We start from the raw sequence: 57671 nt of genomic DNA, 5'->3' as shown, positions 1-57671 counted from the left end.
ACCACTAGCATAAGTAGCGCTGCTAGTGGTTTATTGTCACCGATGCTAGTTGAAAGAGCTTCAACCAGAGATTCAACGCCACCCGTTTGCTTCATAACTGCCGCGAAACCTGCCGCTGCAATCATGATGAAACCGATCATTGCCATCATATGAACGCCCTTGGTGAAAACATCTTGTGTCTCTTTCCAAGCAATGACGCCACCGAAGGTAAATACCATGAAGCCCGCTAGAGCACCGATGATCATAGAACCCGTCGACAGTTGAACTGTTAGCGCTGCTACGATACCAGCCGCTGCAACTAGGATGTGCTTCTTGTTGATCTCTTTCACTTCTGTTGAAACAACAGTGTGAGAGGTTTCTTTGTATTGGCGAGGCTTACGGTAAGTAAAGAATACTGCGGTAAGAAGGCCGAAGATCATGCCTGCTGCTGGTAACAACATTGCCATAGGTACTTGGCTCGCTACAACGTTTTCAAGACCATTGTCGTGAAGATTTTTAAGCAGGATGTTGTTTAGGAAGATGCCGCCAAAACCAATCGGTAACACCATGTAAGGCGTAATCAGACCAAAAGTAAGCACACACGCAACTAGACGACGGTCTAGGTTCATTTTTGCGAATACGCCTAGTAGAGGTGGGATTAAGATTGGGATGAAGGCGATATGTACAGGAATCACGTTTTGTGAAGACATGGTCACTAAGATCAACGACGCAAGGATGCCGTATTTAAGACCAGTCGATGCTGCACTGTTCTCTTTGCCGTGAATGCGTTTGATAACACTTTGAGCAAGGAGATCTGTGATACCAGAACGTGAGATAGCAACAGCGAATGTACCAAGCATAGCGTAGCTAAGTGCGATAGTTGCACCGCCACCTAATCCACTTTCGAAAGCCGCGACTGCGTCGTTCAAGCCCATACCAGAGGCTACGCCACCGATAATTGCGCTGAACGTGAGAGCAACGACTACGTTTACGCGCATCAAAGCTAAAACAAGCATGATGCAAACTGAAATTACAACAGGATTCATATTATTCTCGGGATGTTGTGTTTTTTATGAAGGCAATACGAGTGAACGTTTACCGACTCTATTTTTTATTCTTCGTCAACAAGAGGCCAACCACCAAGGGCTTTCCATTTGTTTACAATGCCGCAAAATAACTCTGTGGTTTTTTGCGTATCATACAAAGCAGAGTGTGCTTCTTTGTTGTCAAATTCCATCCCTGCAGTGCGGCAAGCTTTAGCCAAAACGGTTTGACCGTAGGCAAGACCACTAAGAGCAGCAGTGTCAAAAGTAGCAAATGGATGGAAAGGGACGCGTTTAAGCTTACAGCGCTCACTTGCCGCATTAACGAAGTTCAAATCGAATGTAGCGTTGTGAGCAACCATGATTGCGCGACTGCAATCTGAAGCTTTTTGTTCTTTTCTCACTAGCTTGTAGATTTCTTTAAGGGCTTCTTGTTCCGACACAGCACCACGTAATGGGCTAAATGGGTCTTTAATTCCGTTAAAGTCTAATGCTGCCTGCTCTATATTTGCGCCTTCAAAAGGCTCAATGTGAAAATGAAGCGTTGATGCAGGGTGCAGATCTCCGTTCTCATCCATTTTTAACGTAATGGCACAGATTTCTAATAATGCATCGGTTTCAGCGTTAAACCCTGCGGTTTCCACGTCGATGACCACTGGAAAATAGCCACGAAAGCGTTTTTTTAGGGTCAGAGCTTCGTTTTCTACAGTCATGTTAGCCCAAATAAGTGTGATTAAGGCTGCATTATTGCAGATAATAGCAGTGATAAAAACTAGGGAAGGGCAATAAATCATAAATTACCTAATCCATTGCGGCTTGATAATTGCATATTTAAACGTGAGAGAAAAATGCGGCAATTGGCTGCATTGTTAAACGAATTGCTTAAGAGATACTCCACTTTATGAAGAAACAACTCATAACAGGTTCAATGCTATTTTCGCTACTTATGTCGTCACCAGTAATGGCACAAGAAAAGCGTTACGGAGCATCTCCTCAACAGTCAACGTGGGAGATGGTGGCCAACACGCCACTCGAATGCCGCTTGGTTCACCCTATCCCAAATTTTGGTGATGCTGAGTTCTCATCTCGCGCGAGTAAAAAAATCATTTTGGACTTTGAGCTTAAAATGCGTCGCCCGATGGGTGCTACGCGTAATGTCAGCTTGATTTCGATGCCGCCACCTTGGCGTCCGGGTGAAAGTGCTGATCGCATGACAACCATTAAGTTCTTCCAACAATTTGATGGCTACGTTGGCGGTCAAACGGCGTGGGGAATCTTGAGTGAGTTGGAGAAAGGGCGCTACCCGACATTCAGTTACCAAGAGTGGCAGAGCCGCGACCAGCGAATCGAAGTGTCGCTGTCGTCGGTGTTATTCCAAGAAAAATACAATGTGTTCAGTGACTGTGTTGCTAACCTGCTGCCTTACAGCTTTGAAGATATCTCTTTCACTATTTTGCACTATGACCGTAACAGTGATCAGCTGAACAAGTCGTCGCGCAAAAGGCTGAGCCAGATCGCCGATTACGTTCGCTATAACCAAGACATCGATCTTGTGCTGGTGGCAACGTACACCGATTCTGTCGACAGCAAAGGTATTAGCCAAAACCTTTCAGAGCGCAGAGCGGAATCGTTAAGAGAGTACTTCAAATCTTTAGGCTTGCCAGAAGATCGTATCCAAGTTCAGGGCTATGGTAAACGTCGCCCGATTGCAGACAACAATTCGCCAATTGGTAAAGACAAGAACCGACGCGTTGTTATCTCTTTAGGTCGTACGCAGGTTTAAGCAGAATAATTGCTTGTTTTGAAATCAGATAGCCCGTCGTAATGACGGGCTTTTTTGTCTTTAAAATTTGGAGCCATTGTCTAAACGCAACTCGTTTAGTTCAAGCGGAAACGAGCGATCATTTCACAGTTGGTCGCGGTATCGATCTTTTCTACCATAGAAGCAATTTTAGGATTGGGATGGCGTTTCATGAAATCGATCAGCGCTTTCTTACAGCAACCAATAGAATCGATAAAGCTGGAACATTGAGTGTTTGGGCACTGCGGGATCAGTGTCAGCACTTTTTCTGAAGCCAATTGAAGATACTTGAGCTCGTATTCGGTATCACCAGCCCATCGCCAGAATTGCGCGAGATTGTGGCAAGAGATCGCAGAGATCAGTAGGCGTTCGTCAGCCTGAATATCGGTACGCTCAGTGATTTCTTCGCTCAAGTTCAATGCTTGCTGATAGTGGAGAATACTTCGTACAGGATCGTCGAGCTGCAATGCAGTATCGGCAAGTAACGTGTGTTTTTCCCATTCGCTAATCATTGTGTTACCTCACTAATCAATAGGCGTTTAATTTAAATGATAATCATTATCATGTAAGGTTTCATTGGTGAGATTGTTAATAATAATTGGTGAAGGGTATTGTTCGTGCGTGGAAACATAAAAAAGAAGCGAGCACAGTGCTCACTTCTTTTTTCATTTCATCAGGCGTTCAAGCCCAAATTCGCAAAGAGGTTGAGGAATTAACCTTCTAGACCGGCACTTGCTTGTTTGTTCTGAATAAGCTCAATCATGTAACCGTCAGGATCTTTAACGAATGCGATGTGAGTAGAGCCGCCTTTAACCGGGCCAGCTTCACGTGTCACATTACCGCCTGCTGCTTTAATCGCATCACACGTTGTGTAGATGTCATCAACACCGATAGCAACGTGACCAAAAGCTGAGCCAAGGTCATATTCAGTCGTGCCCCAGTTGTAAGTCAGCTCAATCACAGCACCTTGAGATTCGTCACCAAAGCCAACGAAAGCCAGTGTGTATTCGTACTCTTTGTTTTCGTTCTTACGTAATAGCTGCATGCCCATTACATTGGTGTAGAACTCGATAGACTTGTCTAGATCACCAACGCGTAGCATGGTGTGTAAAATACGACCGTTTGACATGATTTGCTCCTAGCTTTAATTATGTATACGTTTTTGTAATTCTGTTTTATGCCGCAGGATAAACGCGGTGCTTTTTTGGCCAATAGGCTTGTTAGCTTCTTTCGCTTAGGGCTAACAGCTTATGAGCCTAGACGTCCGTTTTCTCTTTGAACTCCAATTATATTCACTAAAAAATAATCTTACTTAGTGAGTGAGTGAGTGAGTTTCCAAGTATACAAGGGCTCACAAGGCCTTTCTATCTAGACTTTCCTTTACGAAAATAGAAAGATTTGTAAACCTAGTGCTTTAATGGATGAATTCTGTTCAAAATTACCTCCATTATTCTTTACAAAAATAGTAGCAAATTAAAAACGACTGCTCTATAAAATTTCTTTCCAGAAGGCTTTGTAAGGCGATGGCCTCACTGCGTGAAACCATCACCCTGCTAAAAGGGTATTTAGGGGAATGATGGTAAAGTAAAATAATAAAGCCACTCCTGACGCTCGCACAGCTCACTACTCGCTAGGCATATATGATTTTCCTTGACCATCGGTATAACACTCGTATAAGAGCCTCCGTAACTCGCTTTTGGACATTTCCAATTTAGCAGAGGAAAGTGATTCCCTGCCTGCGCATGACTTCTAGTATCCCAAAAAGCAAATGCTACCGTCTCGACCAGTTGCATTTTTGATTGGTTCTGGGCAATTCCTTCCATCCTTAGGCTGTAGTGATAGATTCACCTTATACGGAATTTGCCGCAAAGTATGCAGTATCTTACTCATCTAAGAATTTACATTTACCCTTATCGAGCAGGAGATACTCTTCTGTTTTTAAAGCACACTTCTCCACTACAATCTGTGACTGTTGTCACATTGCAACAAGATAGTTATAATGCATCTGTGTTCATTTGTATAGGGATTATAAAATGGCTAAAGGCTCAAGCATCAAGGGTAACGGCGGCGGATCTAAAGGTGGAAACAGCTCATACACAGTTGTTGGGAGAGGGGCAGTCTCTCGCAGTAAACTTGTAAAAGAAGTCAAACTCGGCAGACATCCAGACACTCATATTATCAACCTATATGGTGTTGAGTATGCTCGAAACAATCCTAACAAAATCAAATCTGATAATATTAATGACTAGAGAGGGAACTTGATGAAAAGAGATATGCACAATAGTGATTCACAGAGTGCCTTTGCATTAATCAAGTTCTTTAGTCAAAAAGAACACTATTTGAGCTTTAAACGTGGAATGAGTTTGTTTCGTACACCTCACTATTATCGTACATGTGAAGATGTTGGTAGAGGCGATAGAAATGAATCGTGCCTATCGTATTGGGATCATAAACTTGGCGGAGATAAGCCAAAGTTCCGAAAGCCAGATGGCTCTGATATTGACTACAATCAACTGAAAAGTGTTCTAGTTTATCCTGCTGACGAGCAATATGATTCTTGGATGCAATCATGGGCTGTTATTAGTCCCCATAATGGCTTTGAACACTCGCTGGAGCAAATGCAACAAGAGTTCGGTTTCTATTTTGTTATACTGCCAGCGAAGAAAATAAAAGACTATGCGAGACTGGTTGAAAAAATTAGCGGTTCTAGAGTTAGTTATGGCTTAGTTCAGTATTCGGATGATCCAAGAGAGCGCTCATTGACAGTGAAAGACGCTAAGCTGAGTTATCAAAAAGAGTTTCGTTTTTTTACTGGCCGATGCTCAAAGGAAGAACTTCAAGACAGATATCTTGATTTACCAGATCTTAATGAATTGCTCTTAGACGCTCAGAGTTTGAAGCTAACATCACCAGATGGTCTTACCAAATATTGCTCTGTTGGTTATAAAGGTACTGTAACTGTTGAGCCGTAAGCGTTGGAGAGACAAAATATGCTAAAAAACGACCGTGCCTTGCTGAATTTGACGTTATCTTTTTAGTATTTGACTCATTAAACATTTCTCTCCGTACTCTGAGCGCCCCCTCCAAAGGATTGGCATAACAATTCAAACGAAAATTACTGGTTGAAAACACCGTTTTACTAGGAATTGGAAGATTCCGTACATCGGTGTTGCGCATCCTGCTATTCGTAGTAATTGGGCTATTTTCTGGCGGGGTTTAGCTGCGTTCTGTTGTGTAAAATCGGAGTGGGACAATTATGTGTTCATATAAATCACGATTACTACTGCCACTATGAGAAGTAATATTGGTAGCTTTGAGGCGGTATTGTTTTTCTTGGACTCCTTAGCTGGCGTCTCCACAGCATTTAAAGTGGATGCGATGTTTCTATCACTTGAAGGGGTTCCTTTTTGTTCTAAGCTATTTCTTATCTCATCATCTTCTTTGAGTTCATCTTTGTAACGGTTAATCACCGTATCTAACGACACATTCAACAATGAACAATAGGTCTTTGCTGTATTAGTACCTTTAACCAATTCATAAACTTCGCTTGGATCAGTAGTTAGCTGGTCAATCAACATGTATTGCGGCCTGCCGATTCTATGCTCCAATAAGTAACCGTTAATAGATCGCTCACGCCCATAGCCAGTGACCAAAAGCCCAGCCACCAACTCTTCCAAAGGTGTTTTTTCTTGACTTTTCTCTCTTTGCACTTGCCTCAGCATAGACTCATAGGTCGAATAGACTAGATCCCAATCTTGCTTTTCGGTCGCTTCAGCTAGGTCAGTATGAGACTCTCTCCATCTAGCATCTGCAATTGGCACATTGACTTCATCAACATTCCATTCTTTTGCTAAATTTTTACGTGCATTTAATACGCCCTTATTAGCTTCATACCAGTCATACCACCAACCATCTGCTAGCGCTTTCAGTTCTTCCAACAGAAACAAATCGCCCTCACGATAGAGGCGTTGATCACCAGACAATGGTTCTTTTCTAGGGTAAATGGGCTTCTTACAAGATTTACACTTCGCTTTACGTTTAGGTGCTCTCTCTAGCTCGTAGTTACAGTAAGGGCATTGAGATGTAGTACCGCAATTAGCCGCTAGCACTTTTAACTGTTCTTTCCTTTTCATAAAACGCTATCCAAGAATCTAAGTCAAACCAATAATCTATCACCATCTTACATTAGAAAATGTTGGTCAATATGATCGTGCTTGTTTAGTGAAGAGCAACAACTCTAAGTAGGAAAGGGGCAGAAGCAAGCTTGCCACATACAGTTCTTAGCTTTAAACTAACGTTGAGAGCCTCGGGTATCCCTGCTTTTTCTTGGATGTACTATTTACTGTCTGGCCAGAAGTAATTGTATCGAATTGAACTTGGCTTAATTGCAAAGCAGACCACCGAGGACATATGATAAGTCTAGGTGCTTTCCCTTCCATATACTTTGGTGATAAAACACCCGACGCTGCACACAGAATGTGTTCCCTCTTCGTTTTGAATGACAAACATTCTGTAGCTGTTTACAAAGCCATAGGCATTGCCTGTGGCTTTGTCGTATCTGGGACTAAAAAAACTGGTGCAACAGGCTTACACACAAATTAATCTATTGATAGTTTCTTATGCTCTAAACGTTTAGGGGCAAAAGTGTGTCGCTTCGCGCAGTCAACACAATAGTCTGCCCCTATAGTGTGTTAATCAGAAGCACGTATGCCCCTTCTTACAGAAAGCAATATTTCAGGTGGTTTTAACTTCACATCGCAACCTGCGCATCGCAACTTGCGATGTGGGTAATCACTTAAGAAGCACCCGCGTAAACTACAAAGGATTAGTAATTAAAGTCAATAACTTAAACCTAATAACACTATGGTATTACTAATAATTAGGCTTCGAGTTGAGAGAGCACATCGCATAAAAAAGCTCTCCAGAATTGAGAGCTTTGATGGGTTATCGGTAGTATTGGTTTTGGCGCTTCGAGTTATACTTCCAACTTTTTGCTAGGCCATACACATAAGACGGGTAGTCGTCCCATGGGTTAGCTAATGCTCTTCCTCGCGTGGCGCGCAGCTTAACTGGGTACTCTCTGCACTCAATCTTATGAAGAAAGTAATAGCTCTTTTCCTGCTTGGTAGAAAAGTGCTTGTGGGTTCCACTACGAACGCTCGGATAAAGATCCAAAAGGTGTTGGCGCTGGTATTTAATGCGCTCTCGGTACTGCTGTTTTAGCTGTTTCATTTGCCCTCCAGGTTTACATTACCTAGAAGGGGTCCTCTGCAAAGTAATTCATTCTGGCCTCCCCAATGTGCCTTTAGTGAAAATGTAGCCTATGGTTTCTTCAATTACATGGAAGAGAAAGCCGAGATCACTCTCTGCTTAAATGCCCCAAGTCGAAGCTCATCAAACATTCCTAATGCTCCATAGAGACTATTTGAACTTTCTGTACTGCTTTCCCAAGATACTGTTGTTCTCGCGCTGTTTTGGGGCTCAAGCGGAGGCGCGACACTTAAGCTATTTCGTCGACCAGAGAACTCTGTTTCGATAGGTTTCCCCATACTTACATAGAGACGAGACTCAGGAATATCCTGTTCAATCCTTTCAGAAAACTCAATCAGGCTTTGCTCTGCAAAAGTGAATAACCACGCTTGTTGGTTTATTGTATTATTCACACGAAGTATTCGTCCGAGCACCTGCCTGAAATACAATTCAGTTTTGACTGAACTCATATGGCAACATACTTGAAGGCGCGGAATATCAGTACCCTCACTGATCATACCTACACTAACAATCCATTGTGCGTCGCTTTGTCGATAACGCTCTATTTCTGCTAGCGGCTCTTCATGTCGATAAGTGACGATAGAAACGGTTTGCCCAAACTTTTGAGATAGTATCTCTTTGATTGTTTGCGCATGTTGAACCGAAGCTGCAACAATCAGCCCACCGGCATTGGGTGATCTGAGACGTACTTTTTCTAGCTGCTCACATCCTAAACCGAGTAGATATTCCATCGCCTCTTGGTTGTGAATAACACTCTGGTAGGATGCTTTTGTCTGTTTAAGCATCTCTAATATTGATGAAAAGGATTCGACTTTTTCTCTACTACTAACAGACAAGTGTTCATTATCAACCAAGACGATTTTGGGCGTTCTACAAACACCATCAGCTATAGCTTGTTTAAGAGTGTATTGGTAATCGACAAGAAGCTGTCCGTCTGGGTCGCTGTACTCACCCATCACAATGGGTAAAGAGTCTGAACGCCACGGTGTACCTGAAAGTGCGAGGGTAAAAGTAGCAAGCCCTTGAATCTTAGTGAGAACTTGCTGCCCCCAAATGTTCGCATTTTCAACCTCAGAGCCAGAGCAATGGTGTATTTCATCAAAGACAACAAAGACCCTGTGATTCCGCAATGTTTGCCAAAATTCGTCATTGAGGATAAGGCTAGCGCATTTTAACCGCAGACTCTAAAAGCACTGAGCGGTATTCATCATTCAGTGCTGCATTCTTTTTCTTTCGAGCCATACTCATCTTTTTGGGTTGTATCAAACTTAAACAAGTTGAGGGCTATTTTCCTTAACGCATTAAAAGCCAACGCACCATTTCCTTTTCTAATTCGGCATTCATCTTCTCTGAAGGTCATGTCTAACATCCAGTGCATACTCTCTACTTGCCAATGACCACGGACAGCTTTAAGTGCTTGTTCTGCATCTAATTCCAGTGAACTGATATACCAACGAGTCTCTTTGCTAACCTTGCATGTTATGGAGTGCTCGACCTCAGAAGTGATTTTAATAATGCTTCTAAGTCCCTCCCACTGATATTGTTTAGTCAGCCATTCTTTATCAACCACAAGGTGCTCACAGTGTCGCGTCTCGATTCGACCATGTCCTGCGTCTACATCCGTGTGTTGAGCATAGTTCTTCTCGGTGAATTGCTCTCGACACGCCTTATGCCACCAAGCTTCTAGCTCTGCCTGCATCGTTGAGTGATTCCCTTTTAGGGCCAAGACATAGTCCGCTTTGCTTTGAACTATTTGTTTGGCAATCTTGCGCTGACAACCCATCGCATCGAGTGTGATGATGCAGTTCTCTATATCAAGTAAGGTTAACAATTTAGGAATAGCGGTTATTTCATTGCTTTTATCGTCAACGGCGGCCTGACCTAAAACAAGTTGGTTGGAGCAACTCCACGCACTCACCGAATGAAGCGGATTTTTTCTTCCGCGAGTATCGAAAGAGTGGCGTGCTGTTTTGCCATCTACGGCAATGATATCAGTGCCTGTCGTTTGAACTAGCGTCTTCATCCACGACTGAAACGCTTGCTCAATCTCATCTGCTCTGAGTTTGGTGATAACTCTTGCAATTGTATCGTGACGAGGGATGCCATTGAGGAATGGACGGTATTTACGAAGCCAATCTAAACGATTATGGCCGAAATCTTCGATGTCCTCCCAGCCCTCCGCGCCAGAAATCACCGCACTAATAGCAAGTAAAAGAATATCTAAGAGTTGGTGTTTTTTACATCGTTCAATGCGAGGGTCAACGATGTTTTCGAAATGCTCTAGAAACGAATCAGACATGGAAAAGACTCTAAATGGATAATAGTTACCAGATCTGATCCCTTAAATTAGGAAAAGTTCAAATTTATAATGATCTTGCCTTATCATTGAGGAATTGGATAGATTGGTATGTTAAAGATTGCCCGACAGATCCCATGCCACCATTAAACGTACACTTAAGTCTCGACGAAAAGGTTCTTTTTATACCATCAGAAACCGTCAACGATGGTGAGAAGCACAATACAAGGTCTACCATGTCACTTTGTAACAACCTTGACGCAATATTAGCGGCAAGCACTGTCTTACCTGCTCCAGGTGTAGCTTGGCAAAAGAAATGGGAGCAGTTGGATTGATATTTTTTCAACGCTCTGTCAGAGCATTCACTTTGCCACTTCCTTAACACTGTTCATTTCCTTCATAGAGAGTATTAAGAACCTTTGTTAAAACGTTCACTTTTCCGAGCAATAAAGCGGCGCGCTCTTTAGCCTCTTGATGCAAAGGGGCCAGTTTATTCTCTAGCTCAGGAAATCGAGATACGATCGACTGATACTCGTCAATCTCCCCAAGTATTATTTCCAATTCGCCCTTATATTCGTTACGTTCATTGCTTAAAATGGAATAGTTTTGAATGGGTACTTTAGGCTTCATATCCGCTTGGTTATTCGTTGTTACATTGTTATGTAACTCTTTAAATTGTTGCGTTTGAAAGTAGCGTTTTTTCCGGCCTGAGCCCTCACTTCGCAACCAACTTTTCTTTTCAAAGTGAAAAATTGCTCGGTACACCTTTTTGTGAGCTTCGGCAGAATTGGAGTCCACATTATCAAGGGATAGCCACAAATCTCTCGCTTCTAGCACGGTGAATCCATCTAACCCATTTTCTATCAATAACTTGTGCATGACAGCACTAATTCTTCGAGCCCGTTTCATTTCCAAAATTACACCAACCAAAAACTAAGGATTGCTTAGTATACAGAAATCCATAAAACTAAGAAAATCTTAGTTAACTTGAGATCAGAGAAATGAAATCTAAGTGTCATTTAAAAACCCAATCCCAGAGCGACTCAAACAAGCTCGAAAAAAAGCAAAGTTCTCTCAAAAATCCCTGGGAGAAAGCATAGGTATGGATGCAAGTTCAGCAAGCCCTCGAATGAATCAATACGAGAAAGGCAAGCACGCCCCAGATGTTCAAACCTTAAAGCTAATCGCCGATGAGCTTGGTGTGCCGCTCAATTATTTCTTCTGTGAAGATGAAAGCTCTGCTGAACTGGCGTGCATGATCTATGAAATGACAGAGAGCGAAAGAAAGAAACTTATTGCAGCACTGAGCCAGAAGAAAGACTTATAATAAGAGAGTTTACTTTAAGTAATACTGATGTTGCTTATGGCGGGAGAGTGAAGTAACGGCAAATTCAAAAGTTATGAACAAAGCTCTGGGTTTAGGTATGCTTATTAAGAACTTAACAGGTAGGTTATGTGAGGTAAGTGATTCCAGCCTGATTTTAAGTAATAACGTAGTGATAGCGTCTTATGCTATCCAAATTGTCTATGAGGTTCGTATCTATGCAGTTTCTGGACAAAAATGCGTTGGCGGTTTTACTAATTTAGTAAGTCATAAATTAGCTCAGGTATAGCAAAACCACCTGAGATCACTTTTTAGTATAAAAAGCGGAGGGAGGTGGTCAGTTCAATCACAAAGAAGGAATGCAAAGTACTGCCGAACAACTGAAACGCAACTTGTAGGCTTTAGGTACTGCTACCAGTACTTTGAGATACCGCCGCTTGTCTTCTTGCGATTTCTTCCATGGCGTACTGTAACATCTCAGGGCTTTGATTATTCGCTGCAGCAAGTAGAACCGCTTGAAGACCAAGGTCAACTTTTTTTCTTCCGACAGTTTGGTGATAACGAAGTAGTCCACAAACCTCGATGGTGTATCGCCCTTTCTCTGTTATATATCGGTAGGTCGCGCCTGGCACTGCAACCTCAATGTGCTCATCATAATTATCAAAATGAGGATGAATAATTCGATAATTTGCACTCTTGCTCGGAAACTTCTTGTACGACTTACTTTTTGTGACTGCTCGTGTGCCTTTCGCTCCATTGCAATCTTTACACGAAACACAGAGGTTTAATGGCTTGAACATCCATTGCGGTGAGCTGTCTTTATCGATGATGTGTTCTGTGTCCCACACCATACCGTGAGTTGTGTGCATATTTACCTGACAATAGGCACAGGTTTTATCTTGTTCAGCTATATAATGCTTCTTGATATTCGATTTCATTGTCGTCACGCGGCAGTCGTCCCACTTTTGCTGAGGGGAGAGGTCATCACATTGGACGCTCTTAACGATTTGTGACTCTTCTTCGCTCAATTCGTAGGGCTTTATCATTTGGAAAATGCCTCTAACGTCTGCTCTAAAATGGATAGTAAGCGTTTTACCTTATCTCCATCAGGCAAACGAGGTTCATAACTTAATAACCAATGCGCCTTAGTCTTTGTCTCAGATGCAATTTCCTTTGACTGACAAATGTCATCCAGCACCTCTATAACTTGGCTTAAGAGATACTCGTTGTTGTTTCCAGGGTTGTGAAATAGCGTTGCCAGCTGATAGTCCGAGGAACGTTCACCATATGGCGCCGCATCCACCAATGTATTCGTTGCCATATCGTACACACAGCAATTCTTTGCGCTTATGTCAGATACAATAAGCGGTGAGTGTGTTGCGATAAGGAAGTGACAGCCACGATAGCTTGAAAACGATTCACTTAATATATCAACGAAGCGTTCCTGCCATTGGGGATGGAGACTAATTTCAGGTTCGTCGATGCAGATCAGCGCATTGTCTTCGATGGACGATATAATACCCATAAACAGCAGGAACAAGCATTGTTCACCAGAACTACGCTTTGATAAAGACGAGATAGCGGAACTTTCGATATTTACAGTAGATTGGTCGTTTATCAGCGATTTATCTTTCATCGTTTGTATGCTTGAAAGAGTAATCAATCCTGCTCTGAGCATTCTTGAAATGATGAGCTTAGAGAAAGGCTTTTGTTCAGAGCCCTTCAGATGGATGAGATTAAGGTTTTGATTGCCCACGGTTAATGCAAATGCAGGAGCCTCTATAATTCTTTCGCAGTAACCCAGTAATTCAACCAACTCCATTTCATCGTGTTCGATATAGGCATTTTTCAAAATCAACTGAGTTTCAGGTTCAGTTAATGACTGATTTTGGATATTCTCCAGATCTTCGTTAGGGAATGTGAGTTCGAATTTCAGGAGCAACTTTTGACCAAAATCGAACTTCGATAAAAACCCGACCAGAGCCTTGTGCTTACGTTCTTCGAAATACTCTGCCCCTAACAACTGTTGAATGGCTTTTGATGCAATACGCGTCGATGGAGACAACGATGGCATATAAGGTTTAGAGCCGATATATGCGTAGAAACCTGACGGCACTAGATCATTTCGAACGCTCCAATTAGCTTTAAATTTTTCAAACTGGCTAGTGGAGGCTGCAATCAGTTTTCTAGGTAAACGGTGTCCATACTCACGCTCCACTGTTTTCCAATTGTGTGGTGAAAAGTCTTCTCTGAGATAGTGAACAGCAGATGCGACATGGGTATCCTTATCAAGCAAGGCACTAGTGTAATAACTGTGGTACTTGTTGCACGTATCAATCAAAAGCTCTGTTTTGCCACAGCCATTATTTCCGATGATAACCGTAAACGCATTACGATCGTCATTTTCCTTGTCCCAGAGAACGTGATTCCTTACCTTTTTAACTCTAAAGCCCATGAGCGTCACGAAAGTCTATGATTTAAATGCCTATTTTACACTTGCGCTCAATATAATCAAAATGCAATCAGATATTTTACTTATCGGTTACTTTAAGGGCTAGTAAGCGAGATTGAATGACGGCTTTCTTCTGTCGGAGGGTAATAAAGTTTGATCAACTTATTGCAAGGATTGGAGCTGAAGTGTGCCAGGATGACTTGCTGGCACGTAACTGGACATTTCCGAGTTTCGCTTTTGCTAATTTAATAAAGGATAAATTACCTGAAGTATGGCAAAGCCACCTATGCGAGTGCACAGAATCACTAGAGCAGATCAGAGCAACTTAATTTGATTAACTAGATTAGATGCGACCATAATGTAAGCCTTTGCATCATTTTCTGTTAACTCAACTTCTTCCGTATGCGCAAGTTGATTTCGCAGCTTTCGCAGTTCATCGAAAGAATTAAGTTGCGAGTCGTTCAGGACACCGCATTGATGAAGGTAATGTCCTAGCTTCGCATAGTTTTTAAATGGCGATGTATTTGACGAACTCCAAAAAGATGCAGCTATTGATGCAGCAACATTCTCGAGTTCTATCCATGCCTCCAACACCGCAGCTCGTGTAGAGAAAGAAAGGATATTCATTGCTGGAGTGTCAACTTCCGAAGTTTTATCGATTTCAGCTTCAGACTTTAATGATTGAACCTTTTCTGAGAATTCCATCTCGAACTCTTTAAATTTCAATTTGTGCATGAAAGGGACCAAAGAAACCAGAGGCTTACGCAATAGTAGTAAGACGACAATCAACGTTCCAGGCCAAGCTAACGCTTTAGTCATTTCAGATATAAATGTGTACTTATCCATTATTTTACCAGTGTACTTAGGTACAGTTTTGTAACTGGAGAGGGATAGCAATGCCAACCCTCTACCTTTTTCGTCGTCAACAAGAGTACTGAGCGATGTATGAAATCAATTGACATGCGAAAAGCTTATATAAGCCAAATATCACGATTACTAATACCGCTAGACCACTTACCAATAAGATAAAGAACGGAATTTTGTCTCGAAACAGAGTTAGATTTAGCTCACCTACAAACCACTGATTTTGCTGTTTTTTGACACCAAACATTTTGTAGTGAGCCAAAACATCACTAAACAGAATCTGTTGTCCAATGTTACCGCCATCAGAATAGTAGGCGTCCTTCAACTCTAGGAACTCTTTGTTAACCTCCTGTAAAATATCCAGTTCGTCAGTCTCTGATTTTCGGTACAGTGAAAGGAGCTGACCGGACAACTTAGTAAGGTGGACGCCTCGCTTCTCATAGTCTGTCTTCTTGGGCTCATACATGGTAATGAACAAGGCAGCTATCGAGAGCAGAATAAAGACCACAGAAGTTAAGTCAGTAGTGACTTTGAAGGCCAACCCGACGATACCGAAGGCTAGAGACGAAAAGCCAATCCACGCGGGAAGCCTAGATACAATGTCAAACGTCGCGAAATGTCGATTAGCCCCGTACGTAACGTTATAAGCTAATTCGGCGATGTCTTTTTTGAGTATTACTTTGTCCATTGGCAGCCTCAGTTAGATATCGGAACAGTAATTTCCGACCGAGCCACAACGACACCGTCTTTGATGGCGTAGCATTCAACGGAGTGCTCACCATTGAAGGAGGTTGATTCGCTGCGATTTCCATAGCCCGTATCATCTGAAATTTGACCTCGAATGCAATCTCTACGCTCTGCTTCCGGCCCTCGATTGAGCACTTTCCATTTAAGTAAATATGGCTGAGGCACTTCAATTTCACTAACACTGAAAGACAGAGACTTGCGAGCTCTTAAAGGAATGAATAAGCGTAACATCTCAGAGAGTGAATATTCGCGGTACCCATTTTGGGAAACATCGCAGTCGATGGCCATATGATACCGGATATCCACGGGGTACTTATCAGCAATAAACTCTTCCGTATCGCGCCAAGTCTGGCGATTTTCGGCGATTGCCTTAAGGTTCTCTGCATTTTGAGGGTAACCACGCCCGAAAACTTTCCGCCATCTTTCGTTGTTGTTGTCATCATCGATGGCTTCAACACAGAGATCAAAAGTTTTTTTGGCAGCTCTCTGAAAGTTTTTCTTCACTTTTACATGCTGATTGCTGCCTAAAGCGCCCCATCGTTCTTGTTTCGGTAAGTTGCCTAGGTATTCAAAGAAATCACGGCACATTTCGTCGTAATAAAGAGGCCCCGTGTTGTCATAGTCAGTGGTACCTTTTAGGAAATTATGGGCAAGAGTGTCTATCAGAAGGCCACCCATTGCTACGCCATGCTTATTCTTCCAAGCACGAGCCATCTTACAAAGCGGTCTTAGGTTCTTGTTTTTCGTCTCGTTGAGCTCTTTCATGGCTTTCATTTCATCCTTCGGCTTTGTGAAGCGCCATGAACCACCATTGTGCGTGTAAGGATATTTGAAACTGCCATCGTCCTGCTCGAAAACAGACTGCACCTCGACCTTGAAATTCTTGTACTTAACCACAACGACCAAGCTGTCGACTTTCACATCTGTTGTTGGGTAGCGTGCCAAGATGGCCTCTTTGGTGTCTTTGAGCAGTTGACTTTGCTTGTCCTTATAGGTTTCCCATTTGCAGCCAGGCATGATGTAAAGCATATCGAGGTCAGAGATACCTTTGATACCTGTGAATCGTCCATATGAGCCAACCTGAAGCGTGTTAGATGTTGTTGATTCAGTGTTACGAAACTTCTTGTTTAACGCTTTGGTGATTTGACCATAGCGCTCGCTGATACTCTCCGAGTTGTCGACTCGGATGTTTACTAAAAACTGTTTGAAATCTTCTGAAACTGACATTTTTCACCCATATGCACGCGATTACCTAATTTTATATGGGGTAGATGTACATAGCTTTCAATGCTTAACCACATAAAAAGTAAGAGAAAAGAGTCCAAAAATGAAAGTCTGCCGGTCAATAGTCATCGATATGCGAATATCACATACCTTTCGGATAAGAATTAGTAGGCAAAAACGTATCAAAATATTGAGTATGAGTAATTATGCTAAGAAGAAATGGGGCATAAACGAGTTTTAAATACCTACTGCAACAAAATACTACTGCAACAGCTTTTCCAGGTAACTGTTCCTCTTATGAGAGTGGCTAAGTGCTTCGGTAATCTGCTTCATTTCCTTGCTACTACCGACAATATGAATTTCACTTTCAGCCCTCGTAATTGCAGTATAGAGCCAAGCTCTATCAACTATTCTTCCTTTTTGCAGGGCGATAATGATGCGCGGGAACTGTGATCCTTGAGCTTTGTGCAAGGTGATTGCATAACCCAACTCCATGCAGTCTAGAACGGTTTGTGTTACCTCGACCTTTTCACCCGTATCCAGTGTTACTTCACCGTAACTGTCACCAGAAGGCTTGACGCTGGTTAGAGTGCCAAGAGAGCCGTTCTGAATGCCTTTCTCGTAATGATTCTGCGTGAATAAAACCGCATCATTCAAGCTAAGTGGTAGAAAGAACTTGTCGCCATTGATTTCGAATTCAAGGCTATCGCTGTTTGGATTGACCGCTTGTTGGGTGAGTTTATTAATTTCTGATACGAGCGCCTTGGTTGGAGCCATGACACGACTGCTTTCAGGGGACTCTTGGTAAAGCTCACAACAGACTTTGGCAATGTCTGTTGTGCTGGTTTCGTGAAAGTGTATTGTCCCCGTGCTTAATTGATCAGGTATCACACCTTGATTGATGAGCATTGAGTATTCAGGGATACCCGTTGAACCTTCCTGTCTCTTGACGATATCCAGCATCGTATTAGCCACCGTTTTTGCTTTAACGATATCTGCCAGTACCTTACCACAGCCGATCGGTGGTAGTTGGTCCGGGTCGCCAGTGAATATCAATCGTACAGAGGGATGAATGTGATTCACAAGGCGATACATCGTCGGCAAGTCAATCATGCTCGCTTCATCAATCACCAGTAGATGATTCGGCTGCTCAACACTTGGCTCAATCGGTTCCTTACGAAGTAACTTAGCAATAGTTGAAGTGATAAAGCCGATTGACTCATGTAGCCTCATTGCAGCGCGACCACTGAGCGCAACCGCGTGTATCTCAAAGCCGAGTTGACGGTAAGCCCTGAGAGCCGTTCTAAGTACCGTTGTCTTGCCAGTCCCAGCACCGCCAGTAATGCAGCTTACAGAGTTGTCCAGGCATGTTATTGCGGCCTCGATTTGCTTGGAGGTTAAGTCATAGGGCAGTTCCGCAGCCGCAGAGCAATAGGCAGCATTGGCGTTTTCATCAAATAAGTCATTTCGCTTAGTCAGTGCATTAAGCCGTTTGGCAACGACACTTTCCATCAGAAGTTGCGCCGTTGGGTGGTAGGCTCCTGTGTCGGGATTTAAAATATACTGAGCTTTATCATGGCCGGATTGGAACGACTGAGTGACCAGTGTTTTGTCTTTCAATAGTTTGTTGAGGTAAGGGCGCACATTGGCATGAGTGGTATAGGTGTGACCTTTTTCAATCTCTTTGCGAATAGACATTTCCAGAGCCGCGCTGAGCCTTCTTGGGTCATCCTTCGCAACATCGCTCTTAAAATCCGTTGCCTTGATAATATCTTCAATGGCACTGAACGAAAGACCAAAGCCCATCAAAGCATAAGGATTATCTTTAATTACCTCTATAGAGGCTTCACCGTGATGCTTGAGCAGCCGTTGCTGCACACTGGCGGGGATGTTGTGCTCACTCATCCAGTTGCAATGTGCCAGGTTTTTATATTTGGCGTACCCCTTAAAGAGCGCTTCCACTGAATCGTCACTCAGAATCGATGTTAGACGCTTTCTAGAGTCTGGGATGTCATTTTGCAGTGTGGCATGGAAGTCTTTACCTAAGAGCTGCCAGAGCGCCCTAGCTTTGCTTTCACCAATGCCTTTAAAGTCAGTTTCTCTTGCGATAAAACGAATGAGTTGTTCGCCAGTTTCGGGCAGCATGCATTCAACATGCTTGGGTGATTCATACGTGTGCTGCTGCATGACATAATCACCCATCTCCATATTTTCTATCTGGCGAGCGCCTTTGACTGACCAGTGCTGACCCAGCGTTGGAAGCACAGGGATACTATCGGGGTCGGCTTTGATAGTGACGTAATACTTCCCACTATTAGTTTTGTAAGAGTCTTTCGCCAGCGGTACACCGCTGAATATCACCATCTTGTTCGAGCGATAAGGGATACTGGTGACACGCATTTGGTCTTCATGCAAAGCGCTATTCATCGTGGCATCAACCCCATTTCGGATAAAGTTTCAGATAGCTCACCAAAGCGCTCAAGTCGCTTTTCAAGCTCCTTGACCTTGGCTTTCAATTCAATGTTCTCAGCTTCTAATGACGACACCCGTTTTGAATCGAGCAGCTTTCGATTTGCTGTGTTGTCGTAGGCTTGAGGTTTGCCCTCATTTTTGTTGGCAGCGTCGCTCAACGGTGGCAGGACACCTTTGCCGCGCAGTTTATCTTCTAAGGCTTTGAGCGCTTCTTTGAGGGCAGGGTTTTGGTTTAACGCCGATTTTCCACAGCCGATGCCCTTTGCCACCTCGTTTCGATTAAGCTGACCTCGGAACATGATTTGCTTAAAGTCATCGTCCGTCTGTGTGGCTTTCCACACTTCAAATGCTTCCAAGTTTTGCTGTGCTTTCTGCTGACCACTTGCCATGTTATCTCTCGCTATATCGTAATTCGAGGTTTAGCTCTATTTCTACTTATTGCTGCGCTCAACGTCTTGTAAGGTCTTTTGAAACACATCCATGACACTTGGGTTAGTTTTGCCTATGCTGGATAACTTTTGAATGAAAGCCTGAAGCTTACCAATCTCTGACTGTGCGACCGTAAGTTGCGCTTCCAGCTGTATCACCTTTTCTGCTAAATCCACGTCTTTTTGCAAGTAAGTAAGCAATTCCTTGTTTTCAGGCGAAACAGGCTTGCCCCTTAAGACTTGCTTTTTCTGTTTGTACTCGTGCTTGATATTGGCGTACTTGTCGAGCGTTTGCCTCGTGGTTGCAATACCTAAGCTGGATTCTACTTTTGTGACTAATAAATCCCATGTTAACTTGCCTTCCCAGCTTCGAATAAGGGCCTGTATGGAAATTTGTTGGTCGGTTTCTAGTGATTTAAGTGCCATATTGTTTACCCTAGAGTGAGTCCAGAAAGCCTAAGAAATTATCCGTTGCTTCATCTTGGTTTTTGTCGTTTTTTGCCTCAATAGCAGCTTGCAGGGCTTGTTCGGCATCAGGCAACGCTAACTTTTGCTCTTCCACCGTTTGGGTCTCTAAGTTAGTGATTCTTATGCTGTTTGAGCGAGCTAGCAAGCGCACCATACGACCTTCTTCTATTGCCTCATCGGACAGCACTTCAATGAGTTTTTTTAGCATGCAAGTATTGCGATAATAGGTTTTGTACCACTTGTGCTGCCCTTCACTTGTTTCAAAGTTGATAGACGCTTGAATCCTCTCCAAGTTGTGCGTTTGCACTTTCAAATCCTTTTGGAGTAAGTCTATTGCCTCCCTATCATGGGTTACATGACAAGAAGATGAGCATAACGCACATTGCGTCTCAAACTCCGACATATAAGTACAGGCTGAGAGGGCAAGGTTTTGATCGCAAAAGCCTGTCTCATGAACAAAAGTCGGCGTTTCATTGTCGATAGCCTCATTAAATTGTTCCATGGTCGAGAGACGAAGCTTTAGCTTATTTTCGACCTCGCTTTCTGGTTCATTAGAGTAAGAGATATCCCCAATGACAGAAGCGTTTTGAGCGTCAGTGGTATGGATATAGGTCAGTGTCTGCTCGGCGCTCTTTCTGCCTGACAACATAGAAATAAGGTGGTGAGGCAGTCCTTTTTTCGCAAGAAAATTATTTTGCCAATGGCGCAGTTGGTGCGGCTTGAGCAAAAAGCTGGATGAGAACCCGTGTCGCTCAAAGAGCGTAAGCCGATTTTTATTGCCTTTGATTAGGTCGTCAGAAAAGAGGCCACTTAGCGAGCTTATAGGCACTAAAAGGAAGGGGTGTGTCACTTGGCCGCCAAACTGCTTTTGTGTGTAGGCAAATAGTGCGCTCTCAAAATCGACATACTTAGTTTGTGCATTGTTGTAACCTTTTAGACGAGATAGATTCATCTTGATGATGTGATTCTGAAACCCTGCCACGGTGAGTTCTTTCTTGCCTGCTGTGTACTTATCGTATTGATACTGCTTTGAAAACGGACATCCTGTAAGGGCTTGAGAGTAAGGGCAATTTATTTTAAACACCAGTGTGTCGAAGGCTTCAAGCTGTGCTATCGGCTTGATGAACTTTGGATGCTGCGGTCTATACGTCCTATCTATTGCTCCATTCGTATCAGGCGTGACGCACACACATTTGTCACTACCGTCAAAAAAGCCCAGCAGCAAACCAAGGTGTAATAGGTTGGTTGATTTGCTCATGGAAGGATTAAGCAGGGCAATATTCTCATCGCTGGGCTTAAATTCACCGAGCACTTCTTTTAGAGGGCGGTTCGGCTTTTGATAGAACCGAGCCAGCGCTCTTGCAGGCTCTGTAGCGAGAATTGTGTAGTGCAAGGCTCTGTCTAAGCTATCGACCATTTCTGCATTAATGTGGTTTGCATTATCCTTGTACCCCTTCGAGCCTCGCCAGTTGAGGTAATGCACAGTTTTTTTCTTGCCATCGACAACTTGTGTATGAGGCTTTATGCGTTGCACTGTTAAAAGCACTTGCTCTGCGCCGATTCGATTGGGTGAAGCCATGCCAAGTGCTGCCATGGTGCAACTAAAGCTGTCTCGCTGCTCTTGCATTGGTAATAAAAGGGGTTGCCAAGCCTCAGCACCTTCCTTGTCACCATCCTGATAGGCTGGAATAACATCATAGAAGATAGCCCCGAGCGCCAGTAATGCGTTTTCCGACGGAAGCTTGTTTTGTTCCGCTTGCAATGCATCATCGCCACTTTTAAAGCGAAGTGTTTCAGCGTTAGTATTGATGTAGGGCTGACAGCTTTTCGCGAGCATTTTATGTTGATGAAGCCAGTTGATAAAAGATGTTAAGTTAGCGCTGCATGTCATCAGGTTGATGGCAGATTGAATCCTTTCAAGGGTGGCGGTCGCGATATTCTCATTTAGGTGGCAAAGGAAGAGTCTTGCGACTGTGATTTTATTTCCTTTATAGTTTATAGATATGTTTTCTTTCAATATATCAAGTGCATAGGTCAATAATAAGTCATGTATCTCAGTTGCTAATCGATCTTCGTCCGTGAAGCGCGTTCCCACTTTTGGCATCTTTTTATTTAGATTATTAAAGAAAATATTCTGGGTTCTGTTGTCACTATCGGTAAATGTGACAGCAATATCTTCCCAAGATGCCTGCTCACCTTGAGCGTTGGTAAATCCAATCAGAGGCTGTGCTTTCTTTTTGGCGACATAAGCGCGTTGATTATCAATGTAGCGGTTAATCTGACTCATTTTTGCACTCCCACTTTCATGGTTTGTCGTTCTTCACACAGCATCATTGTCACTCTGATATAGAGAATAATGGTTTGCAGTCGTTTAACCGTAGCGGGGTGGCCTGATTGACTATTAATCGCCAGTTTACGCTCTGCCTTATCTAAATATTGCTGATGGTTTGCGGTTTCCAAAGGTCGAAAGTTATCACAGGGATAGCACCCCATTGGGGCGGCTCCCTTTGATTGACAGCTTGAGCAGTTGGCTGGGTTAAGCTTGTGCCCCATCTCTTCATTAAATGGGCTTTTCACTTTAAAGTCAGCGTGTTGCTGTAATTCTTTCGAAGATACGCTATCAAAACGTTGGATGACACTGTTACCCGCAAAGGCTTCGTCAATTTTGACTCGTTCAGGCGCTTTTAAATCAAGGTAATCTTGTATTGCCTCTACCGTGACACCTGTAATGGCAGCAACTTGCGCAGGGCTTAACCCCATCCAAGCGGCGAGGGTTAACTGGGTATGACGCCAGCGATTGTTTTTAAATGCAAGGGGCTTATGCGCTATTCGGTCACTTTTAATACTTAATTTTTTATTGAAGAGGTAAGCTATATTATGGGCAAGAGCAACCGAAGATAGGTGGAAAGCCTCTGATGTATCGCTCACGGATTGAAAGAGACTCTCCTTGGTATCAAATCCTACCGAGAATAAGCTTTGGTCTGGCAACAAGGGAAGTCGTTGCATCAGCTCTTTTGTTTCACTCTCAGAGAGGACAACGCCGCTCTTGCTCAATGAAGCGCAAAGGAAGGTTTCGTACACTTGGTAATACTGAAGCAACAATTCAGACAGACTTGGCTCCAGGCGATGAGAACGTGACTCGGCATCGACTCTAAACGCTCCATTTTTACCTTTGAAGGTTCGTAGGTGCAATTGCTCTACATCAGAAAAATGATGCTGTGTTAAAGGTTGCCAATCACGGTTGCTTTCTTTGTGCGACTTAAATGTTTGACCGACCCGCAAAAGGTCACACCATTTAATTTTAACCAGTTGCGTAGGTCTTCTTACAATGGCCACCATCAACTGACAAGCTAGAACGTTTCTAAGGCGAGTGGAAGGCTTTACTGTTGCAATCTCACTGCTGAGTGCATGGAGGGTTTCAATTCTTAGTGCTTCAAGAAGGTTATCTCGCTCGATTTCACTGTAAGCCCCCGTTGCTTCATCAAGGATATTTTTTTTGTGACCTTGTCTGCCTAAATTCTCATTCTTAACGATGTCAAAGAGCGGAGTAAGAAGACTGCTGCTGTACTCATGACTTCGTTTGTTAAATGCGTATAGGGCATCTTTTACATTTTTTTTATAGCCCGTGAGCGTTAACCACCACGCCTCAAAAGTCGTTGGCTCTAAATAATTGCAAATGGTTTTTAAGATGCTGACATGCCCATATAGGCTTATATAAGCATAATGTTTAGCAGCGTGCGCGATAGCCAGCCGAAGGTCGAGAAAGGTTTCGCTATCTAACGCATTTATCCAGTCAAGGTACAGGGTTTTCTTGTAGCCAAGCAGCCATTTATCAGAAAAAAGATCGAACTCGTAGCCTGTTTCTTTTGATTGAAAGGTTCGTTTACCTTGGTAGCTATCTTTTAAGCTTTTAAGTTCAGCGCTGTTCATTTGCGACCTCTCAGGTTGGGTACGGATTGGCTCTGGTTCTTGGATGAAATTTCAGCGATCGTCATGGCTAATTGGAACTCGTTGTAGACTGATGCCATTTTTGAATCTTCTACCCAACCCATCGCATATTTGCGAAGGTCTTCGATTTTATCTGGTGAGAACCCTTTCGCTTTGGCTTTGTTTTCAAAGATTTCATTCCATTTATGACGAAGTAGATGTGGGTGTAGTGCTATCCCAACGCAATCTCCAATCGTCTTAATGACCTTGTGAATTGCGTTGTAAGACATTGGCTTTCCGATAGTTCTTCCTTTTTCTGAGATGAAAAGGAAATCATGTTCATGAGAGTTTGGTGTACTTTTGCGCACTGTTTCGATGTAGAGCTTAATCAGCTTCATTAAATCGTGAGAGATTGAAACAGATAATGCTTTTGTTTTGTTTGCAGCGGGAAGACGCCTTGTGTCCGTTGGGTCATCGGGGGTTCGGGTGAGCAGGAATCTAGGATTGCCCCAATCGTCCACTAAATCACTCACTTTCAATTTCAAGACAGCCCCAACACGAACACCGGTATCAATCAATATTTGGGTGATAATTTGGTTTCGAAGCTTGCTCGACTTAAAGGGGTTGTTTGAAGAACGCTCTTGAATAACCTCTAATAAATTAAAAAATTTATCGGATGGAATCACCGATTCAAGGGGATCTTTTGTGATGGTATTGTCTTTTCGGGAGCTAGAAATTGCTGTACTGATGTAGAGTTTGAACTTATTAAATTGGTCATCCGTGGAGATTTGCTGCTCAGTCTCAGCTTTATCGTAGTGATGGTACACATATAAAAATTCAATGTAGGCTTTAAGACGGTTGAGGCGTTGATGAAAAGTATGCGCTGATACTTCTGGTTGACTGTTGGATGTCGCATGGATTGCATCCCTGATTCTTTTATCGGTAAGGCTAACTACAGTGCCGCTTTCGCTCTCATCCTCAGTGTCCACATAGAATTTACAAGCACGAATATAACCGTCTATTTCCTCGATAGATAGAAAAGTGCCACTTGCTACACGCTCGACAAGGTCAATGTTCTTTTGCATGAAGAAGCAGTACAAAAACTTCAACTCATAAGCATATTTCTTTCGAGTGTAGAATGATGGTGACGGTTTTGATTTCCCCTTTTTTGAATTCACCTTTGAAAGTGGGGACTTATGATTGCCATTAAGATAAGCGTTAAGGTACAAGCAGCAAGGTAGACCACTCCCCCGAACAACTACGGGAAAAGAAGTGTTATTTATATTCTTGTATATCTTAACTTGAATACTTTTACTCAAACCAACCATTGCAAAACTGACTATTAGTTACACATAAATATACCATATGTGTACTTTTAATATTTGTAAAGCAAAAAAAAAGGATTCCAACTGGAATCCCTGACTTTACCGCATGTTGGTTCTTTACGTTTTTTTTGGTGGAGAGTACTCACACAAGTCTTCAATGATACAGCTGCCACAGCGTGGTTTACGCGCGACACAGGTGTAACGACCATGAAGAATGAGCCAATGGTGGACATCCAGTTTGAATTCTTTGGGAATAACTTTGAGTAGCTTTGCCTCGACATCGTCGACGGTTTTACCCATCGCTAACTTAGTGCGGTTTGATACACGATAGATGTGTGTATCAACGGCAATGGTTGGCCAACCAAAGGCGGTGTTCAATACTACGTTTGCTGTTTTACGACCAACGCCTGGAAGGGCTTCTAATGCAGCGCGATCTTCCGGTACTTCACCATTGTGTAGGTCAAGCAGCATACGACACGTTTTGATAGTGTTTTCTGCTTTTGAGTTAAATAAGCCGATAGTTTTGATGTACTCTTTTAAGCCATCAACACCTAAGTCGAAAATTGCTTGTGGAGTATTAGCCACAGGGTAAAGCTTATCCGTGGCTTTGTTGACGCTGACATCGGTTGCTTGCGCAGATAACAGCACAGCGATCAGCAACTCGAAAGGGCTGTTCCAGTTAAGCTCGGTTTCTGGTTTTGGGTTGTTTTCTCTTAAACGCTCAAGTATTTCTACTCGTTTTACATTGTTCATAGCGACATTACTTTCAAATAGTTAGGGCATGAAGCTTGGATTGCTTCTTCTTTATCATCGGTTACGCGCTCTTATGAGCGTCATTATTATATATAATGTTTAGATCTGATTTTCCCCGCTGAGTGATTGAGCTAGCTCAGCGGGGTTTAAGCTAATTTAACTTATTAGGCATTGGTAACGCGAGCGCGTTCAATGACTGGTTTCTCTTGTTTTGGTTGTCTAGATTTTGCTTGGTTATCGATGATGTTTTTCAAAGCAATTAAGAAACCAACACCAATAAAGGCACCCGGTGGAAGCAGGGCTAACAAGAAGCTGTTATCAAATTGGAATATCTGGATTCGTAACACAGAAGCCCAGTCACCAAGCAGCAGGTCTGCGCCATCAAATAGGGTCCCGTTACCAATAATCTCACGCATCGCACCTAACACGACCAATACTGATGTCATGCCTAGACCCATCCAAAAACCATCTTGAGCCGCTGGTAGCACTTCATTTTTTGAAGCGAAGGCCTCTGCACGACCGATGATTATACAGTTGGTTACGATCAGCGGGATAAATATACCCAAAGATAGGTAAAGCCCATAGGCGTATGCGTTCATCAGTAGTTGAACACACGTTACTAGCGATGCAATGATCATTACGAATACTGGGATACGCACTTCTTTTGGTACATGGTTACGAACCAAAGAAACAGAAACGTTTGAGCCGACCAGTACAAGTAAGGTAGCAATGCCGAGCCCAAGCGCGTTAGTGACTGTTGACGATACAGCCAGCAGTGGACATAACCCAAGAAGTTGCACTAGGGCGGGGTTATTGGCCCACATGCCATTTTTGATCAGTGTTTTATGGTCACTCATTATTCACCACCACAATTTAGAGGTTGAGCAAGCAATGCTTGGTTGTTTTGGTTAACGTACTGAACCGCTTGTTTGACAGATTTCACGACCGCTCTAGGAGTAATGGTCGCGCCAGTAAACTGGTCAAAGTCACCACCGTCTTTACGAACCTTCCAACGGTCAAGATTAGAATCTGTTACTTGTTTGCCTGCAAACGAAAGAATCCAATCACTTACACGCAAATCAATCTTATCACCCAAACCTGGCGTTTCTTGGTGAGAAAGCACACGAGTACCTAAAATAGTACCGTCGATCTTCATTCCAACAATGACTTTAATCGCGCCATTGTAGCCGTCTGGTGCAATCGCTTCGATCGCAATCGCGCTTGGCTCACCGTTAAGTTTAGCGATGTAAGCTGGCATCGCTTGCTCAGTACCAAGCTCTTCTGCTTGTACTAAAGTACAAGACGAAAACAGTTCGTTGTCGTGAAGATCGTGCGGGATCACTTGGTTAAGAACAGACAGTAACTGAGCCTGTTCTTGCTGTTTGATCTGATCTTTTGTTAGGTAGTGGGTTACCGCCACTAAACCTGTCGATGCACACGCAAAAATCGCGAGTACAAGGCCGTTTTTCTTAATTGCATTTAGCATGGCATCCGCTCCTTAGTGACCGTATGTACGAGGTTTGGTGAAGTAGTCAATCAGTGGAACACACATGTTGGCTAACAATACAGCAAACGCCACGCCATCAGGGAAACCACCCCAACTGCGGATGATAAATACCAAACCGCCGATCAGAGCGCCAAATACTAAGCGACCTTTCACTGTTGTTGATGCTGAAACTGGGTCGGTCGCAATGAAAAATGCGCCTAGCATAGTCGCACCAGACAATAGATGAATGGTTGGAGAAGCAGTTTCACCTGGAGTTAAGATTAAGAACACTAGGCTAAACAGCGCAAGGCTGCCGATGAAAGCCACAGGAATATGCCATTGAATCACGCGTTGCTTAATAAGTACCAAGCCACCAATTAGGTAGGCAAGGTTCACCCACTCCCAACCCACGCCAGCTAGCCAGCTGAATTGCGGTTGAGACAGAGCTTCAGAAGCGGTGTTGCCTGCCGTTAATGCGGTTTTAAATGCATCAAGCGGCGTCGCCATTGTGGTGCCATCTATACCTAAACGAGCTTGCTGTAGAGACAGCCCCTCATTGTTGAAGCCTGTAAAGATCATCAAAAATGAGTCAACAAAACTCGTTGCTTCAGCTGTTAAACTGGTCGGCGCATTCCAACTGGTCATTTGAACTGGGAATGAGATCAACAAAACAACGTAAGCGACCATCGCTGGGTTGAATGGGTTTTGGCCGAGGCCGCCGTATAAGTGTTTCGCGATAATAATAGCGAAGAACATACCAATGACGAGGATCCACCACGGAGAGTGTGGGGGAATCGCGACACTCAGTAGCCAAGCGGTTACAACAGCACTGTAATCACGCAGTGCCATTACTGGCGGGCGTTTTCTCAATAGCATGACGGCTGCTTCAAAGGTAACAGCAAGTGCAATAGCAAATACTAACTGGATGAGGGTGCCCCATCCAAAGAAGTAGGTTTGAGCTAGTAGACCTGGCAATGCACAAATAGCCACCCATTTCATTAGATCTGGGGTGCTTCTACGGCTATGCGCGTGCGGTGAGCTGGCGATAAAGAAGGCCACTACTCTTTCTCCTCATTGTTCTTTTTGTCTTGCTCTTGCTGTGCCTTTCTTGCTTTAGCACGAGCAATAGCGGCAGCAACGGCTGCTTTTTTAGGGTCAACAGCTTCAGATTGAGTCTCAGCTGCCACTTCGAGCACTGGCTCTGGCGTTTCTACTGTTTCGTCTTGTTTCGCTTGCTGTGCTTTTTTCGCTTTAGCACGAGCGATAGCTGCAGCAACGGCTGCTTTTTTAGGGTCAACAGCTTCAGATTGAGTCTCAGCTGCCACTTCGAGCACTGGCTCTGGCGTTTCTACTGTTTCGTCTTGTTTCGCTTGCTGTGCTTTTTTCGCTTTAGCACGAGCGATAGCTGCAGCAACAGCAGCTTTCTTCGGATCGACCTGTTCAGATTGAGTATCAGTTTCTACTTCAACTACTGGTTCAGATGTTTCTGCTTGCTTAGCTTGCTGTGCTTTTTTTGCTTTAGCACGGGCTATAGCGGCAGCAACAGCAGCTTTCTTAGGATCGACAGCTTCTGGTTGAGTTTCAGCTACCACTTCGAGTACTGGCTTAGGAGTTTCTACTGTCTCAGCCTGTTTCGCTTGCTGTGCTTTCTTCGCTTTAGCGCGTGCGATAGCGGCAGCAACAGCAGCTTTCTTAGGATCGACAGCTTCTGGTTGAGTTTCAGCTACCACTTCGAGTACTGGCTTAGGAGTTTCTACTGTCTCAGCCTGTTTCGCTTGCTGCGCCTTCTTCGCTTTGGCACGAGCGATAGCTGCAGCAACGGCGTCTTTCTTAGCGTCGCCAGAGCTTTCAACCGGAGTTTCACTTTCTGTTTGAGTAACGGCTTCAGCTTGTTGCGCTTTCTTCGCTTTAGCGCGAGCGATAGTGGCAGCAACTGCATCTTTCTTGGCATCGCCAGTACTTTCAGCCGGAGCATCAGAAGCTGACTCCGCTTGTTGAGCTTTCCTGGCTTTAGCACGAGCAATGGCCGCAGCAACTGCGTCTTTCTTAGCATCGCCAGAGCTTTCAGCTGGAGCGTCAACAGCCAATTCAGCTTGTTGAGCTTTCTTCGCTTTGGCGCGCGCAATAGCGGCAGCGACCGCATCTTTCTTGGCATCGCCAGAGCTTTCAACCGGAGCGTCAGCAGCAGATTCCGCTTGTTGAGCTTTCTTCGCTTTGGCGCGCGCAATAGCGGCAGCGACCGCATCTTTCTTGGCATCGCCAGAGCTTTCAACCGGAGCGTCAGCAGCAGATTCCGCTTGTTGCGCTTTCTTGGCTTTAGCACGAGCTATTGCAGCAGCAACGGCATCTTTCTTGGCATCACCAGTACTTTCCGCCGGAGCATCAGCAGCAGATTCCGCTTGTTGTGCTTTGCGTTCTCGAGCTTGTCGTTTACGCTCTTCGCGCAGTTTTGATATTTCAGAGTTGTCTGGTTCAGCGCCTTCTGCTTTCTGAGCTGCAGCTTGTTTCGCTTTTGCCTTCGCAATAGCGGCAGCAACCGCAGGTTTCACTGCTGGTTCTTCATTCGGAGCCTGATCCGCAGCGGCTTTTTGTGCTTTAACACGAGCAATCGCAGCAGCAATAGCATCATCACCGCCGGATGTTTTCATGTCTTTACGGCGGTTATCTGCGGCTTTCTTAAAGCGGTTTTCACGTTCGGCTTTATCACGCTCCATACGAGCGTTTTTCTCTTCGAAACGAATCTTGGCGCGCTCTGCAGCAGCGGCTTCATCTTTTCGAGTTTTGATTTCGGCTTTCGCTTGGCGATAGTACTGAACAAGAGGGATTTCACTTGGGCAGACAAACGCACAAGCACCACATTCAATACAGTCTTTGATATTCAGTTCTTCACACTTATCCAACTCGTTGGCTTTTGCGTGCCATTGCAGTTGTTGAGGAAGAAGTGATGCGGGGCAAGCCTCGGCACAAGCACTGCATCGAATACATTCCATTTCGTAAGTGCTTGGTGAAATTTCACGACGCGTTGGCGCTAAAATACAGTTCGACGTTTTCGTGATTGGCACATTGGCATGTGGCAAGGTGAAGCCCATCATAGGGCCGCCCAAAATCAAACGCGGCAGCTTTTTATCGGCTTTGTAGCCAAACTCTTCAAGCAACTCATGTACTGGTGTGCCTAAGAGCGCCCAAACGTTACGAGGTTGCTTAAAGGTCTTACCGGTTAAAGTCACAACGCGGTTAACGACAGGTTCGCCGTCGATTACTGCTCTCTTAATTGAGTAGAGAGAGCCAACGTTCTGAACCAAAACACCTATATCCGCAGGGATGCCGCCAGCAGGAACCTCTTTATTGGTGAGGATCTTAATCAGCTGTTTCTCACCACCTGAAGGGTATTTGGTTGGGATAACACGAATGACGATATCTTTGTCTTTCGCGGCAATCTCAAGTGCTTTTATCGCGTCTGGCTTGTTGTCTTCAATACCAATCACGGTCAGTTTTGGTTGAAGGATGTGTTCAACCACTTCGATGCCTTTTAGTACTTCTTCGGCATGTTCTTGAAGCAACTTGTCATCAGAGGTGATGTAAGGTTCACACTCAGCAGCGTTGACGATCAAAATGTCGGTACGGCCAAGGCCTGACTGAAGCTTTTTCGCGGTAGGGAAGCCTGCACCGCCCATACCTGAAATACCAGCTTGGCGAATCACATCAAGCAGCTCGTCTGAGGTCTTTGTTGAAAAGTCTTCAACTGGGTGTTTTTCAATCCAAGTGTCTAAACCGTCAGGTTTAATAACCACACTGAGTTCACTTAAGCCTGAAGGGTGAGCGGTAGTTCTTGGTTCAATAGCGGTAATCACACCCGATGTTGGTGCGTGTACTGGCAAGGTAAAACCCGTGTCCAAGGCTGTCAGTTGTTGGCCTTTTAGCACAGTGTCACCCGCAGCAACCAATAAGTTACCTGGCTTACCGATGTGTTGTTTTACAGGAAGAACGATTTCTTCAGGAAGCCTTGCATGAACGATGTCAGTGGTATTGGACTGTTTCTTGTTTTCAGCAGGGTGCACACCGCCCGGGAAGTTCCAAATAGAGCCCGTACGAATTTGTTCAATTAAAGAGATCATACTAACCCTACGCCTTAGGCTCTGACGCAGTCGCATCAGTTGCTTGGTTAGTGATATCTGTAACAGGAATGATGTTCATCTGCCATTTCCAATTTTCAGTCGTTGTTGCCACTGGAATCATTTCGATACAGTCAGTAGGGCACGGTGCGACACATAGATCACAACCTGTACATTCATCTTTGATAACTGTGTGTAGTGCCTTGGTGCCACCAACAATGGCGTCAACAGGACAGGCTTGAATACACTTGGTACAGCCGATACACATATCTTCATGAATGAAAGCAACGGTTTTTACTTTGTTATCTAAGTCATGAGCGGAGTCTTCAACTTCTACGCCCATTAAGTCTGCTAGCTTCTCAATAGTTGCTTGGCCGCCTGGAGGACATTTGTTGATCTTGTCTCCGTTAGCGATCGCCTCTGCGTATGGGCGACAACCCGGGTAGCCACATTGGCCACATTGAGTTTGCGGTAAAATGGTATCGATTTGATCAACGATAGGATCAGCTTCTACTTTAAATCGGATAGAAGCAAAGCCCAAAATAGCGCCAAAAACAGCGGCTAAAACGGCTAGCGCAATGATCGCAATTAAAATGGTACTCATGCTTATTTCACCAACCCAGTAAAGCCCATAAATGCGAGAGACATTAGGCCAGCTGTGATCATCGCAATTGATGCGCCTTTGAATGGCATTGGAACATCAGCAACCGCAATACGCTCACGCATCGCAGCAAACAGGATCAGAACAAGAGAGAAACCCACCGCTGCGCCGAAACCATAGATGATCGACTGAATGAAGTTATGGTTTTCATTTATGTTCAAAAGTGCCACACCTAATACCGCGCAGTTGGTGGTGATAAGAGGCAGGAAGATACCCAATAGGCGATAAAGAGTCGGGCTAGTTTTGTGAACGACCATTTCCGTAAATTGAACAACCACCGCGATAACCAAGATAAAGCTCATGGTACGCAGGTATTCAATACCCAGAGGGGTAAGGATGTAGGTTTCTACTAGGTATGCAGATACCGACGCTAACGTCAGAACGAAAGTCGTCGCGAGGCCCATGCCAATCGCAGTCTCCAGTTTCTTGGAGACTCCCATGAAAGGACATAGCCCTAAAAACTTCACTAGCACAAAGTTATTGACTAGCACTGTGCCAACCAACAACAAAAGGTATTCGGTCATAATGGATTAATTCTTGAGATTCCGATCCCGATATTATCCTGCTTTGCTCACCTAATAACAACCAGTGAACGGTGTGGTTTTGTATGTCTGATGGAAATTTATACGCTTAATAAGAGGATAGCAGATGTAATCGCAACAAATCGGTTGGGCTAAAACCTACGACAAACGCTCGCGGCATGGAAGTACAACGGCTGTTGGGTATGGTTTTCTTGAGCATGAAATTAACAATTTTAACGAGTATGTTGTCAATCTTTCTTGTTTAAAGCTAGGAGTTTTACTTTGATTTAGGACTTATACGCATCAGCTTTTAAGAAATCGGTTTCACGATAGAGATGGTGGTGATAGCCAATATAGTCAGCCTAAAATGAGCCTAACGTGCGCAAAAACTTAATCTGTAAACATTAATTTGTTGTAAGTGAAACCTTTAGTGAACGTAGATAACCGGATGTGCTTATAAGTAAGAAAAAAAATTAAAAGACATTTCTTGTCATTGTTAGTCAATTTTTGAACTAAGTTTAAATATTTCTTAATAATCCAATGTAATTATCTGTTATTTTTTTATGAATTAGTTGTCAATTTTTAAATATCTGTATTTTAGTTTTTTTTGTTTCATGACGGTGTTTTTTATATATAGTTGCGTTTACAAAAAAGTTACTGATTTTGCCTTTTTAAATAACCATTTAATTAATCCTGTTAACGTTCGGTTAGTGGTAAATGGTTGAATGAATCAAGTGACATATAAAAATTATTTTAAATAACCCCAATATTTATCCATGGAAAATATATTTGTATAAATATTATGGTTATTCATTTTTCAAGGCTAATTTATGTACAAAGTAAATGATTGGTTAATCCACTTAGACCACCCGTTAGTGACTGATTTACTCAAAAATGAAGAAAAGCGCATCGGCTATCACGATCATCTTGTGATTCTAATGTTGTGTGAAAACGCTGGAAAAATTAATACTAAAGAAGATTTGTTGAAAAGAGCTTGGCCAGGAAAACATGTCTCTGAAGGCTCACTGACACAATCGATCAGCGCGATACGTACTTTGCTTGAGGATAATGGGAAGCAACAAAAGTATCTAAAAACGGTCGCTAAGGTTGGTTATAAACTCGAAAGTGAGGCGGTGTTGTGGCTAGAAGACGATGATGATAAATCAGATAACCAAGACAACTTATTAGCTGGAGACCCAAGTTGTAAGACTGAGAGCTTTGAAGAGAGTTCCGAAAAAAACACACGATTCACATTCGGACGTAAGGCTAGCGCATTTTAACCGCAGACTCTAAAAGCACTGAGCGGTATTCATCATTCAGTGCTGCATTCTTTTTCTTTCGAGCCATACTCATCTTTTGGGTTGTATCAAACTTAAACAAGTTGAGGGCTATTTTCCTTAACGCATTAAAAGCCAACGCACCATTTCCTTTTCTAATTCGGCATTCATCTTCTCTGAAGGTCATGTCTAACATCCAGTGCATACTCTCTACTTGCCAATGACCACGGACAGCTTTAAGTGCTTGTTCTGCATCTAATTCCAGTGAACTGATATACCAACGAGTCTCTTTGCTAACCTTGCCTGTTATGGAGTGCTCGACCTCAGAAGTGATTTTAATAATGCTTCTAAGTCCCTCCCACTGATATTGTTTAGTCAGCCATTCTTTATCAACCACAAGGTGCTCACAGTGTCGCGTCTCGATTCGACCATGTCCTGCGTCTACATCCGTGTGTTGAGCATAGTTCTTCTCGGTGAATTGCTCTCGACACGCCTTATGCCACCAAGCTTCTAGCTCTGCCTGCATCGTTGAGTGATTCCCTTTTAGGGCCAAGACATAGTCCGCTTTGCTTTGAACTATTTGTTTGGCAATCTTGCGCTGACAACCCATCGCATCGAGTGTGATGATGCAGTTCTCTATATCAAGTAAGGTTAACAATTTAGGAATAGCGGTTATTTCATTGCTTTTATCGTCAACGGCGGCCTGACCTAAAACAAGTTGGTTGGAGCAACTCCACGCACTCACCGAATGAAGCGGATTTTTTCTTCCGCGAGTATCGAAAGAGTGGCGTGCTGTTTTGCCATCTACGGCAATGATATCAGTGCCTGTCGTTTGAACTAGCGTCTTCATCCACGACTGAAACGCTTGCTCAATCTCATCTGCTCTGAGTTTGGTGATAACTCTTGCAATTGTATCGTGACGAGGGATGCCATTGAGGAATGGACGGTATTTACGAAGCCAATCTAAACGATTATGGCCGAAATCTTCGATGTCCTCCCAGCCCTCCGCGCCAGAAATCACCGCACTAATAGCAAGTAAAAGAATATCTAAGAGTTGGTGTTTTTTACATCGTTCAATGCGAGGGTCAACGATGTTTTCGAAATGCTCTAGAAACGAATCAGACATGGAAAAGACTCTAAATGGATAATAGTTACCAGATCTGATCCCTTAAATTAGGAAAAGTTCAAATTTATAATGATCTTGCCTTACATTCGGACGTAATCAAATCTATATTGTTCTAGGCTGCTTATTCATAGCGATTGCGGCATTGTTTCCGTTGGTGTTCACTGCAAAAGCCCCTAAGTTAACGAGCTGGCTTCCACTGACTAAAATGTTTTCTAGCGAAGCTTTAACTGTCTATTGTGATAATGAAGAAGAGGCCAAATTGGTTGCAAAAGGCGTTAAGCTTTTGGTTTCTCAAGAAGTTAAACAAGGTAGGTTAAGCCGATTGATCCTTGCTCATTCTCAAGAAAGTTTATCTATTGTAATACTCAAGCCACTGGCACCGCCTGTCAATTTAGTGGTTTTGTTTGAATCTCCTCAATCAACGGATGATCTGGTTGGTATGGTTAAAGCGGAGCTTAGTCGCTATGTTCACTAAAAATAAAAGTGTTTACTTTCTTCTGTGTTGTCTTTGTTTAATGCTGGTTTCCATTGCATATAGTCTACGTTCGAAAAATAATGTTTTGGTCAACTCTACGACCCTTTATATGACAATAGATGGTGACTATATGGCCACGGAGCACATGGACGTCGTGATCAGTGATGAAAATTTTGAGGCGGTTACGATTATAAAAGGAGCTGGACTCAATAACACCTTAGATATTTACACAAAAGGAAAATTTATTCGCAAGAGTAATGGGCTATTTAATGTAAGCTTGCATGAAGAACGCGTTGATCATGGAGACATTGATTTTGAACATGATGACGACATGCTCGTTTATGATAAATATATTGAAGCGCGAAAAAAGCTATCGTTTTTTAAATCGGTTCAAGTTGTTGAAGAGTTGCCGAACCAATATATGCTTATCATTTCAAATAGTCCTGTAAAGAAAATGGTTGCTGTAAAATTTGAGGATTTACCAATTGAAGGTTTTTATGATGACTATTAATATTTTAACTATGGCTTGATATTTTTTTTAGGTCTATTTCATTATTATCAATTGTGTCATTATGGGAGGATGCATCTCAGTTTAATAGGAGATGCACTAACCATGACTAAATATCTAATATCAGTCTTGCTCATACTGATCAGTCTTAATTCGCTAGCTGAGGAGATCAGCTCACCCCCCAAGATAATGAGTTATAACGTTTATATGCTGGATCATCGTCTCGGCGTTTTCGTTGGTGGGACTAATCCAAATAAACGAGCACAGTTATTGGCGAACTCTTCGGTTTTTGATGATACTGACGTGGTTATATTTAACGAAGTGTTCGACAACCAAGCGAGCCAAATACTTATCGATGCACTCGCTCAGAAGTTTGGATATTTAACTCCTGTCTTAGGCCGTACAAAAAATGGCTGGGATCACACTGAAGGTTGGCGATCGACATCTCTTGATGATGGCGGCGTGATTGTATTCAGTAAATATCCGATTGAGTACAAGTCACAAGTGATCTTCAGAGATGGGTGCGGTGCAGACTGGGCATCTCAAAAAGGTTTTATACATACCGTCATTAATAAAGGTGGAGAGAGATACAATATTATCGGCACTCACGTTCAAGCTGATGATGATACCTGCAAAACTCCTCCCTCTGTGGTTAGACAAGACCAGTTTGCACAAATAGAGAATTATATTTTCGGGGCAAATCGCTCAGCTGACGAAATGTTTTTTATTGCTGGTGATCTAAATGTAGCAAAAGAGTCACAAGAGTTTTCTTCAATGCTCGAGACCTTAAATGTAGCAGAGCCGACCAATTACGCCGGTGCGCCTTACTCATGGGACCCTGCAGTAAATGGTTTAGCACACGCAAACTATTCTGATCTAAAAGGGCAATTACTTGACTATGTTCTGGTCGAGCGTAGTCACAAGCAACCCAAGAACTGGCACAACCAAGTGTTAGATATCGCATCGGATAGAGTTGCTTTACCTGGCACACAGGAGCCGTATTACTTTTATGAGTATTCAGACCATTTCCCTGTCGCTGCGTTTGAGTATGCAGATGAAAGCACGCCAATTCATAGTGTGCGTCCAATCAATAAGCCATATAACTCAATCAGGCTAAAGCATCGATCGACTGGTGAATATGTTTACGCGGATCCAAATGTGCCTAATGGCTGGCTTACCTACGGTCGCGATGGAGAGCAATCCAACGCTAAGTTTAAGTTAGATAACTGGCATCCATATAATGGTACTTGTATTCACGACAATGACTATGTTCAGATCTCAAGGAAAGATGATTATAAAGATTACTACTGGACCTATAGTAGTAATACGTATTATACCGAAGATCACGACTCTTCTGACTTCATGAAGATCAGCCGCCCAACAGAATCCGAAAGCTGCATCCAGAATGGTGATGTCGTATATATTTATGATCATGCGCATCATTTGTGGACATCAGCGGACAAATATCTTGAGCCTATAAATACGTACATCAAAGCGACTAAGGAGCTGCCAGTTAGCGAAAATGGGCTGTTCATTATTGAGATGGATAACTTTGAATTCTCTGACTGGGAATTGAGTCTAACTTATAAATGAACATATTCTAAATGTTGATTTTTCTTGAAATTACTTGATTTTCAGTACTACTTGACTCATTTGGTTTATTGTAAATAGTGAAACATTAGAGTGTGTTTGGTGATAGTAAGCGGTGGGGTTGATTAGCCATCAATGCAGCCCAGAGGTCACCATCGTTAAATAAAAAGCCACTTTAGTGTGGCTTTTTACATTATAAAAAAATAATTCTCTCAATTATCGGTTGGTTAGTGATTGGCTAACCGAATTTTTGAAATTTGGTTTTTATAAGTACCTTAATTATAAAAACTAGTTGGTATGGTTTTTGGCTTTGGTAAGATGTTGAATTATGAACTTTGATGGATACTTTGAAAAAATACAAATTCAAATAGAGAAGGTAGATTCACTTGAAGACCTACTAATATGGCGGAAGAGAATTAACATAGGACATTCAGGCCTCTCGTATCGTGTAGAACAAGGTCGGCTTATTTCCCATTGTTATCGGAGGTTTAAGGACGAAGAATCTAAAATGAACGGTCTTAACTTCTCCTGCGATATATAAAATGTCCAATTTGGTATTTTCAGGTATATTCAACGATAAATAGATTTTTTTATTACAACTTTATTGTGAATATATTTTTTTTACTCGCTAATTTTAAAAGGCATCGATATTGGTGCAAATGCAGTTAAAAGGAACGAGTGATGAAATTAAAACACTTCAGTTTAAGCTTGATAACAGTCTCTATGTTATCTGGCTATGTTAATGCATCTCCTATCCCTGGGATTGATGATGCCTACTTCAAAGGGGCTGATGAGTATGTTGCGTACGATGATCCTGCGACAGCCTGTGATATCTTTAATGCCAAAGTAGAATACATTAACAATCACCTAGAGCAGCAGGGTTTACCTGGAAAAATTGCGAACCTCTGTCAGCATGCCAGAATAGAAGATGGTCAAATTGAAGAGCAATTTATTATCACTTCTCAGAATGGTGCTTATAGCTATGGTAAGGAGAAGTACAAAATTCATGAACAGGTTGATGTCGCACGTACCATCGATTTGTTGATGTTTTCTCAGTCAAATAAGACTAACTATATTATGGCGGTTGACGGTAGCATGAATGTCACGCGTCAAACCCTTGCCGACGGAGGCTATTTTTTCGAGTGGGAAGATGAGAAAGTTGCGCCACACTTTTATTACCCAGAAGGATACTTAGGTCAGATCTTCCATGGTAATTCTCAATTTAATTTCATGTCAGGTGACAATGCCTACAATTGGGCTCACAAGAAAGCCGTTGATGAGGCTCCTAATAATGCGAAAGAGCAATCAAGGCTGACTTGGAAGTACTTGTCTGAAGAGTGTGAAAACGATAAAAACAACGATTACTGTCTCCCTCAAAGACGACATGGAAATCTGTTTGTGAACCAGCAAAGCTTTCCAAGTTCGAGTAATTTGAACAAAGAGATTTCGTTAGCTGAGAGTACGTCTTTTAGTTTCGATATTACTGGCTCTTTTGAAGCGAGCAAATCAGATGGTCCGTCTGCTGGTCTGGGTGTTGGGTTTGGTTTTAGCCAAACTAAAGAATCGAGTCAGACACACAATATGTTGAATTACACCTCGGTTGATGAAGGCAATGATATCGGCCACTCGCTTGTCCAGACTATTAATACAAAAGCTGTGGGAGAAGCTGGGTATTACAGAGATGCTCCATCTGCAGAATTTTGGCATGTAAAGAACGCTGCTGAAATTTGGGGTGAAGACCTGTACCGAGTTTACGACCTAAAGAGCTATGAGACGTGGCAAGAAAACTACACTGCTGATTGGAATACTTGTGTTGACCAAAAACTGGTATTCGGCAATGCGGTGACGGTTTCGCGCGCCTATCTCAATATGTATGGCAGTAGTTGGTCAATTAATGAGAATGAGTCAACTTTATACCAAAGAGATTCTAACTACGGCATTACGATCGATACCGATTGCGATATTGACGATAAAGGTCAAACGTTCCGCATCATGAAAGAAACAATTCTTTAGTTATTAGAGGGTAAAGAGAATGAATTTTGTTAAAAGTACTGTTTTTGCTAGTACACTGCTATTGTCTTTGGCTTCTAATGCTGCGAGCCTATCTACCATTGGAACGCAAGATAATGGTGTGTTCAATGAGATGCAGCAAATCCAACTGAAGTCTGCTGGAGAGCGAAGCTCTGCGAAATCTGCGGATATCTTTTTTATTAATAGTAATGATGTTCAAGTTGAAGATCTGACTAAAGAGCTACTGAAAGATTTTAACTCTATCGTGATCGTTGGCGACTCATTCAAAAATAAAGAATTGATGATTAAGTTGGTTGGATTTGGTATTGAGAGAGAAGTGGTAGCCATCACTAATATCCACGATTCATCGAAGCGTCAGATCAATACCTACAGTAAAGGCGATCAAGCTGGCGATGATAAGGTAGCTGCGGTTTTGACGGACACGATCGCTCGTCACCTATAATGCAATATAAATGGATTCTACGAGATACCCATTACTTCTCGGGTAGTTTGTAGTCTCAAAAGTTAAGTGAGCCACGGATTAGTTCGTGGCTTTTTTGATCAACGATGAACGTGAGCGGCTAAGTTTGTGACATTAACTTGGAACAAGTTAGTCGCAGTTACATACGAAAAAAGCCCAATCGAAAGATTGGGCTTTTTTCTGAATTTGGCTCCCCTTGCAAGACTTGAACTTGCGACATACGGATTAACAGTCCGCCGTTCTACCAACTGAACTAAAGGGGAATTGCTTGTTAGCGACGCGAATTCTAATAATTGTCCGAATTTCTGTCAATAAAAAATATCAGAAAAAAGTAAGATAAAAAACTTTACTTTCTTGAACACCTTATTGGATTTAGCTTTGCTTTAGTTATCCACCAAAATTGTGGATAAGTGTGTGTGTGAAACTTTAACAACAATCATTGGGATAAATCGAAAAATGTAAAAATCTTATCTAACTCAATGTATTTAAAAGATTTATATCAAAATATCGCGATTGTATAACTTTTGTAGATTATAAACCGAACAGTAAAACAAGCGGTATTTTTAGATTTTTTGGGGAAAAGTAGTGGATTAAAAATCGAGTAATTTAGCTGAAGAGATCTTGCAGGGGCACGTATAATACCAAGTTCTAAAAATAAAAGCTATAACTGATATCTGATCTTAAGATGCATTTCTCTAGATAATAGTTGCAACGACACTCCACCTAGAGTGACAATGACCTGATTAAAAAAACAGTATGGAAATGGCGACCTATGAGCAAACTCTTTGACTTGGTATCGGACTACAGCCCGTCCGGTGACCAGCCGACGGCGATAACCAAATTATTAGATGGACTAGATTCTGGTTTGGCACATCAAACTCTATTAGGGGTAACGGGCTCTGGTAAAACCTTTACCCTTGCCAACGTCATTTCCCAATCTCAAAGACCTGCGATCCTATTAGCGCCTAACAAGACATTGGCGGCTCAACTTTACGGTGAGATGAAATCTTTCTTTCCAAACAATGCCGTTGAGTATTTCGTTTCTTACTATGATTATTACCAACCTGAAGCCTACGTTCCAACCACGGACACGTTCATCGAGAAAGATGCGTCTGTGAACGCTCATATTGAACAGATGAGGCTCTCGGCAACCAAAGCCTTACTAGAACGAAAAGACGCCATCATTGTGGCTTCTGTGTCGGCGATATACGGTCTTGGTGACCCTAAGTCGTATTTGAAGATGATGCTTCACTTGAGTCGTGGTGAGGTGATGGATCAGCGTGATATTTTGCGCCGTTTGGCTGAACTGCAATATTCAAGAAACGACGTCGCTTTTGAACGTGGTCAGTTTCGAGTCCGTGGTGAAGTGATCGATATCTTCCCGGCTGAATCTGACCAAGATGCGGTTCGAATTGAGATGTTCGATGACGAAGTCGATTGCATTAGTATCTTTGAACCACTGACTGGTGCGATTAAGCAAAGAGACTTACCGCGCTTTACCGTTTATCCAAAAACTCACTATGTAACCCCAAGAGAAAAAATTCTCGAGGCGATTGAGAACATCAAGGATGAATTGCGAGATCGTGCTCAATACTTAAAAGACAACAATAAGCTTCTCGAAGAGCAGCGTATTTCTCAAAGAACTCAATTTGATATTGAAATGATGACTGAGCTTGGCTTCTGTTCCGGTATCGAAAACTATTCACGATACTTGAGCGGCCGTGCGGAAGGGGAAGCGCCTCCAACGTTATTTGATTACCTGCCTGATGATGGTTTGCTGATCATCGATGAGTCACACGTGACTGTGCCGCAAATTGGTGCGATGTATAAAGGTGACCGTTCTCGTAAAGAAACCTTGGTCGAGTTTGGCTTTAGATTGCCTTCTGCATTGGATAACCGTCCAATGAAGTTTGAAGAATTTGAGTCTATAGCTCCACAAACGATTTTTGTGTCGGCAACGCCGGGTAATTACGAGATTGAAAAATCAGATGGCGAGATTGCTGATCAAGTGGTGCGTCCTACTGGCCTGTTAGACCCGATCATTGAAGTAAGACCGGTCGCGACTCAGGTGGATGACTTGTTGTCTGAAATCAGAATCCGTTCAGTGAAAGAAGAGCGCGTGTTGGTCACAACATTAACTAAGAGAATGGCGGAAGACTTAACCGAATACTTAAGTGAGCATGGCGTTAAAGTGCGTTACTTGCACTCTGATATCGATACCGTTGAGCGTGTCGAGATCATCCGAGACTTACGTTTGGGCGAGTTTGACGTGTTAGTGGGTATTAACTTACTTCGTGAAGGTTTGGATATGCCGGAAGTATCGTTGGTGGCGATTCTTGATGCAGACAAAGAGGGCTTCTTGCGTTCTGAGCGTTCTCTGATCCAAACCATTGGTCGTGCCGCGCGTAACCTCGAAGGTAAGGCGATCTTATATGGTGACTCGATTACTAAGTCGATGAGAAAAGCGATTGATGAAACCGATCGTCGTCGTGAGAAACAACAGGCCTACAACGAAGAGCAAGGTATTACACCACAAGCGCTGAAACGTAATATCAAAGATATTATGGAGCTGGGTGACATCACCAAGTCGAAACAGCAGCGTCAATCTAAGCAAGTTCCACTATCTAAGGTGGCTGAGCCATCTGAAAGTTATGCAGTGCTTACGCCACAGCAGCTTGATAAAGAGATCAGTAAGCTAGAAGCTGCGATGTATCAGCATGCTCAGAATCTGGAGTTTGAGTTGGCGGCGCAAAAGCGTGATGAGATTGAACAGATGAGAAAGCAATTCATTACCAACAGCTAGTCTCACTTCTTACTCAAGAAGTTCATACCCTCAAGATAAGAATTGAGAGTGGTTCAGACAAAAAAACAGCCAGTAGTAATTGTTCTACTGGCTTACGTTTGTGAACACTCGGTTCACTAACAACGTCAGTTGGCTAGGTGACCCGAAGGTCATTTATATTACTGCATCGTTCGTGCCAGATAGATAAAACATTGATTGTTTGAAGTAAGTAAAAAAATACATCACAAATATTGTGGCTAATTTGCATAATGCAAAGCGGAATGCGACTATAATAAGAAATGCAAATTATAAATGGCTAGGATATGCAATCAAAAACGTTAGATAACAAATCAAAGTATTTGTTGATGGTGGAGGATACGGCTTCAGTCGCAGCGTTATATCGCTCGTATCTTACACCGCTCGAAATTGATATCAACATTGTCGGCACTGGCCGCGATGCAATTGAGAGTTTGAATCATCGAATCCCTGACCTTATTTTATTAGATCTACGTCTGCCTGATATGACGGGTATGGATGTGCTCTTTGCTGTAAAACAAAAGTACCCTGAAGTGCCCGTTATCTTCATGACAGCGCACGGCTCTATCGATACCGCCGTAGAAGCAATGCGTCATGGTTCTCAAGATTTCCTTATCAAGCCATGTGAAGCCGACCGACTTCGTATTACGGTGAACAACGCAATCCGTAAGGCTACCAAGCTTAAGAACAGTTCGGAACATCCGGGAAACCAGAACTATCAAGGTTTTATTGGCAGTAGCCAAACTATGCAGCAGGTTTACCGAACTATCGATTCCGCCGCATCGAGTAAAGCGAGTATTTTCATTACCGGTGAAAGTGGTACGGGTAAAGAGGTATGTGCAGAAGCGATTCACGCGGCGAGTAAGCGTGGTGATAAGCCTTTCATCGCCATCAACTGTGCGGCAATTCCTAAAGACTTGATTGAAAGTGAGCTGTTTGGCCACGTAAAAGGTGCCTTTACTGGCGCGGCAACGGATCGCCAAGGTGCTGCTGAATTGGCTGACGGTGGAACACTGTTCCTCGATGAGTTGTGTGAGATGGACCTTGAACTGCAAACCAAGCTTCTGCGTTTTATTCAAACCGGTACTTTTCAAAAAGTCGGCTCTTCGAAGATGAAGAGTGTGGACGTTCGTTTTGTGTGTGCGACCAACCGTGACCCTTGGAAAGAAGTACAAGAAGGTCGCTTTAGAGAAGATTTATACTATCGTTTATACGTGATTCCGCTGCACTTGCCGCCACTGCGCGAGCGTGGTGAAGATGTCATCGAGATTGCGTACTCGTTACTAGGCTATATGTCGGTCGAGGAGGGGAAGGCGTTTGTACGTTTTGCTCAAGAAGTACTTGATCGCTTTAATCAATATGAGTGGCCGGGTAACGTTCGTCAGCTACAAAACGTGTTGCGAAACGTGGTGGTTTTGAATAACGGTAAAGAGATTACTCTAAACATGCTTCCGCCCCCATTGAACCAACCGATTGAAAACAGCCTGCGATTGAAAGAAAAGCAGAATGAAGACATCACGGTAAAAGATATTTTCCCATTGTGGATCACTGAGAAAACGGCCATCGAACAGGCCATTAAAGCGTGTGATGGCAATATCCCCCGAGCAGCAGGCTTCTTAGATGTGAGTCCTTCGACCATATACCGTAAGTTGCAAACGTGGAATGCGAAGCAGTAATCACCAAACAATAAGAAAATAATAATGACGAAAGTATTAAATCAGCAAAAAGTTGATGAACTTGCCGGCGAAATAGGGCAAGAGAATGTCCCAGTATTACTGGAAATATTTTTAGGTGAATTGAAGGGATACCACGAGCACTTAGAGCTAAACAAAGATACCGATACGTCTAAGTATTTGGCCGATATCAGCCATGCGTTGAAGAGCAGTGCTGCGAGTTTTGGTGCCGATTCTTTGTGTAGTTTTGCTATTAGCTTAGACGCAAAAGTGAAGCAAGCATTGCCTGTGACAGATATTGATTTTCAAGATATGCAGGAACTTCTACTATCGACTTATACTGAATATCAGCAGTTGATGACTGATCTCTAAAGCGGTTAATCGCTAAATATACAGGTAGAGATACAGAGACTAAAAAAGGAGCATGATGCTCCTTTTTCGTTTTTACCGGCTTCTGGTGTTTAGCTTAAGCCACTAAGCCACTAAGCCACTAAGCCAGTTGAGCCCGAATCGCTTGTTGAAGTTTTAAACGGTCATGTCGCCAATCTCGATTAGGAGAGGCAAGATCGGTGGTCACGCAGTTCCAAAGCCCTTCAAGTTCAGGGTGCGGCGCATTGCCCAGTACAACATCAATTTTTCTCGCTTTGCAGGTACGTTCACACCATTCAAGCTGTTCTTGAAGCGTCATTTTTCCTGCAGGACCGTGTTCTGGAGATAGGTTTTCAATGAAGATAACCTTAGCCTTGGTGTTCTCAGCGATGGCTTTCCCAATCTCTGGAAGGAGAAGAGGGGGCATCACACTGGTCAGGAAGCTGCCAGGGCCAAGAACGATACAGTCGGCTTGTTCGACGGCTGCAACGGCTTCTTTGGTTGCGGGCACTTCTGGAGACAGATCCATCATGCGCAGTTTTTCTGTCATGTCATCAACGTTGGTTTCGCCGGTTACCCAACGTCCGTCCATTGATAGGGCTGTGAGGTCAGAAGGGTGCTCGGTCATCGGCACGATATTGACGTCGACCTTGAGCATATTTCGAATTAGGTTAATCGCTTCTAGTGGGCGAACCGAGAGGTTGTCTAATGCCGTGAGCATCAGGTTACCCAAGTTATGACCGTCGAGTTCACCTTGGCCGCGAAAGCGGTATTCAAACATCATCGAGCTGATTGAAGGTTCAGTGATCAATTGGTTGATACAGTTACGAGTATCTCCCCAAGCGATACCACCTTGGCAGTCTCTAATTCGTCCGGTTGAGCCGCCATTATCCGTTGTTGCAACAATGCCAGTTGCGTTGTTACCAAAGTCTTTTAGTGCAGCAAGCATACGACCTAAGCCATGGCCTCCACCGATTGCTACGACCTTCTTTGAAGCGTAAATATTCATTTTTTGTTCTTGTTAGGTTATTACCAACTATAATTTAGGTTAAATGCTTCTCGCTATATACTCAACAAGAGTTATTTTGAGCGTTTGATACGTTTTTTTTGCCGATGTGACCCGTTTTTTACCATCAGAGCTAGATTCACGTACAAATATTAAGTATTTTATTACTCAGCTACTGCACGTATGAATATGACGTGCGGTTGCCATAACTCCGAGCTCTCGCATGCTAAGTCGCACAGTGGTATTTGCTGTACCGATACGCATCAAGAGCCAGTGACATGTTGTCACAAGGGCTTAATTGGAAATGATTATGCCTCCCGTGTTTGGAAAGGTGTTCCGTGGCGCAACAATTCGAAGATAGATTCCATCGCAAGTTTTATTACTTGCGCTTGTCGGTTACAGACGTTTGTAACTTTAAATGTACTTACTGCTTGCCGGATGGTTACAAACCGTCAGGGCAAAAAAACTCGTCTTTTTTAAGTGTTCCCGAGATCAAACGCGTTGTAAAAGCGTTTGCAGATTGTGGTACCTCAAAGATCCGCATTACAGGCGGAGAGCCGAGTCTGCGTAAAGACTTTCCTGAAATCATACATACCGTTGCTTCTACTCCAGGCATCGAAAAAGTGGCCACGACAACGAATGGCTACCGCATGGAGAAACAAGTAGGGCAATGGCGCGATGCTGGTTTAACCCATATAAACGTTAGCGTGGATAGTTTAGATTCACGTATGTTCCATCAGATCACTGGTGAGAATAAGTTTACTGAGGTTATGCGAGGCATTGATAAAGCGTTTGAGGTTGGCTATGAACAAGTCAAAGTCAACGTTGTATTGATGAAAGACCTCAACAGTCAGGAATTACCAGCCTTCCTTAATTGGATCAAAGACAAACCTATTCAATTACGTTTTATCGAGCTGATGAAAACCGGCGAGATGGACGAGTTGTTCGATAAACACCATGTCTCTGGCGTTGCGATTCGCAATCAGCTTATTGCTAACGGTTGGCTGTTAAAAGTCAAAGCGGTTAACGATGGTCCAGCACAAGTGTTTGTCCACTCAGACTACAAGGGTGAAATTGGTTTGATCATGCCTTACGAGAAAGACTTCTGTGAGAGTTGTAACCGACTGCGTGTTTCTGCGACTGGTAAACTTCACCTATGTCTGTTTGGCGACCACGGTGTTGAACTGCGAGATCTGATTCAAGAAGATCAACAAGAGCAAGAGCTCATTGATCGAATTCAGGCTCAGCTTCAAACCAAGTCTGTTAGCCACTTCTTACATGATGGCAACAGCGGCATGACTCCAAACTTGGCGTCAATCGGCGGTTAACCCGCTATATACTCTAAAGCATTTTATCGCTCAGCTTCTTTAGGCTGGGCGAATCAGTCTAGGGCGTGTTGCTCTTTCGAGCTGATTTTTGCAGCGAGTTGCTGGGTATTTATACAAGGCAGAGGCTTTGATGTGTAGCTAGCCTGCATGAGAAGCCGATAACGTAGTAGAAATGACCAGCAAACGCTGCCCGAAGGGTTCGGCTAAAAGCGTTTTACTCTTTGTTGAGGGAGATTTGCTTAGAATGACTAGGCTACTTCCCCCTCGCCGCGATTAAAACGCTTTTATCTCGAACAAAATTTAATCACGAAAGGTCAACACGCCCTCATAATTGAAAAATTTATATAGGTGAACAAATGGGTCACGCAGAAAGCAAATTCCAAGCAGCAAACATCGCAGTACTAACCGTTTCAGATACTCGTACAGAAGAAAATGACACGTCCGGTGGTTACCTAGCTGAGCATGCTAAAGAAGCAGGCCACAACGTGGTTGATAAGCAAATTGTTATCGATGACATGTACAAGATCCGTGCGATCGTATCCAAGTGGATCGCTGATGAAAGCGTACAAGCGATCATGATCACTGGCGGTACTGGTTTTACTTCTCGTGACAGCACGCCTGAAGCGCTTAAGCCACTATTTGACAAAGAAGTAGAAGGCTTCGGTGAGCTATTCCGTCAAGTATCTTATGAAGAGATCGGTACATCGACAATTCAATCTCGTGCGATCGCGGGCTTTGCTAACCACACAGTTATCTTTGCGATGCCAGGTTCTACAGGTGCTTGTCGCACAGGTTGGACTAAGATCATCAAGCAACAAATGGATGCTAGTCACCGCCCTTGTAACTTCATGCCACACCTTTCTGTATAAGGCGGTTTGAGTATGAGCCAATTTACACACATTAACGCGTCTGGCGAAGCAAACATGGTCGATGTATCGGCAAAAGCTGAGACAGTACGTGAAGCGAGAGCGGAAGCTTTCGTAAAAATGTCTGCTGAAACGCTAGAGCTGATTGTTTCTGGTAGCCACCATAAAGGCGATGTTTTTGCAACGGCACGCATTGCGGGTATTCAAGCGGCTAAGAAGACGTGGGATCTGATTCCACTGTGTCACCCTCTGCTATTAACCAAAGTAGAAGTGCAGCTTGAAGCTATCGAGTCTGAAAACAAGGTTCGCATCGAATCTGTTTGTAAGCTTGCGGGTAAGACAGGCGTAGAAATGGAAGCGCTAACTGCTGCTTCTGTTGCTGCGTTAACGATTTACGATATGTGTAAAGCTGTTCAGAAAGATATTGTTATCGAGAATGTACGTCTGTTAGAGAAGACGGGTGGTAAGTCTGGTCACTTTAAGGTGGAATCATGATTACAGTTCTTTTCTTTGCTCAAACTCGTGAACTTGTTGGTGTGGACAGCGTTGAAGTTGATGCACAGTTCAAGACGATTGCAGCGATTCGCAGCCACCTTGTAACACAAGAAGGCAAATGGGATATCGCATTGGAAGAGGGCAAGCTTTTGGCTGCGCTTAACCAATCAATCGTACCTTTGACGACTGAAGTGAAAGACGGCGATGAAGTGGCTTTCTTCCCACCAGTGACTGGAGGCTAGTCATGAATGATTCTCGAGTTATAGATCTAAGAGTAGTAGTTACTGCAGAAGACTTTTCTGTGGGTGACGAATACGATTATCTAGCTCAAGGCACAGCTGCAGGAGCGGTAGTGACGTTTGTTGGTAAAGTTCGCGACATGAACCTTGGCGACAACGTGATTGGTTTGTCTCTAGAGCACTATCCGGGTATGACAGAGAAGTCGCTGAGCGAGATCTGTGATCAAGCTGAAGCGCGCTGGCCTATTCAGAAGATGCGAGTGATTCATCGCGTTGGTGACCTAGATATCGGTGACCAGATTGTTTACGTTGGTGTATCAAGTGCACATCGTGGCGCTGCCTTCGAAGCGTGTGAGTTTGTTATGGACTTTCTGAAAACCAAAGCGCCGTTTTGGAAAAAAGAACGTACCACTGAAACAACTCGCTGGGTTGATTCTCGCGATTCAGATACCAAAGCTGCGGAGCGTTGGGAGAAATAATTCTCGCAATATGATGTTGCTTCAAAAATTTGTTCTGTTGATTGAGACAGTAAAAAGCCGACTATTATGGTCGGCTTTTTTGTGCGTGTTATAAAGCTATTTATAAATAATCGGCGCATTAATAAATGATTAATCACTCAAGTTGCATATAAATTCGGCGCGTGATTTTGTCTGTCTTGGTGCATTTCTAAATCTGTTTTGGTGCAGTGCATTATGCTGTTTTGTATAAAGTGATAACCCTCACAAATAGTGGAGTCTATTTAGGGGATATGTGATGTGCAATTAGATTTCATGTGGCATTAATGTTAATTTGCCGACAGTGTTCTAGCATAAGATGCTAAAAAAAAGTATCAACACAGATATATCAACACTAAAGGCTGTTTTTTAATTAATCCCTATGTGTAACTCACTATGCATTAGGTTTTTATTAGAGATTTACACTATTACCTTGAGTTAATCGGAGAATTATCCGATTTTTTGCGACTTGTTTATGGCAAATTACTTCAATGGTTGATAGTGTGTGCCTCAATCTTTGTAAGGTTTTAGATTTTTATGCTTAAATTTTGAGCTAAATAAATCTAAATCACTGCCGTTCAGTGAACCAAGCAAAGAAGTCATGGATGCAATACATAAAACTTGGAGTTTATTAAATGTACAAGAATAAAATCACTCAGGCCCTTCTTCTAGGTGCTGGTTTGGCAGTGGCTGCCTCTTCTACTCTTTCTATCGCTGCTGAAGTTCCAGCAGGCACAGAACTAGCAAAAGTTCAGGAACTTGTTCGTGGTAACGGTACTGAAGTTGCGACTATCGACCCACACAAATCTCAAGGTGTACCAGAATCTCACGTAATTCGTGATCTTCTAGAAGGTCTAGTGAACCAAGACGGCGACGGTAATACTATCCCTGGTGTTGCTGAAAGCTGGGAAACGACAGACAACAAAACATTCACTTTCCACCTACGTAAAGACGCAAAATGGTCTAACGGCGATCCTGTAACAGCTGAAGATTTCGTTTACAGCTGGCAACGTGCAGTTGATCCTGCAACGGCTTCTCCATACGCTTGGTACATGGAATATACCAAGATGGCGAATGCGAAGGACATCGTAGCGGGTAAGAAAGACAAGAGTGAGCTAGGCGTTAAAGCTGTAGATGCAAACACGCTTGTTGTTGAATTAGAAACAGCGGTACCATACTTCGTAATGATGATGGGCCACACAACAATGAAGCCAGTACACAAGGCTACTGTTGAAGAATTCGGTGATCAATGGACTAAGCCTGACCACTTCGTTGGTAACGGTGCATTCTCTGTTGATAAATGGGTTGTTAACGAGCGTTTAGTTCTAAAGCGTAATGACCAATACTGGAACAACGATAAGACGGTTCTAAATAAAGTAACCTTCCTACCAATCGAGAACCAAGTAGCGGAAATGAACCGCTTCCTATCTGGCGAAATCGATTTTACAAACGAACTTCCAACTGAGCACTTCAAGCGTCTTCAAAAAGAGTACGCGGAAGATGTATCTGTAGCGGGTAACCTATGTACTTACTACTACATCTTCAACACGAAGAAAGCACCATTTGATGATGTGCGTGTTCGTCAGGCAATCTCTTACGCAATCGACCGTGATATCGTAACAGGTGCTATCCTAGCGCAAGGTCAAAAACCTGCGTACTTCCTAACGCCTGAAATCACAGCTGGCTTCGATCCTGAGCTACCAGCTTACGGTAAGATGTCTCAAAAAGAGCGTAACGCAGAAGCAGAACGTCTTCTTGAAGAAGCCGGTTACGGTAAAGATAACCCACTTAAATTCAACCTACTTTACAACACTTCAGAGAACCACAAGAAGATTGCTGTAGCGCTAGGTTCTATGTGGAAGAAAACACTGGGCCTTTCTGTAACACTTGAGAACCAAGAGTGGAAAACGTACCTATCTTCTAAAGATTCTGGTGACTTCGAAGTAGCACGTGCTGGTTGGTGTGGTGATTACAACGAAGCGTCTTCGTTCCTAACGCTAATGAAGAGTAACAACACTACCGGTGGTGTTCACTACGACAGCGCGACTTACGATAAAATCATCGATAAAGCACTTAACTCAACTTCAGAAGAAGAGCGCAAAGCACTTTACCTAGAAGCTGAGGCGCTAATGGCAAACGACATGCCAATCGCTCCTATCTACCAATACGTGAAATCACGTCTACTTAACCCGCATGTTGGTGGTTTCCCAATCAACAACGCGGAAGACAAGATCTTCTCGAAAGACCTATACATCAAAGCTCAATAATAAGCTTCGATTCTAAAAAGTTAATATAACTATAACGATACAGACACTACATGCGCAGGGCGCGCATGTAGCGTCTTTCTAATTTTAATTGTCACAGACTGAAAGAGTGAGTTTATGCTTAAATTCATTATGAAAAGGATATTTGAAGCGATTCCAACCATGTTGGTGTTGATCACTATATCTTTCTTTCTCATGCGTTTCGCACCGGGTAACCCGTTTTCAAGCGAGCGTCCATTACCGCCAGAAGTTATGGCTAACATCGAAGCTAAATACGGCTTAGATAAACCAGTATTTGAACAATACACCACGTATTTGACAAATATCTTACAAGGTGACTTCGGTCCCTCTTTTAAATACCAAGATTACACAGTAAATGAGCTGATCGCGGTTGCTCTTCCAGTATCTGCGAAGGTAGGTTTCGTTGCCTTTATCTTCACACTATTGATGGGGGTCACCGTCGGGACGATTGCCGCCTTGAAGCACAATACCTGGGTCGACTACACCATAATGTCGACCGCCATGCTCGGGGTGGTGATGCCATCCTTCGTGTTGGCACCGGCGCTTATTTACCTTTTCTCCCTGCACTGGAACATATTCCCAGCAGGTGGTTGGCATGGCGGTACATTCATGTACATCGTGCTGCCTGTTATTGCGATGTCTCTTCTTTACGTAGCAACTTTTGCTCGTATTACTCGCGGTAGCATGATTGAAACGCTAAACAGTAACTTTATCCGAACTGCTCGTGCAAAAGGTCTAAGCTACCGTTATATCATTCTAAAACATGCACTTAAGCCAGCAATGCTACCTGTTGTTTCTTACATGGGCCCTGCGTTCGTAGGTATCATCACAGGTTCAGTTGTTGTTGAAACCATCTTCGGCCTACCAGGTATCGGTAAGCTGTTTGTTAACGCCGCGTTTAACCGTGACTACTCGCTAGTAATGGGTGTAACCATCTTGATTGGTTTCCTATTCATCTTGTTCAACGCAATCGTTGATATTTTGCTAGCGTTGATTGACCCGAAAATTCGCTACTAACAGGGACTGGTTATGTTGAAGAAAAAAGAAAATTTAGAAGCGATCGAAAAGTTCTCTGAGAGTTTAGAGATTGAAGGTCGTAGTTTGTGGCAGGATGCTCGCATTCGTTTTATGCGTAACAAAGCTGCGATGGTCAGCCTGTTCATCCTTACTATTATGGTACTGGCGGTTATCTTCTTACCGATGCTAGCTCAGTATACTTATGATGATACTGACTGGTACGCAATGCACGTGGGTCCTAATGCGGATCACTGGTTTGGTACTGATAGCTTAGGCCGTGACTTGTACGTTCGTACGCTTATCGGTGGCCGTATCTCACTGATGGTTGGTGTGATGGGTGCATTCGTAGCGGTACTGATTGGTACGCTTTACGGTGCCGCTTCTGGCTTCATCGGTGGTCGTACTGACCGAGTTATGATGCGTATCCTAGAGATCTTGTACGCGGTTCCATTTATGTTCCTAGTTATCGTTTTAGTAACATTCTTTGGTCGTAACATCATCCTAATCTTCGTTGCTATTGGTGCGATTGCTTGGCTAGATATGGCGCGTATTGTACGTGGTCAAACGCTGAGCTTACGTAGTAAAGAGTTCATTGAAGCAGCACACGTATGTGGTGTGAGTAAATGGAAGATCATTACACGTCACATCGTACCTAACGTACTGGGTATCGTAGCGGTTTACTCTACGCTGCTTATTCCAAGCATGATCCTTACAGAATCATTCTTATCTTTCCTTGGTCTTGGTGTTCAAGAGCCTATGACAAGCTGGGGCGCATTGCTTCAAGAAGGTTCGCAAACAATGGAAGTTGCAATCTGGCAACTGACGTTCCCTGCGGCATTCATGGTAGTTACGCTGTTCTGCTTTAACTACGTAGGTGATGGTCTGCGCGACGCGCTTGATCCAAAAGACAGATAAAGAAATAGCAATTAAAAGCTATAAAAGATTAAGGAAGCAATAATGAGCTTATTAGATGTCAAAGATCTGCGCGTCGAATTTACCACGCAAGATGGTATCGTAACCGCAGTAAACGATCTGAACTTCTCACTCAACCAAGGCGAAACGCTGGGTATCGTGGGTGAGTCAGGTTCCGGTAAATCACAAACTGTATTCTCTATCATGGGGTTGTTGGCGAAAAACGGCATCATCTCTGGTAGTGCAAAATTCGAAGGTAAAGAGATTCTTAACCTTCCGGAAAAGGAACTGAATAAAGTTCGTGCTGAACAGATCGCGATGATCTTCCAAGATCCGATGACATCACTGAACCCTTACATGAAAGTAAGTGATCAGCTGATGGAAGTACTTATGCTGCACAAAGGCATGGGTAAAGCAGAGGCGTTTGAAGAATCAGTACGCATGCTTGAAGCGGTGAAAATCCCTGAAGCACGCAAGCGTATCACCATGTACCCACACGAGTTTTCTGGTGGTATGCGTCAGCGTGTGATGATCGCAATGGCACTATTGTGTCGTCCTAAACTGCTTATCGCTGATGAACCAACAACCGCTTTAGATGTAACTATTCAAGCGCAAATCATGGAATTGCTGAACGAATTGAAAGATGAGTTCAACACGGCAATCATCATGATCACCCACGATTTGGGTGTAGTTGCAGGTTCATGTGACAAGGTACTTGTGATGTACGCTGGTCGTACAATGGAGTACGGCACGGTTGATGAAATCTTTTACGAACCAAGCCACCCATACGCAGAAGGCCTACTGAAAGCGATTCCTCGTTTGGATACAGAAGGTGAAATTCTACCGACGATTCCAGGTAATCCACCAAACTTACTTCGCCTGCCAACAGGCTGTCCTTACCAAGACCGTTGTCACCGTGTAATGGACCGTTGTAAGCAAGAAGCACCTATTTTGACGCCATTTGGTAATGACCGTCAGCGTGCTTGTTTTTCTGACTGGGAGACTTGGACAAAATGAGTGTAGATAAGCAGTTATTATTAGATATTAAAGACCTGAAAGTTCACTTTAGCATCGCAGCTAAATCAGCGTGGCCTTGGGCAAAACCGTCAAACCTGAAAGCTGTTGATGGCGTTGATATTCACCTTTACGAAGGGGAGACGCTGGGTGTAGTAGGTGAGTCTGGTTGTGGTAAATCGACATTTGCTCGCGCAATCATTGGTTTGGTTGAAGCGACAGACGGCGAAGTCATGTGGTTAGGTCAAGACCTAACTAAAATGCAGGAAGTACAGCGTCGTGAAACTCGTAAAGAGATTCAGATGATCTTCCAAGACCCACTAGCATCGCTTAACCCGCGTATGTCTGTTGGTGACATCATTGCTGAGCCTCTAGAGACTTTTTACCCAGAACTTTCTAAACAGGAAGTGAAGGACCGAGTTAAAGAGATGATGGCAAAGGTTGGTCTACTACCAAACGTAATCAACCGTTACCCGCATGAGTTCTCAGGCGGTCAGTGTCAGCGTATCGGTATCGCACGTGCACTTATCTTAAAGCCTAAGATGATCATCTGTGACGAACCTGTTTCGGCATTGGATGTATCTATCCAAGCTCAAGTAGTTAACCTTCTGAAGGAGCTACAAAAAGAGTTAGGTTTGTCTTTGGTATTCATCGCACACGATTTGTCGGTTGTTAAACACATTTCTGACCGCGTGTTGGTGATGTACTTAGGCAACGCGGTAGAACTTGGCGAGTCAGATGCTTTGTTCTCTGATCCTAAGCACCCGTACACCAAAGCGTTGATGTCTGCAGTTCCAATTCCAGATCCTCGCTTAGAGCGCAGCAAAACCATTCAGATGTTGGAAGGTGATCTACCATCACCAATAAATCCGCCATCAGGTTGTGTGTTCCGTACTCGTTGCCCACAAGCAACAGAGGCGTGTGCGCAAACTAAGCCAACGATTCAAGGCGATGACGTTCACGCAGTATCTTGCTTGCACGTACAAGTCTAGAGCCTATTTAAAACGGTTCAGCCTGTGACAGGCTTAAGCGCGACTAGTTATTAGAGTCGCGCTTTTTTTGTCTTAGGCTTATTGGTCCGCTCAACAAGCTTCATCAAAATATTCGAACAACTAAGCCAACTTCTTCTAGTTTTGAAAAAGTTGGCTTTTTTTATACTAGAGAAAAGTAAGCATCACAGAGGTTTGGATATGGGCAAGTTAGTTGAAGGTGTTTGGCACGATGTGTGGTACGACACCAAAGAAAGCGGTGGTAAGTTCGTTCGTGAAGATGCGGGCTTTCGCAACTGGGTTGAAAATAAAGCCGGAGCGCACTTTGAGCCAGAAAGTGGTCGTTACCACCTATACGTATCGTTAGCTTGTCCGTGGGCGCATCGCACGCTGATCTTCCGTGAACTGAAAGACCTAACCGATCATATTGATGTGACGGTGGTTTGCCCTGACATGATGAGTGAAGGTTGGCAAATGGGCTTGCCTGAGCCTCTGTTCGGTCACACTCGAATGCACCAAATCTACACCCAAGCCAAACCGGACTATTCAGGTCGAGTCACGGTTCCTGTTTTATGGGATAAGAAAACCAATACCATTGTGAGCAACGAGTCGTCTGAAATCATCCGCATGTTCAACTCAGAGTTTAATGAGCTAACGGGCAACACTGATGATTACTACCCATGGGAATTGGCGAGCAAGATTGATGAATGGAACGACTACGTCTATCCGAACATCAATAACGGCGTTTATCGTACCGGCTTTGCGACCACACAAGAGGCCTACGAAGAAGCGTATGACGCGTTATTTGAAGCGTTAGACAAAGTGGATGCCCATCTTAGCGAACACCGTTATCTGGCGGGTAACGAGATTACAGAAGCGGATTGGCGGTTGTTTACGACCTTGGTTCGATTCGATGCAGTGTATGTTGGCCACTTTAAGTGTAACAAGCAGCGAATTTCAGACTACGTCCATATTCAAGGTTACTTAAAAGAGCTCTACCAGATCGAAGGCATTAAAGATACGACCGATTTTTATCACATCAAACGTCACTACTATTACAGCCACACAGGTATCAACCCAACCCAAGTTGTACCGAAAGGACCTGTGCTAGATTTAGAATCGCCACATGGACGAGTCTAGGCTTACCAAATAGTTCTTTTACTCCAGACATAAAAAAACCCTAGATAAAAATCTAGGGTTTTTGCTTTCTACAAAAGAAAAATTAGTTAATTACTTTTTCTTCAGCTTGTGCAGCTTGGTCTGCTTGGATAGCCGTTAGAGCTACTGTGTAAACGATATCGTCTACTAGAGCGCCACGAGACAAGTCATTTACTGGCTTGCGCATACCTTGAAGCATTGGACCGATAGATACTAGATCTGCTGAACGCTGTACAGCTTTGTAAGTCGTGTTACCCGTGTTTAAGTCTGGGAATACGAATACTGTCGCTTTACCTGCAACTGGAGAGTTAGGCGCTTTAGAAGCTGCTACGTTTTCCATGATTGCTGCATCGTACTGTAGAGGACCGTCGATCACTAGATCAGGAC

At 43.3% G+C, this 57671-nt stretch carries 52 protein-coding genes, 1 tRNA gene, 3 pseudogenes and 1 riboswitch (2 of these 57 running past the window's edge); of the genes and pseudogenes, 24 read left to right on the top strand and 32 right to left on the bottom strand.

The window, feature by feature from the left end; genetic code table 11:
• Positions 1 to 1025: the 5' portion of a Na+/H+ antiporter family protein gene (locus tag BCU34_RS09100; RefSeq protein ID WP_048659751.1), read on the bottom strand. 301 nt of this gene lie to the left of the window's left edge; only the first 1025 of its 1326 coding nucleotides appear in the window; its start codon is at positions 1023 to 1025; its stop codon lies beyond the left edge, outside the window.
• Between the two features lie 65 nt (positions 1026 to 1090).
• Positions 1091 to 1735 (bottom strand): ribonuclease T, encoded by a 645-nt coding sequence (rnt, locus tag BCU34_RS09095; protein WP_017061178.1) that lies wholly within the window; start codon positions 1733 to 1735, stop codon positions 1091 to 1093.
• 188 nt (positions 1736 to 1923) lie between these two features.
• On the opposite strand from rnt, the gene motY reads away from it, so the two are divergent.
• Positions 1924 to 2805, top strand: a complete 882-nt coding sequence (gene motY / locus BCU34_RS09090; RefSeq protein WP_004734048.1) for a flagellar protein MotY — start codon at positions 1924 to 1926, stop codon at positions 2803 to 2805.
• Between the two features lie 95 nt (positions 2806 to 2900).
• On the opposite strand, the gene BCU34_RS09085 is transcribed toward motY, so the two are convergent.
• Together BCU34_RS09085 and gloA are read right to left on the bottom strand one after the other, a co-directional pair.
• Positions 2901 to 3335: a DUF2753 domain-containing protein gene (locus tag BCU34_RS09085; protein WP_102478332.1), complete on the bottom strand. Its 435-nt coding sequence runs from the start codon at positions 3333 to 3335 to the stop codon at positions 2901 to 2903.
• Positions 3336 to 3535: 200 nt separating this feature from the next.
• Entirely contained in the window at positions 3536 to 3952 is a 417-nt protein-coding gene (gene gloA / locus BCU34_RS09080; RefSeq protein ID WP_004734046.1) for a lactoylglutathione lyase, read from the bottom strand.
• Positions 3953 to 4856: 904 nt separating this feature from the next.
• On the opposite strand from gloA, the gene BCU34_RS09075 reads away from it, so the two are divergent.
• Entirely contained in the window at positions 4857 to 5072 is a 216-nt protein-coding gene (locus BCU34_RS09075; RefSeq protein ID WP_102478334.1) for a DUF3892 domain-containing protein, read from the top strand.
• A gap of 12 nt (positions 5073 to 5084) precedes the next feature.
• Entirely contained in the window at positions 5085 to 5795 is a 711-nt protein-coding gene (locus BCU34_RS09070; RefSeq protein WP_240698010.1) for a hypothetical protein, read from the top strand.
• Between the two features lie 282 nt (positions 5796 to 6077).
• On the opposite strand, the gene BCU34_RS09065 is transcribed toward BCU34_RS09070, so the two are convergent.
• The 6 genes and pseudogenes from BCU34_RS09065 to BCU34_RS09040 form a co-directional block, all read right to left on the bottom strand.
• Positions 6078 to 6956 carry a hypothetical protein gene (locus BCU34_RS09065; protein ID WP_102478335.1) on the bottom strand — a complete coding sequence of 293 codons (879 nt, stop codon included), beginning with the start codon at positions 6954 to 6956 and terminating at the stop codon, positions 6078 to 6080.
• A gap of 811 nt (positions 6957 to 7767) precedes the next feature.
• On the bottom strand, positions 7768 to 8055 hold the full coding sequence (locus tag BCU34_RS09060; protein ID WP_061026029.1) for a hypothetical protein: 288 nt from the start codon (positions 8053 to 8055) through the stop codon (positions 7768 to 7770).
• 104 nt (positions 8056 to 8159) lie between these two features.
• Positions 8160 to 9248, bottom strand: a pseudogene (locus BCU34_RS09055) (DEAD/DEAH box helicase); the annotation flags it as partial.
• 7 nt (positions 9249 to 9255) lie between these two features.
• Positions 9256 to 10393, bottom strand: a pseudogene (locus BCU34_RS09050) (ISAs1 family transposase).
• Between the two features lie 79 nt (positions 10394 to 10472).
• Positions 10473 to 10775, bottom strand: a pseudogene (locus BCU34_RS09045) (DEAD/DEAH box helicase family protein); the annotation flags it as partial.
• Positions 10769 to 11299, bottom strand: a complete 531-nt coding sequence (locus BCU34_RS09040; protein ID WP_061026026.1) for a hypothetical protein — start codon at positions 11297 to 11299, stop codon at positions 10769 to 10771. The gene BCU34_RS09040 and the pseudogene BCU34_RS09045, both read right to left, overlap by 7 nt.
• Positions 11300 to 11402: 103 nt before the next feature.
• On the opposite strand from BCU34_RS09040, the gene BCU34_RS09035 reads away from it, so the two are divergent.
• Complete coding sequence (locus BCU34_RS09035) at positions 11403 to 11717, top strand: helix-turn-helix domain-containing protein (RefSeq protein ID WP_102478805.1); 315 nt, start codon at positions 11403 to 11405, stop codon at positions 11715 to 11717.
• Between the two features lie 398 nt (positions 11718 to 12115).
• On the opposite strand, the gene BCU34_RS09030 is transcribed toward BCU34_RS09035, so the two are convergent.
• From BCU34_RS09030 to rsxA, 18 genes are all read right to left on the bottom strand, one after another.
• Positions 12116 to 12760 (bottom strand): hypothetical protein, encoded by a 645-nt coding sequence (locus BCU34_RS09030; protein ID WP_005477352.1) that lies wholly within the window; start codon positions 12758 to 12760, stop codon positions 12116 to 12118.
• Positions 12757 to 14169, bottom strand: coding sequence for an AAA family ATPase (locus BCU34_RS09025; protein WP_005490777.1), 1413 nt, complete (start codon positions 14167 to 14169; stop codon positions 12757 to 12759). The genes BCU34_RS09030 and BCU34_RS09025 overlap by 4 nt, the downstream gene beginning before the upstream one ends.
• A 312-nt stretch (positions 14170 to 14481) precedes the next feature.
• Positions 14482 to 15012, bottom strand: a complete 531-nt coding sequence (locus BCU34_RS09020) for a hypothetical protein (protein WP_102478803.1) — start codon at positions 15010 to 15012, stop codon at positions 14482 to 14484.
• A 76-nt stretch (positions 15013 to 15088) separates the two neighbouring features.
• A complete protein-coding gene (locus tag BCU34_RS09015) occupies positions 15089 to 15718 on the bottom strand; it encodes an SLATT domain-containing protein (protein WP_102478802.1) in 630 nt (209 codons plus the stop codon).
• Positions 15719 to 15726: 8 nt separating this feature from the next.
• Positions 15727 to 17004: a nucleotide-binding domain-containing protein gene (locus BCU34_RS09010; RefSeq protein ID WP_102478801.1), complete on the bottom strand. Its 1278-nt coding sequence runs from the start codon at positions 17002 to 17004 to the stop codon at positions 15727 to 15729.
• Between the two features lie 258 nt (positions 17005 to 17262).
• Entirely contained in the window at positions 17263 to 19428 is a 2166-nt protein-coding gene (locus tag BCU34_RS09005) for an AAA family ATPase (RefSeq protein ID WP_061040159.1), read from the bottom strand.
• The gene (locus tag BCU34_RS09000; protein WP_061026075.1) at positions 19425 to 19862 is read right to left on the bottom strand and encodes a VPA1267 family protein; all 438 of its coding nucleotides are present in this window, start codon (positions 19860 to 19862) and stop codon (positions 19425 to 19427) included. The genes BCU34_RS09005 and BCU34_RS09000 overlap by 4 nt, the downstream gene beginning before the upstream one ends.
• Positions 19863 to 19904: 42 nt before the next feature.
• Complete coding sequence (locus tag BCU34_RS08995) at positions 19905 to 20327, bottom strand: hypothetical protein (protein ID WP_102266967.1); 423 nt, start codon at positions 20325 to 20327, stop codon at positions 19905 to 19907.
• Between the two features lie 10 nt (positions 20328 to 20337).
• Positions 20338 to 22656: a hypothetical protein gene (locus BCU34_RS08990; protein WP_102478800.1), complete on the bottom strand. Its 2319-nt coding sequence runs from the start codon at positions 22654 to 22656 to the stop codon at positions 20338 to 20340.
• Positions 22653 to 24299, bottom strand: a complete 1647-nt coding sequence (locus tag BCU34_RS08985) for a hypothetical protein (RefSeq protein ID WP_102478799.1) — start codon at positions 24297 to 24299, stop codon at positions 22653 to 22655. The genes BCU34_RS08990 and BCU34_RS08985 overlap by 4 nt, the downstream gene beginning before the upstream one ends.
• Positions 24296 to 25381, bottom strand: coding sequence for a tyrosine-type recombinase/integrase (locus tag BCU34_RS08980; RefSeq protein ID WP_198592776.1), 1086 nt, complete (start codon positions 25379 to 25381; stop codon positions 24296 to 24298). Before BCU34_RS08980 ends, BCU34_RS08985 begins: the two co-directional genes overlap by 4 nt.
• A 357-nt stretch (positions 25382 to 25738) precedes the next feature.
• Positions 25739 to 26374 carry an endonuclease III gene (gene nth / locus BCU34_RS08975; RefSeq protein ID WP_061038813.1) on the bottom strand — a complete coding sequence of 212 codons (636 nt, stop codon included), beginning with the start codon at positions 26372 to 26374 and terminating at the stop codon, positions 25739 to 25741.
• Positions 26375 to 26538: 164 nt separating this feature from the next.
• A complete protein-coding gene (locus BCU34_RS08970; RefSeq protein ID WP_012603531.1) occupies positions 26539 to 27231 on the bottom strand; it encodes an electron transport complex subunit E in 693 nt (230 codons plus the stop codon).
• Complete coding sequence (gene rsxG / locus BCU34_RS08965) at positions 27231 to 27860, bottom strand: electron transport complex subunit RsxG (RefSeq protein ID WP_048662060.1); 630 nt, start codon at positions 27858 to 27860, stop codon at positions 27231 to 27233. The genes BCU34_RS08970 and rsxG overlap by 1 nt, the downstream gene beginning before the upstream one ends.
• Before the next feature lie 12 nt (positions 27861 to 27872).
• Entirely contained in the window at positions 27873 to 28919 is a 1047-nt protein-coding gene (gene rsxD, locus BCU34_RS08960; RefSeq protein WP_102478797.1) for an electron transport complex subunit RsxD, read from the bottom strand.
• Positions 28919 to 31975: an electron transport complex subunit RsxC gene (gene rsxC, locus BCU34_RS08955; protein ID WP_413286270.1), complete on the bottom strand. Its 3057-nt coding sequence runs from the start codon at positions 31973 to 31975 to the stop codon at positions 28919 to 28921. The genes rsxD and rsxC overlap by 1 nt, the downstream gene beginning before the upstream one ends.
• Before the next feature lie 7 nt (positions 31976 to 31982).
• Positions 31983 to 32576: an electron transport complex subunit RsxB gene (gene rsxB / locus BCU34_RS08950; protein ID WP_004734040.1), complete on the bottom strand. Its 594-nt coding sequence runs from the start codon at positions 32574 to 32576 to the stop codon at positions 31983 to 31985.
• A 2-nt stretch (positions 32577 to 32578) separates the two neighbouring features.
• A complete protein-coding gene (gene rsxA / locus BCU34_RS08945) occupies positions 32579 to 33157 on the bottom strand; it encodes an electron transport complex subunit RsxA (protein WP_004734039.1) in 579 nt (192 codons plus the stop codon).
• Positions 33158 to 33984: 827 nt separating this feature from the next.
• Between rsxA and BCU34_RS08940 the strand changes: the two genes are divergently transcribed.
• Complete coding sequence (locus BCU34_RS08940; protein ID WP_240698060.1) at positions 33985 to 34434, top strand: winged helix-turn-helix domain-containing protein; 450 nt, start codon at positions 33985 to 33987, stop codon at positions 34432 to 34434.
• Here the strand turns inward: BCU34_RS08940 and BCU34_RS08935 are convergent.
• Positions 34421 to 35557: an ISAs1 family transposase gene (locus BCU34_RS08935; protein WP_108145141.1), complete on the bottom strand. Its 1137-nt coding sequence runs from the start codon at positions 35555 to 35557 to the stop codon at positions 34421 to 34423. The two genes, BCU34_RS08940 and BCU34_RS08935, sit on opposite strands and share 14 nt — an antisense overlap.
• Before the next feature lie 205 nt (positions 35558 to 35762).
• Between BCU34_RS08935 and BCU34_RS08930 the strand changes: the two genes are divergently transcribed.
• The 5 genes from BCU34_RS08930 (at position 35763) to BCU34_RS08910 (ending at position 40603) form a co-directional block, all read left to right on the top strand.
• Positions 35763 to 36032 carry a hypothetical protein gene (locus BCU34_RS08930; protein WP_240698027.1) on the top strand — a complete coding sequence of 90 codons (270 nt, stop codon included), beginning with the start codon at positions 35763 to 35765 and terminating at the stop codon, positions 36030 to 36032.
• A 109-nt stretch (positions 36033 to 36141) separates the two neighbouring features.
• On the top strand, positions 36142 to 36543 hold the full coding sequence (locus tag BCU34_RS08925; protein ID WP_258187983.1) for a hypothetical protein: 402 nt from the start codon (positions 36142 to 36144) through the stop codon (positions 36541 to 36543).
• Positions 36544 to 36645: 102 nt separating this feature from the next.
• Positions 36646 to 38133: a sphingomyelin phosphodiesterase gene (gene sph, locus BCU34_RS08920; RefSeq protein WP_240698029.1), complete on the top strand. Its 1488-nt coding sequence runs from the start codon at positions 36646 to 36648 to the stop codon at positions 38131 to 38133.
• Between the two features lie 678 nt (positions 38134 to 38811).
• Positions 38812 to 40143: an excinuclease ABC subunit B gene (locus tag BCU34_RS08915; protein ID WP_102479572.1), complete on the top strand. Its 1332-nt coding sequence runs from the start codon at positions 38812 to 38814 to the stop codon at positions 40141 to 40143.
• 19 nt (positions 40144 to 40162) lie between these two features.
• The gene (locus BCU34_RS08910) at positions 40163 to 40603 is read left to right on the top strand and encodes a hypothetical protein (RefSeq protein ID WP_102286074.1); all 441 of its coding nucleotides are present in this window, start codon (positions 40163 to 40165) and stop codon (positions 40601 to 40603) included.
• A 205-nt stretch (positions 40604 to 40808) separates the two neighbouring features.
• Here the strand turns inward: BCU34_RS08910 and BCU34_RS08905 are convergent.
• Positions 40809 to 40884 (bottom strand) — tRNA-Asn (locus tag BCU34_RS08905).
• A gap of 509 nt (positions 40885 to 41393) precedes the next feature.
• Here BCU34_RS08905 and uvrB point away from each other — a divergent pair.
• The 3 genes from uvrB to luxU all read left to right on the top strand — a co-directional run bounded on the left by uvrB (position 41394) and on the right by luxU (position 45484).
• Positions 41394 to 43424 (top strand): excinuclease ABC subunit UvrB, encoded by a 2031-nt coding sequence (gene uvrB / locus BCU34_RS08900; RefSeq protein ID WP_102479573.1) that lies wholly within the window; start codon positions 41394 to 41396, stop codon positions 43422 to 43424.
• A gap of 302 nt (positions 43425 to 43726) precedes the next feature.
• The gene (gene luxO / locus BCU34_RS08895; RefSeq protein ID WP_004734031.1) at positions 43727 to 45115 is read left to right on the top strand and encodes a quorum-sensing sigma-54 dependent transcriptional regulator LuxO; all 1389 of its coding nucleotides are present in this window, start codon (positions 43727 to 43729) and stop codon (positions 45113 to 45115) included.
• A gap of 24 nt (positions 45116 to 45139) precedes the next feature.
• A complete protein-coding gene (luxU, locus tag BCU34_RS08890; protein WP_102433499.1) occupies positions 45140 to 45484 on the top strand; it encodes a quorum-sensing phosphorelay protein LuxU in 345 nt (114 codons plus the stop codon).
• 118 nt (positions 45485 to 45602) lie between these two features.
• Here luxU and BCU34_RS08885 read toward each other — a convergent pair whose 3' ends face one another.
• The gene (locus BCU34_RS08885; protein ID WP_102433498.1) at positions 45603 to 46490 is read right to left on the bottom strand and encodes a YvcK family protein; all 888 of its coding nucleotides are present in this window, start codon (positions 46488 to 46490) and stop codon (positions 45603 to 45605) included.
• Between the two features lie 194 nt (positions 46491 to 46684).
• A riboswitch (molybdenum cofactor riboswitch) is annotated at positions 46685 to 46837 on the top strand.
• Here BCU34_RS08885 and moaA point away from each other — a divergent pair.
• From moaA to BCU34_RS08830, 11 genes are all read left to right on the top strand, one after another.
• Positions 46826 to 47815 (top strand): GTP 3',8-cyclase MoaA, encoded by a 990-nt coding sequence (gene moaA / locus BCU34_RS08880; protein WP_102479575.1) that lies wholly within the window; start codon positions 46826 to 46828, stop codon positions 47813 to 47815. (Overlaps the previous riboswitch by 12 nt.)
• A gap of 356 nt (positions 47816 to 48171) precedes the next feature.
• Positions 48172 to 48684 (top strand): molybdenum cofactor biosynthesis protein B, encoded by a 513-nt coding sequence (moaB, locus tag BCU34_RS08875; RefSeq protein WP_004734027.1) that lies wholly within the window; start codon positions 48172 to 48174, stop codon positions 48682 to 48684.
• Between the two features lie 12 nt (positions 48685 to 48696).
• Positions 48697 to 49176: a cyclic pyranopterin monophosphate synthase MoaC gene (moaC, locus tag BCU34_RS08870; protein WP_017093480.1), complete on the top strand. Its 480-nt coding sequence runs from the start codon at positions 48697 to 48699 to the stop codon at positions 49174 to 49176.
• A complete protein-coding gene (gene moaD / locus BCU34_RS08865) occupies positions 49173 to 49418 on the top strand; it encodes a molybdopterin synthase sulfur carrier subunit (RefSeq protein WP_048662065.1) in 246 nt (81 codons plus the stop codon). The genes moaC and moaD overlap by 4 nt, the downstream gene beginning before the upstream one ends.
• A gap of 2 nt (positions 49419 to 49420) precedes the next feature.
• Positions 49421 to 49894 (top strand): molybdopterin synthase catalytic subunit MoaE, encoded by a 474-nt coding sequence (gene moaE / locus BCU34_RS08860; protein ID WP_102433497.1) that lies wholly within the window; start codon positions 49421 to 49423, stop codon positions 49892 to 49894.
• A 650-nt stretch (positions 49895 to 50544) separates the two neighbouring features.
• Positions 50545 to 52176, top strand: a complete 1632-nt coding sequence (locus BCU34_RS08855; protein WP_102479576.1) for an ABC transporter substrate-binding protein — start codon at positions 50545 to 50547, stop codon at positions 52174 to 52176.
• A gap of 114 nt (positions 52177 to 52290) precedes the next feature.
• The gene (gene oppB, locus BCU34_RS08850) at positions 52291 to 53211 is read left to right on the top strand and encodes an oligopeptide ABC transporter permease OppB (protein WP_017062174.1); all 921 of its coding nucleotides are present in this window, start codon (positions 52291 to 52293) and stop codon (positions 53209 to 53211) included.
• A 12-nt stretch (positions 53212 to 53223) separates the two neighbouring features.
• Positions 53224 to 54126, top strand: coding sequence for an oligopeptide ABC transporter permease OppC (gene oppC, locus BCU34_RS08845; RefSeq protein ID WP_048662067.1), 903 nt, complete (start codon positions 53224 to 53226; stop codon positions 54124 to 54126).
• A 42-nt stretch (positions 54127 to 54168) separates the two neighbouring features.
• Entirely contained in the window at positions 54169 to 55140 is a 972-nt protein-coding gene (locus BCU34_RS08840) for an ABC transporter ATP-binding protein (RefSeq protein WP_048659733.1), read from the top strand.
• On the top strand, positions 55137 to 56129 hold the full coding sequence (gene oppF, locus BCU34_RS08835; protein ID WP_017632507.1) for a murein tripeptide/oligopeptide ABC transporter ATP binding protein OppF: 993 nt from the start codon (positions 55137 to 55139) through the stop codon (positions 56127 to 56129). The genes BCU34_RS08840 and oppF overlap by 4 nt, the downstream gene beginning before the upstream one ends.
• A gap of 198 nt (positions 56130 to 56327) precedes the next feature.
• Complete coding sequence (locus BCU34_RS08830; RefSeq protein WP_102479577.1) at positions 56328 to 57266, top strand: glutathione S-transferase family protein; 939 nt, start codon at positions 56328 to 56330, stop codon at positions 57264 to 57266.
• An 82-nt stretch (positions 57267 to 57348) separates the two neighbouring features.
• Here the strand turns inward: BCU34_RS08830 and pta are convergent, their stop codons facing one another.
• Positions 57349 to 57671, bottom strand: the 3' portion of a protein-coding gene (gene pta / locus BCU34_RS08825) for a phosphate acetyltransferase (RefSeq protein WP_048659731.1). Its footprint extends 1843 nt past the window's final position; only the last 323 of its 2166 coding nucleotides appear in the window; the start codon falls outside the window, past its right edge — the gene reads right to left on this strand; its stop codon occupies positions 57349 to 57351.

This window comes from Vibrio sp. 10N.286.45.E10 (genome assembly GCF_002874195.2).
Lineage (GTDB): Bacteria > Pseudomonadota > Gammaproteobacteria > Enterobacterales > Vibrionaceae > Vibrio > Vibrio crassostreae.
This window is presented reverse-complemented; position numbering and strand designations above follow the sequence as displayed.

Excerpts from the sequence above, each read along its gene's own strand:
- BCU34_RS08840 (WP_048659733.1), top strand. The coding sequence starts at position 54,169 with ATGAGCTTATTAGATGTCAAAGATCTGCGCGTCGAATTTACCACGCAA.
- rsxG (WP_048662060.1), bottom strand. The coding sequence starts at position 27,860 with ATGCTAAATGCAATTAAGAAAAACGGCCTTGTACTCGCGATTTTTGCG.
- moaC (WP_017093480.1), top strand. The coding sequence starts at position 48,697 with ATGAGCCAATTTACACACATTAACGCGTCTGGCGAAGCAAACATGGTC.
- gloA (WP_004734046.1), bottom strand. The coding sequence starts at position 3,952 with ATGTCAAACGGTCGTATTTTACACACCATGCTACGCGTTGGTGATCTA.
- BCU34_RS09075 (WP_102478334.1), top strand. The coding sequence starts at position 4,857 with ATGGCTAAAGGCTCAAGCATCAAGGGTAACGGCGGCGGATCTAAAGGT.
- BCU34_RS09000 (WP_061026075.1), bottom strand. The coding sequence starts at position 19,862 with ATGGCAAGTGGTCAGCAGAAAGCACAGCAAAACTTGGAAGCATTTGAA.
- BCU34_RS08970 (WP_012603531.1), bottom strand. The coding sequence starts at position 27,231 with ATGAGTGACCATAAAACACTGATCAAAAATGGCATGTGGGCCAATAAC.
- BCU34_RS08925 (WP_258187983.1), top strand. The coding sequence starts at position 36,142 with ATGACAATAGATGGTGACTATATGGCCACGGAGCACATGGACGTCGTG.
- motY (WP_004734048.1), top strand. The coding sequence starts at position 1,924 with ATGAAGAAACAACTCATAACAGGTTCAATGCTATTTTCGCTACTTATG.
- oppF (WP_017632507.1), top strand. The coding sequence starts at position 55,137 with ATGAGTGTAGATAAGCAGTTATTATTAGATATTAAAGACCTGAAAGTT.
- BCU34_RS08915 (WP_102479572.1), top strand. The coding sequence starts at position 38,812 with ATGAAATTAAAACACTTCAGTTTAAGCTTGATAACAGTCTCTATGTTA.
- BCU34_RS09020 (WP_102478803.1), bottom strand. The coding sequence starts at position 15,012 with ATGGATAAGTACACATTTATATCTGAAATGACTAAAGCGTTAGCTTGG.
- moaD (WP_048662065.1), top strand. The coding sequence starts at position 49,173 with ATGATTACAGTTCTTTTCTTTGCTCAAACTCGTGAACTTGTTGGTGTG.
- BCU34_RS09030 (WP_005477352.1), bottom strand. The coding sequence starts at position 12,760 with ATGATAAAGCCCTACGAATTGAGCGAAGAAGAGTCACAAATCGTTAAG.
- BCU34_RS08930 (WP_240698027.1), top strand. The coding sequence starts at position 35,763 with ATGTTTTCTAGCGAAGCTTTAACTGTCTATTGTGATAATGAAGAAGAG.
- BCU34_RS09065 (WP_102478335.1), bottom strand. The coding sequence starts at position 6,956 with ATGAAAAGGAAAGAACAGTTAAAAGTGCTAGCGGCTAATTGCGGTACT.
- BCU34_RS09070 (WP_240698010.1), top strand. The coding sequence starts at position 5,085 with ATGAAAAGAGATATGCACAATAGTGATTCACAGAGTGCCTTTGCATTA.
- nth (WP_061038813.1), bottom strand. The coding sequence starts at position 26,374 with ATGAACAATGTAAAACGAGTAGAAATACTTGAGCGTTTAAGAGAAAAC.
- BCU34_RS09005 (WP_061040159.1), bottom strand. The coding sequence starts at position 19,428 with ATGAATAGCGCTTTGCATGAAGACCAAATGCGTGTCACCAGTATCCCT.
- BCU34_RS08830 (WP_102479577.1), top strand. The coding sequence starts at position 56,328 with ATGGGCAAGTTAGTTGAAGGTGTTTGGCACGATGTGTGGTACGACACC.
- BCU34_RS09060 (WP_061026029.1), bottom strand. The coding sequence starts at position 8,055 with ATGAAACAGCTAAAACAGCAGTACCGAGAGCGCATTAAATACCAGCGC.
- sph (WP_240698029.1), top strand. The coding sequence starts at position 36,646 with ATGACTAAATATCTAATATCAGTCTTGCTCATACTGATCAGTCTTAAT.
- BCU34_RS08855 (WP_102479576.1), top strand. The coding sequence starts at position 50,545 with ATGTACAAGAATAAAATCACTCAGGCCCTTCTTCTAGGTGCTGGTTTG.
- BCU34_RS08985 (WP_102478799.1), bottom strand. The coding sequence starts at position 24,299 with ATGAACAGCGCTGAACTTAAAAGCTTAAAAGATAGCTACCAAGGTAAA.
- BCU34_RS08940 (WP_240698060.1), top strand. The coding sequence starts at position 33,985 with ATGTACAAAGTAAATGATTGGTTAATCCACTTAGACCACCCGTTAGTG.
- rsxB (WP_004734040.1), bottom strand. The coding sequence starts at position 32,576 with ATGAGTACCATTTTAATTGCGATCATTGCGCTAGCCGTTTTAGCCGCT.
- BCU34_RS09085 (WP_102478332.1), bottom strand. The coding sequence starts at position 3,335 with ATGATTAGCGAATGGGAAAAACACACGTTACTTGCCGATACTGCATTG.
- uvrB (WP_102479573.1), top strand. The coding sequence starts at position 41,394 with ATGAGCAAACTCTTTGACTTGGTATCGGACTACAGCCCGTCCGGTGAC.
- moaE (WP_102433497.1), top strand. The coding sequence starts at position 49,421 with ATGAATGATTCTCGAGTTATAGATCTAAGAGTAGTAGTTACTGCAGAA.
- BCU34_RS08885 (WP_102433498.1), bottom strand. The coding sequence starts at position 46,490 with ATGAATATTTACGCTTCAAAGAAGGTCGTAGCAATCGGTGGAGGCCAT.
- BCU34_RS08910 (WP_102286074.1), top strand. The coding sequence starts at position 40,163 with ATGAATTTTGTTAAAAGTACTGTTTTTGCTAGTACACTGCTATTGTCT.
- BCU34_RS09025 (WP_005490777.1), bottom strand. The coding sequence starts at position 14,169 with ATGGGCTTTAGAGTTAAAAAGGTAAGGAATCACGTTCTCTGGGACAAG.
- BCU34_RS09010 (WP_102478801.1), bottom strand. The coding sequence starts at position 17,004 with ATGTCAGTTTCAGAAGATTTCAAACAGTTTTTAGTAAACATCCGAGTC.
- BCU34_RS08995 (WP_102266967.1), bottom strand. The coding sequence starts at position 20,327 with ATGGCACTTAAATCACTAGAAACCGACCAACAAATTTCCATACAGGCC.
- BCU34_RS09040 (WP_061026026.1), bottom strand. The coding sequence starts at position 11,299 with ATGAAACGGGCTCGAAGAATTAGTGCTGTCATGCACAAGTTATTGATA.
- BCU34_RS08990 (WP_102478800.1), bottom strand. The coding sequence starts at position 22,656 with ATGAGTCAGATTAACCGCTACATTGATAATCAACGCGCTTATGTCGCC.
- rnt (WP_017061178.1), bottom strand. The coding sequence starts at position 1,735 with ATGACTGTAGAAAACGAAGCTCTGACCCTAAAAAAACGCTTTCGTGGC.
- luxU (WP_102433499.1), top strand. The coding sequence starts at position 45,140 with ATGACGAAAGTATTAAATCAGCAAAAAGTTGATGAACTTGCCGGCGAA.
- BCU34_RS08935 (WP_108145141.1), bottom strand. The coding sequence starts at position 35,557 with ATGTCTGATTCGTTTCTAGAGCATTTCGAAAACATCGTTGACCCTCGC.
- luxO (WP_004734031.1), top strand. The coding sequence starts at position 43,727 with ATGCAATCAAAAACGTTAGATAACAAATCAAAGTATTTGTTGATGGTG.
- oppC (WP_048662067.1), top strand. The coding sequence starts at position 53,224 with ATGTTGAAGAAAAAAGAAAATTTAGAAGCGATCGAAAAGTTCTCTGAG.
- moaB (WP_004734027.1), top strand. The coding sequence starts at position 48,172 with ATGGGTCACGCAGAAAGCAAATTCCAAGCAGCAAACATCGCAGTACTA.
- BCU34_RS09015 (WP_102478802.1), bottom strand. The coding sequence starts at position 15,718 with ATGGACAAAGTAATACTCAAAAAAGACATCGCCGAATTAGCTTATAAC.
- BCU34_RS08980 (WP_198592776.1), bottom strand. The coding sequence starts at position 25,381 with ATGCAAAAGAACATTGACCTTGTCGAGCGTGTAGCAAGTGGCACTTTT.
- rsxA (WP_004734039.1), bottom strand. The coding sequence starts at position 33,157 with ATGACCGAATACCTTTTGTTGTTGGTTGGCACAGTGCTAGTCAATAAC.
- oppB (WP_017062174.1), top strand. The coding sequence starts at position 52,291 with ATGCTTAAATTCATTATGAAAAGGATATTTGAAGCGATTCCAACCATG.
- rsxC (WP_413286270.1), bottom strand. The coding sequence starts at position 31,975 with ATGATCTCTTTAATTGAACAAATTCGTACGGGCTCTATTTGGAACTTC.